The sequence below is a fragment of the Aquitalea palustris genome, from assembly GCF_003693445.1.
GTDB classification, from domain to species: Bacteria; Pseudomonadota; Gammaproteobacteria; order Burkholderiales; family Chromobacteriaceae; genus Aquitalea; species Aquitalea palustris.
Map to the genome: position 1 here is coordinate 1 of NZ_RFAR01000007.1, position 56,821 is coordinate 56,821.

Annotated in this window: 53 protein-coding genes (1 of these 53 cut by a window edge); 36 read left to right on the plus strand and 17 right to left on the minus strand. The window is 61.5% G+C overall.

What is annotated here, in order from left to right:
* Window positions 1-101 precede the first annotated feature (101 nt).
* From EAY64_RS02365 to EAY64_RS02455, 20 genes are all read left to right on the plus strand, one after another.
* The gene (locus EAY64_RS02365; RefSeq protein ID WP_103523186.1) at window positions 102-737 is read left to right on the plus strand and encodes a peroxiredoxin; all 636 of its coding nucleotides are present in this window, start codon (window positions 102-104) and stop codon (window positions 735-737) included.
* Between the two features lie 222 nt (window positions 738-959).
* A complete protein-coding gene (locus tag EAY64_RS02370) occupies window positions 960-1,178 on the plus strand; it encodes a TOBE domain-containing protein (RefSeq protein WP_103523187.1) in 219 nt (72 codons plus the stop codon).
* Window positions 1,179-1,188: 10 nt separating this feature from the next.
* Window positions 1,189-1,779 carry a malonic semialdehyde reductase gene (locus tag EAY64_RS02375; RefSeq protein ID WP_103523188.1) on the plus strand — a complete coding sequence of 197 codons (591 nt, stop codon included), beginning with the start codon at window positions 1,189-1,191 and terminating at the stop codon, window positions 1,777-1,779.
* Between the two features lie 195 nt (window positions 1,780-1,974).
* Window positions 1,975-2,787, plus strand: a complete 813-nt coding sequence (locus tag EAY64_RS02380; RefSeq protein ID WP_103523189.1) for a MetQ/NlpA family ABC transporter substrate-binding protein — start codon at window positions 1,975-1,977, stop codon at window positions 2,785-2,787.
* A gap of 10 nt (window positions 2,788-2,797) precedes the next feature.
* The gene (locus EAY64_RS02385; RefSeq protein ID WP_103523190.1) at window positions 2,798-3,907 is read left to right on the plus strand and encodes a methionine ABC transporter ATP-binding protein; all 1,110 of its coding nucleotides are present in this window, start codon (window positions 2,798-2,800) and stop codon (window positions 3,905-3,907) included.
* Entirely contained in the window at window positions 3,900-4,553 is a 654-nt protein-coding gene (locus EAY64_RS02390; RefSeq protein WP_103523191.1) for a methionine ABC transporter permease, read from the plus strand. The genes EAY64_RS02385 and EAY64_RS02390 overlap by 8 nt, the downstream gene beginning before the upstream one ends.
* A 13-nt stretch (window positions 4,554-4,566) precedes the next feature.
* Entirely contained in the window at window positions 4,567-5,772 is a 1,206-nt protein-coding gene (locus EAY64_RS02395; protein ID WP_103523192.1) for an SfnB family sulfur acquisition oxidoreductase, read from the plus strand.
* 14 nt (window positions 5,773-5,786) lie between these two features.
* Window positions 5,787-7,004, plus strand: coding sequence for an SfnB family sulfur acquisition oxidoreductase (locus tag EAY64_RS02400; protein ID WP_199734372.1), 1,218 nt, complete (start codon window positions 5,787-5,789; stop codon window positions 7,002-7,004).
* Between the two features lies 1 nt (window position 7,005).
* Window positions 7,006-8,361 carry an LLM class flavin-dependent oxidoreductase gene (locus tag EAY64_RS02405; RefSeq protein WP_103523194.1) on the plus strand — a complete coding sequence of 452 codons (1,356 nt, stop codon included), beginning with the start codon at window positions 7,006-7,008 and terminating at the stop codon, window positions 8,359-8,361.
* A gap of 44 nt (window positions 8,362-8,405) precedes the next feature.
* Window positions 8,406-9,215 (plus strand): MetQ/NlpA family ABC transporter substrate-binding protein, encoded by an 810-nt coding sequence (locus EAY64_RS02410; RefSeq protein ID WP_103523195.1) that lies wholly within the window; start codon window positions 8,406-8,408, stop codon window positions 9,213-9,215.
* A 103-nt stretch (window positions 9,216-9,318) separates the two neighbouring features.
* Window positions 9,319-9,486, plus strand: a complete 168-nt coding sequence (locus tag EAY64_RS20325; protein ID WP_158604597.1) for a hypothetical protein — start codon at window positions 9,319-9,321, stop codon at window positions 9,484-9,486.
* A gap of 61 nt (window positions 9,487-9,547) precedes the next feature.
* Window positions 9,548-10,132 (plus strand): FMN reductase, encoded by a 585-nt coding sequence (gene msuE, locus EAY64_RS02415; protein ID WP_103523196.1) that lies wholly within the window; start codon window positions 9,548-9,550, stop codon window positions 10,130-10,132.
* Between the two features lie 55 nt (window positions 10,133-10,187).
* On the plus strand, window positions 10,188-11,291 hold the full coding sequence (gene sfnG / locus EAY64_RS02420) for a dimethylsulfone monooxygenase SfnG (protein ID WP_103523197.1): 1,104 nt from the start codon (window positions 10,188-10,190) through the stop codon (window positions 11,289-11,291).
* 14 nt (window positions 11,292-11,305) lie between these two features.
* The gene (locus EAY64_RS02425; RefSeq protein WP_103523198.1) at window positions 11,306-12,481 is read left to right on the plus strand and encodes an AMP-binding protein; all 1,176 of its coding nucleotides are present in this window, start codon (window positions 11,306-11,308) and stop codon (window positions 12,479-12,481) included.
* 22 nt (window positions 12,482-12,503) lie between these two features.
* Window positions 12,504-13,286, plus strand: coding sequence for an ABC transporter ATP-binding protein (locus tag EAY64_RS02430; RefSeq protein ID WP_103523199.1), 783 nt, complete (start codon window positions 12,504-12,506; stop codon window positions 13,284-13,286).
* A 75-nt stretch (window positions 13,287-13,361) separates the two neighbouring features.
* Window positions 13,362-14,678 carry an ABC transporter permease subunit gene (locus EAY64_RS02435; RefSeq protein WP_113023946.1) on the plus strand — a complete coding sequence of 439 codons (1,317 nt, stop codon included), beginning with the start codon at window positions 13,362-13,364 and terminating at the stop codon, window positions 14,676-14,678.
* 62 nt (window positions 14,679-14,740) lie between these two features.
* Window positions 14,741-16,075 carry an ABC transporter substrate-binding protein gene (locus EAY64_RS02440; protein WP_103523200.1) on the plus strand — a complete coding sequence of 445 codons (1,335 nt, stop codon included), beginning with the start codon at window positions 14,741-14,743 and terminating at the stop codon, window positions 16,073-16,075.
* A gap of 83 nt (window positions 16,076-16,158) precedes the next feature.
* Entirely contained in the window at window positions 16,159-16,914 is a 756-nt protein-coding gene (locus EAY64_RS02445; protein ID WP_103523201.1) for an ABC transporter ATP-binding protein, read from the plus strand.
* A gap of 225 nt (window positions 16,915-17,139) precedes the next feature.
* Window positions 17,140-18,201 carry an isopenicillin N synthase family dioxygenase gene (locus EAY64_RS02450; protein WP_103523202.1) on the plus strand — a complete coding sequence of 354 codons (1,062 nt, stop codon included), beginning with the start codon at window positions 17,140-17,142 and terminating at the stop codon, window positions 18,199-18,201.
* The gene (locus tag EAY64_RS02455; protein WP_103523203.1) at window positions 18,198-18,977 is read left to right on the plus strand and encodes a MetQ/NlpA family ABC transporter substrate-binding protein; all 780 of its coding nucleotides are present in this window, start codon (window positions 18,198-18,200) and stop codon (window positions 18,975-18,977) included. Before EAY64_RS02450 ends, EAY64_RS02455 begins: the two co-directional genes overlap by 4 nt.
* Before the next feature lie 238 nt (window positions 18,978-19,215).
* Here EAY64_RS02455 and EAY64_RS02460 read toward each other — a convergent pair whose 3' ends face one another.
* The 3 genes from EAY64_RS02460 to EAY64_RS02470 form a co-directional block, all read right to left on the minus strand.
* Entirely contained in the window at window positions 19,216-19,980 is a 765-nt protein-coding gene (locus EAY64_RS02460) for an amino acid ABC transporter ATP-binding protein (protein WP_103523204.1), read from the minus strand.
* The gene (locus tag EAY64_RS02465) at window positions 19,977-20,657 is read right to left on the minus strand and encodes an amino acid ABC transporter permease (protein ID WP_103523205.1); all 681 of its coding nucleotides are present in this window, start codon (window positions 20,655-20,657) and stop codon (window positions 19,977-19,979) included. The genes EAY64_RS02460 and EAY64_RS02465 overlap by 4 nt, the downstream gene beginning before the upstream one ends.
* Before the next feature lie 281 nt (window positions 20,658-20,938).
* Window positions 20,939-21,697: an amino acid ABC transporter substrate-binding protein gene (locus EAY64_RS02470; RefSeq protein ID WP_226034137.1), complete on the minus strand. Its 759-nt coding sequence runs from the start codon at window positions 21,695-21,697 to the stop codon at window positions 20,939-20,941.
* Window positions 21,698-21,833: 136 nt separating this feature from the next.
* On the opposite strand from EAY64_RS02470, the gene EAY64_RS20330 reads away from it, so the two are divergent.
* Window positions 21,834-22,001 (plus strand): hypothetical protein, encoded by a 168-nt coding sequence (locus tag EAY64_RS20330; RefSeq protein ID WP_158604598.1) that lies wholly within the window; start codon window positions 21,834-21,836, stop codon window positions 21,999-22,001.
* On the opposite strand, the gene EAY64_RS02480 is transcribed toward EAY64_RS20330, so the two are convergent.
* Entirely contained in the window at window positions 21,998-23,071 is a 1,074-nt protein-coding gene (locus tag EAY64_RS02480; RefSeq protein WP_103523281.1) for a sigma-54 interaction domain-containing protein, read from the minus strand. The genes EAY64_RS20330 and EAY64_RS02480 overlap by 4 nt on opposite strands.
* Before the next feature lie 44 nt (window positions 23,072-23,115).
* Window positions 23,116-24,324, minus strand: coding sequence for an acyl-CoA dehydrogenase family protein (locus tag EAY64_RS02485; RefSeq protein ID WP_226034139.1), 1,209 nt, complete (start codon window positions 24,322-24,324; stop codon window positions 23,116-23,118).
* 415 nt (window positions 24,325-24,739) lie between these two features.
* Here EAY64_RS02485 and EAY64_RS02490 point away from each other — a divergent pair, with 415 nt between their 5' ends.
* From EAY64_RS02490 to EAY64_RS02500, 3 genes are all read left to right on the plus strand, one after another.
* Window positions 24,740-25,921, plus strand: coding sequence for an acyl-CoA dehydrogenase family protein (locus tag EAY64_RS02490; RefSeq protein WP_103523208.1), 1,182 nt, complete (start codon window positions 24,740-24,742; stop codon window positions 25,919-25,921).
* A gap of 8 nt (window positions 25,922-25,929) precedes the next feature.
* Window positions 25,930-26,610 (plus strand): 3,4-dihydroxy-2-butanone-4-phosphate synthase, encoded by a 681-nt coding sequence (gene ribB, locus EAY64_RS02495; RefSeq protein WP_199734373.1) that lies wholly within the window; start codon window positions 25,930-25,932, stop codon window positions 26,608-26,610.
* A 319-nt stretch (window positions 26,611-26,929) separates the two neighbouring features.
* Entirely contained in the window at window positions 26,930-28,342 is a 1,413-nt protein-coding gene (locus EAY64_RS02500) for an LLM class flavin-dependent oxidoreductase (protein WP_103523209.1), read from the plus strand.
* Between the two features lie 114 nt (window positions 28,343-28,456).
* On the opposite strand, the gene EAY64_RS02505 is transcribed toward EAY64_RS02500, so the two are convergent.
* From EAY64_RS02505 to EAY64_RS02515, 3 genes are all read right to left on the minus strand, one after another.
* On the minus strand, window positions 28,457-29,689 hold the full coding sequence (locus EAY64_RS02505) for an acyl-CoA dehydrogenase family protein (protein ID WP_103523210.1): 1,233 nt from the start codon (window positions 29,687-29,689) through the stop codon (window positions 28,457-28,459).
* Window positions 29,690-29,747: 58 nt separating this feature from the next.
* The gene (locus tag EAY64_RS02510) at window positions 29,748-31,004 is read right to left on the minus strand and encodes an SfnB family sulfur acquisition oxidoreductase (RefSeq protein WP_103523211.1); all 1,257 of its coding nucleotides are present in this window, start codon (window positions 31,002-31,004) and stop codon (window positions 29,748-29,750) included.
* A 176-nt stretch (window positions 31,005-31,180) separates the two neighbouring features.
* Window positions 31,181-31,909, minus strand: coding sequence for a GntR family transcriptional regulator (locus EAY64_RS02515; protein WP_103523212.1), 729 nt, complete (start codon window positions 31,907-31,909; stop codon window positions 31,181-31,183).
* A 220-nt stretch (window positions 31,910-32,129) separates the two neighbouring features.
* On the opposite strand from EAY64_RS02515, the gene ssuD reads away from it, so the two are divergent.
* The 5 genes from ssuD (at window position 32,130) to EAY64_RS02540 (ending at window position 35,718) form a co-directional block, all read left to right on the plus strand.
* Entirely contained in the window at window positions 32,130-33,281 is a 1,152-nt protein-coding gene (gene ssuD, locus EAY64_RS02520; protein ID WP_103523213.1) for an FMNH2-dependent alkanesulfonate monooxygenase, read from the plus strand.
* Entirely contained in the window at window positions 33,278-34,120 is an 843-nt protein-coding gene (locus EAY64_RS02525) for an amidohydrolase family protein (protein WP_103523214.1), read from the plus strand. The genes ssuD and EAY64_RS02525 overlap by 4 nt, the downstream gene beginning before the upstream one ends.
* 37 nt (window positions 34,121-34,157) lie before the next feature.
* Window positions 34,158-35,120, plus strand: coding sequence for a sulfonate ABC transporter substrate-binding protein (locus EAY64_RS02530; protein WP_103523215.1), 963 nt, complete (start codon window positions 34,158-34,160; stop codon window positions 35,118-35,120).
* Between the two features lie 69 nt (window positions 35,121-35,189).
* Window positions 35,190-35,462: a hypothetical protein gene (locus EAY64_RS02535; RefSeq protein WP_103523216.1), complete on the plus strand. Its 273-nt coding sequence runs from the start codon at window positions 35,190-35,192 to the stop codon at window positions 35,460-35,462.
* A 70-nt stretch (window positions 35,463-35,532) separates the two neighbouring features.
* Complete coding sequence (locus EAY64_RS02540) at window positions 35,533-35,718, plus strand: hypothetical protein (protein WP_103523217.1); 186 nt, start codon at window positions 35,533-35,535, stop codon at window positions 35,716-35,718.
* A gap of 341 nt (window positions 35,719-36,059) precedes the next feature.
* Here the strand turns inward: EAY64_RS02540 and EAY64_RS02550 are convergent, their stop codons facing one another.
* Window positions 36,060-37,355 (minus strand): MFS transporter, encoded by a 1,296-nt coding sequence (locus tag EAY64_RS02550; protein ID WP_103523219.1) that lies wholly within the window; start codon window positions 37,353-37,355, stop codon window positions 36,060-36,062.
* Window positions 37,356-37,357: 2 nt separating this feature from the next.
* Window positions 37,358-38,161, minus strand: a complete 804-nt coding sequence (locus tag EAY64_RS02555) for a substrate-binding domain-containing protein (RefSeq protein WP_103523220.1) — start codon at window positions 38,159-38,161, stop codon at window positions 37,358-37,360.
* A gap of 90 nt (window positions 38,162-38,251) precedes the next feature.
* Between EAY64_RS02555 and EAY64_RS02560 the strand changes: the two genes are divergently transcribed.
* The 4 genes from EAY64_RS02560 (at window position 38,252) to EAY64_RS02575 (ending at window position 44,853) form a co-directional block, all read left to right on the plus strand.
* A complete protein-coding gene (locus tag EAY64_RS02560) occupies window positions 38,252-39,160 on the plus strand; it encodes a LysR family transcriptional regulator (RefSeq protein ID WP_103523221.1) in 909 nt (302 codons plus the stop codon).
* Between the two features lie 176 nt (window positions 39,161-39,336).
* Complete coding sequence (locus EAY64_RS02565; protein WP_103523222.1) at window positions 39,337-40,272, plus strand: TauD/TfdA dioxygenase family protein; 936 nt, start codon at window positions 39,337-39,339, stop codon at window positions 40,270-40,272.
* Window positions 40,273-40,606: 334 nt separating this feature from the next.
* Window positions 40,607-42,652, plus strand: a complete 2,046-nt coding sequence (locus tag EAY64_RS02570) for a methyl-accepting chemotaxis protein (protein WP_103523223.1) — start codon at window positions 40,607-40,609, stop codon at window positions 42,650-42,652.
* Between the two features lie 110 nt (window positions 42,653-42,762).
* Entirely contained in the window at window positions 42,763-44,853 is a 2,091-nt protein-coding gene (locus EAY64_RS02575) for a putative bifunctional diguanylate cyclase/phosphodiesterase (protein WP_103523224.1), read from the plus strand.
* On the opposite strand, the gene gloA2 is transcribed toward EAY64_RS02575, so the two are convergent.
* The 4 genes from gloA2 to EAY64_RS02595 all read right to left on the minus strand — a co-directional run bounded on the left by gloA2 (window position 44,850) and on the right by EAY64_RS02595 (window position 49,558).
* Window positions 44,850-45,260, minus strand: a complete 411-nt coding sequence (gene gloA2 / locus EAY64_RS02580; protein WP_103523225.1) for an SMU1112c/YaeR family gloxylase I-like metalloprotein — start codon at window positions 45,258-45,260, stop codon at window positions 44,850-44,852. The genes EAY64_RS02575 and gloA2 overlap by 4 nt on opposite strands.
* A gap of 272 nt (window positions 45,261-45,532) precedes the next feature.
* On the minus strand, window positions 45,533-46,849 hold the full coding sequence (locus EAY64_RS02585) for an MFS transporter (protein WP_103523226.1): 1,317 nt from the start codon (window positions 46,847-46,849) through the stop codon (window positions 45,533-45,535).
* A 55-nt stretch (window positions 46,850-46,904) separates the two neighbouring features.
* The gene (gene ccoS / locus EAY64_RS02590) at window positions 46,905-47,123 is read right to left on the minus strand and encodes a cbb3-type cytochrome oxidase assembly protein CcoS (RefSeq protein ID WP_103523227.1); all 219 of its coding nucleotides are present in this window, start codon (window positions 47,121-47,123) and stop codon (window positions 46,905-46,907) included.
* Window positions 47,123-49,558, minus strand: coding sequence for a heavy metal translocating P-type ATPase (locus EAY64_RS02595; protein ID WP_103523228.1), 2,436 nt, complete (start codon window positions 49,556-49,558; stop codon window positions 47,123-47,125). The genes ccoS and EAY64_RS02595 overlap by 1 nt, the downstream gene beginning before the upstream one ends.
* Window positions 49,559-49,664: 106 nt before the next feature.
* Between EAY64_RS02595 and EAY64_RS02600 the strand changes: the two genes are divergently transcribed.
* Entirely contained in the window at window positions 49,665-50,654 is a 990-nt protein-coding gene (locus tag EAY64_RS02600; RefSeq protein WP_226034140.1) for an NAD(P)H-quinone oxidoreductase, read from the plus strand.
* Window positions 50,655-50,813: 159 nt separating this feature from the next.
* Here the strand turns inward: EAY64_RS02600 and EAY64_RS02605 are convergent, their stop codons facing one another.
* Window positions 50,814-51,698 carry a hypothetical protein gene (locus EAY64_RS02605; RefSeq protein WP_103523229.1) on the minus strand — a complete coding sequence of 295 codons (885 nt, stop codon included), beginning with the start codon at window positions 51,696-51,698 and terminating at the stop codon, window positions 50,814-50,816.
* Window positions 51,699-51,849: 151 nt separating this feature from the next.
* Between EAY64_RS02605 and typA the strand changes: the two genes are divergently transcribed.
* Window positions 51,850-53,664 carry a translational GTPase TypA gene (gene typA, locus EAY64_RS02610; protein WP_103523230.1) on the plus strand — a complete coding sequence of 605 codons (1,815 nt, stop codon included), beginning with the start codon at window positions 51,850-51,852 and terminating at the stop codon, window positions 53,662-53,664.
* A gap of 193 nt (window positions 53,665-53,857) precedes the next feature.
* Here typA and EAY64_RS02615 read toward each other — a convergent pair whose 3' ends face one another.
* Both EAY64_RS02615 and EAY64_RS02620 read right to left on the minus strand, forming a co-directional pair.
* Window positions 53,858-54,688 carry a hypothetical protein gene (locus EAY64_RS02615; protein WP_103523231.1) on the minus strand — a complete coding sequence of 277 codons (831 nt, stop codon included), beginning with the start codon at window positions 54,686-54,688 and terminating at the stop codon, window positions 53,858-53,860.
* A gap of 145 nt (window positions 54,689-54,833) precedes the next feature.
* Complete coding sequence (locus EAY64_RS02620) at window positions 54,834-55,448, minus strand: M15 family metallopeptidase (protein WP_103523232.1); 615 nt, start codon at window positions 55,446-55,448, stop codon at window positions 54,834-54,836.
* A gap of 257 nt (window positions 55,449-55,705) precedes the next feature.
* Here EAY64_RS02620 and EAY64_RS02625 point away from each other — a divergent pair, with 257 nt between their 5' ends.
* Window positions 55,706-56,821 carry the 5' portion of an ABC transporter substrate-binding protein gene (locus EAY64_RS02625; RefSeq protein ID WP_103523233.1) on the plus strand. The gene runs 462 nt beyond the window's last position, so 1,116 of the gene's 1,578 nt are visible here — the first part of the coding sequence; it begins with the start codon at window positions 55,706-55,708; its stop codon lies off the right edge, out of view.

Consider the following 56,821-nt stretch of genomic DNA (forward strand, 5'->3'; position numbering starts at 1 on the left):
GCAGACAGTACACTGCGTACGGCAAGGAGGCGCAACGCCGCCGCAGGGTTTTTGTTAGCGGCGCCAAGCCCATACCGCAATCACACCGAACAGGAAACAATATGACACTGCGACTTGGCGATATCGCACCCGACTTCAGTCAGCAATCCACGGCGGGTGAGCTGAGCTTCCATGCCTGGAAGGGCGACAGCTGGGCTGTGCTGTTTTCCCACCCGGCCGATTACACCCCGGTGTGCACTACCGAGCTGGGGGTGACCGCCAAGCTGCAGCAGGAATTCAGCCAGCGCAATGTCAAGGTGCTGGCCTTGTCGGTCGATCCGCTCGAGGCTCACCACGGCTGGATTGCCGATATCAACGACACCCAGCAGGCCGTGGTGGATTTTCCCATCATTGCCGATGCCGACCGCAAGGTGTCCGAGGCTTACGACCTGATTCACCCCAATGCCAGCAGCACCCATACCGTGCGCTCGCTGTTCATTATCGATCCGTCACACAAGGTGCGGCTGATCATTACCTATCCGGCCAGTACCGGGCGCAATTTCAAGGAAATCCTGCGGGTGATCGACTCGCTGCAGCTGACCGACAAGCACAGTGTTGCCACACCTGCCAACTGGGAGCAGGGGCAGGAAGTGGTGATTGTGCCCTCGCTGCAGGATGAGGCGCTGATCCGCCAGAAATTCCCCCAGGGCTATCGCGCAGTCAGACCTTATCTGCGACTGACGCCCCAGCCTGTCTGATCGAATTTGTTGTTGTTCTGAGTTGTCTCTGTTTCTCCTTCTTGCATGTCTCTTCTTCAGCCGGATCTTGCGATCCGGCATTTTTTTTGCCTGCGCGGCACTGATGTTGTTAGCGAAATTTCTGCTAAACAGCGCATTTTTTCTTACTTATCGATATAAAAAAGCTCTGTTACCGTGGTTTGTATCAGCCGCAGCGGCCAAACCCACGAGAAAGACCATCCCATGAGCATTCAGTCGATCAATGTACGTAACCAGTTCAAAGGCGTTATCAAGGAAATCCTGGAAGGGCCGGTACTGTCGGAAGTCGATGTCGAAACCGCCTCCGGCATTGTTACCTCGGTGATTACCACCCGTTCGGTGCGCGAGCTGCAACTGAAAGTCGGCTCGCCGGTGGTGGCCTTCGTCAAGTCGACCGAAGTGTCGATTGCCACGCTGGCCTGAGGAGGCAGGCATGAGCTCGCCACTGTCAGCGCAAGCCCTGGACCAGTTGTTTGTCCAGGCACGGTCCACCCATCATTTTCAGGCGCGTCCGGTAACCGAGGACACCATCCGCCAGCTGTACGCGCTGCTGAAATGGGGGCCAACCGCCTTTAATGGCCAGCCGGGCCGTTATCTGTTCATTCACAGTGTCGAGGCACGCCAAAAGCTGCTGCCCACGCTGTCATCCGGCAATCGCGACAAGACCTCCGCCGCACCGCTCACCGTGGTGCTGGCCTGGGACCCGGCCTTTCATCAGCATCTGCCTGAGCAGTATCCGGCATACGACGCCAAGGGTTTTTATGATGGCCTGCCGCAGCTGATCGAGCCGCATGCCCGCACCAATGCCAGCCTGCAGGCGGGCTATCTGATCCTGGCGGCAAGGGCGCTGGGCCTGGATGCCGGACCGATGGCCGGCTTTGATGCGGCAGCGGTGGATGCGGCCTTCTTCCCGGACGGGCAGTGGCGCAGCCTGTTGCTGGTGAACCTGGGCTATGGCGTGCACGACGGTCAGCCACCTCGCGGCCCACGGCTGGACTTTGCGCAGGCAGCTGCCATCGTCTGACCTGAGCTGTCGCCTGAAACAAGAAACCGCCCCTGTGTATGCATGGGTGGTTTTTGTCGTCATTTGCCGGTATTTATCTGAATTTAAGATATAAAACGGCGATTTTATTGGTTTGTTGATGCATGCTGGATGGTTAGTCTGTGGGCTGCAAGAGCTGCCCACCCACTAGTGGCAGCCACCATCCGGGAGTCTGCAATGCAGCCATCAATAATCAAATCTTCACGCTGGGGCAGTGTGCTGGCCACGCTGCTGCTGGCTGTCAGTTCGCTGGCCGTGGCCGGGGCCAACGGCATCAAGGTGGGCGTGTCGTCCACGCCGCAAATCGAGTCGCTGCAAATTGCAGTGAAGGAAGCCAAGGCCCAGGGGCTGAATGTGGAGCTGGTGGAGTTTTCCGACTGGAATACCCCGAATGCCGCGCTGGCCAATGGCGATATCGATGTCAATTACTTCCAGCACATTCCCTTTCTGGAAAATGCCAAGAAGCAGGGTGGCTACGATTTTGTGCCGATTGCCCCCGGCACCATCATGAAAATCGGCCTGTACTCGCACAAATGGCAATCCTTTGCCCAGATCCCGCAGGGCGCCAAGGTGGCGATTGCCGGGGACCCGGTCAATGGCGGCCGTGGCTTGCTGCTGCTGGAAAAAGCCGGACTGATCCGGCTCAAGCCGGGGCTGGGTTACAAGGCCACCATCCAGGACATCGTGGCCAATCCGCGCAAGCTGCAAATCGTACAGCTGGAAGCCTCGCAACTGGCGCGCTCGCTGGATGATGTGGATCTGGCGCAAGGCTACCCGTCCTTTCTCAAGCTGGCTGGTGACAACCCGGACAATGCGCTGCTGTTCGATGGCCTGGAAAACAGGATCTACGCCCTGCAGTGGGTGGTACGCAAACAGGACGTGAACAACCCGCAAATCCGCCGCTTCATTGCCATCTATCAACACTCGAAGCTGGTGCGCGCTTCGCTGGACAAGGTGTTCGGCAAGCTGTACGCCCCGGCCTGGCTGTAAGGAGCAGGACATGAATGCACGGGCAGATATCTTGCTGAGCACACCGCCGGCCGCCGCGCCGAGGGAGGCCGAAGTGCTGGTGGAATTCCAGCAGCTGAGCCGGCAGTTCCAGGCCGGCGGGCGCAGCGTACAGGCCTTGCAGGAGGTGGAGTTCGGCATCCAGCGCGGCGAAATATTCGGCATCATCGGCCGCAGCGGCGCCGGCAAATCAACCCTGCTGCGCATCATCAACCGGCTGGAACAGCCCAGTAGCGGGCGTGTGCTGGTGGGCGGGCGTGACCTGTCCGGGCTGAACGAGGCCCAGCTGGCGCAGGCGCGCCGTGGCATCGGCATGATTTTCCAGCATTTCAACCTGCTGTCCTCGCGCACGGTGGCGCAGAACATCGGCCTGCCCTTGAAGATAGCCGGGGTGGCTGCCGTGGAGATCGAGCAGCGTGTTGACGAGCTGCTGCGCCTGGTCGGGCTGGAGGGCAAGCGCGATGTCTACCCGGCACGGCTGTCCGGCGGGCAGAAGCAGCGGGTGGGCATTGCCCGGGCGCTGGCACACCGGCCGGACATCCTGCTGTGTGACGAGGCCACCTCGGCACTGGACCCGGAAACAACCCAGTCCATCCTGGCGCTGCTGCGCGACATCAACCGGCAGTTGAATGTCACCGTGGTGCTGATTACCCATGAAATGGCGGTGATCCGCGAAATCTGCGACCGCGTGGCCGTACTGGAAGCGGGGCGGGTGGTGGAGCTGGGGCCGGTGTGGCAGGTGTTTGGTGCACCGCAGGCCGAAGCCACCCGCGCCTTGCTGGCATCGCTGGTGCACGAGTTGCCGCCCGACGTGCAGGGCCGTATTGCCAGCGAGCCGGCAACGGCCCAGTCCGAACTGCTGCTGGATGTGCGGCTGGACGGGGTCAGCGGGCAAGACCCGGCGCTGGGCCCGCTGGTGGCCGCGCTGGGTCCGGCCACCCGTCTGCTGCATGGCGGGGTGGAGCGCATTCAGGGCCGGGCGCAGGGGCGGCTGGTGCTGGCTTGCGCACCGCAGTCACGCAATCGTCTGGGCGATCTGGCCCGTCAGCTGGCCGTGCCGGTCGGCAATATTCGCATCCTGGGGTATCTGGACCATGCCTGATTTTGTTGATTTGTATCTGACAGCCACCTGGCAAACCCTGCAGATGGTCAGTGTGTCGGCGCTGGTATCGGCCTTGTTCGGGCTGGCGCTGGCCTTGCTGCTGGTCACCACCGGCCCGGGCGACCTGTATGCCCGGCCCTGGCTCAACCGCGGGGTGGGCAGCGTGGTCAATGTATTCCGCTCGGTGCCATTCATCATTTTGCTGGTGGTCTTGCTGCCATTCACCCGGCTGGTGGTGGGCACCACCATCGGCGTGTGGGCGGCGGCCGTGCCCTTGTCGGTGGCGGGGATTCCGTTTTTTGCCCGCATCGCTGAAGTCAGCCTGCGCGAGGTGGACCGTGGCCTGATCGAAGCGGTGCAGGCCATGGGAGGCCGCCGCCGCGACGTGCTGTGGCAGGTGCTGCTGCCGGAGGCGCTGCCCGGCATCGTGTCCGGCCTCACCATCACCCTGGTGGCGATGATCGGCTCCTCGGCCATGGCCGGTGCGGTGGGGGCTGGCGGGCTGGGGGATGTGGCCATTCGTTATGGTTATCAGCGTTTCGACACCCAGGTGATGGTGTCGGTACTGCTTGGCCTGATCGTGCTGGTCAGCGTGGTGCAGACCGTGGGCGATGCCCTGGCGCGCCGGCTGAACCATCGTCAATGAAACAGGAGTTGTCATGAGTCATCAAGCATTGTTCCAGGAAGCGGCGTTGATCCGCAGTGATGCCGAGGCGCTGGAAGTAGCCCGCCGGCTGGCGGCACAGTTTGCCCAGGAGGCCGGGCTGCGTGACCGCGAACGGCGTCTGCCCTGGGCCGAACTGGCACAGTATTCGGCCAGCGGCCTGGGCGGCATCACCGTGCCCAAAGCGTATGGCGGCGCTGGCGTCAGCCTGCTGACGCTGTCGCAGGTGTTCCGCATTCTGTGCGCGGCCGACCCCTCGCTGGGGCAGATTCCGCAAAACCACTTTGCCGTGCTGGAAGTGTTCCGCCTGCTGGCCACGCCGGCGCAGCTGCGCTTCATCTATAGCGAAGTGCTGTCCGGGCGGCGGCTGGGTAATGCCGGGCCGGAAAAAGGTCAGCAGTCCATGCTGCAACTGAGCACGCGGCTGCAGCGCGGCGCGGACAGGCTGCGGCTGAGCGGCCAGCGTTTTTACTCTACCGGCGCCCTGTTTGCCGACTGGATTCCCACCCGGGCCAAGGATGAGTCCGGGCTGACGGTGCAGGTGCTGGTGCCGCGCCATGCGCCGGGGGTGGAAGTCATCGATGACTGGTCGTCGTTTGGCCAGCGCACCACGGCCAGCGGCTCTGTGCGTTTCGAGCAGGTGCTGGTGGACGAAGCGCATCTCTTGCCGGTATGGCAGCTGGCCGACCGGCCCAATCTCACCGGGCCGGTTTCCCAGCTGATCCAGGCATCGATTGATGCCGGCATCGCCGAGGCAGCCCTGCGCGATGCCATCCTCTTCGTGCGCGAACATGCCCGGCCCTGGCTGGATTCCGGCGTGGCGCGGGCCAGTGACGACCCCTTTGTCATCCATGCCATCGGTCGGCTGCAGATCGATCTGCATGCTGCGCAGGAGGTGCTGGACAATGCCGCGCGCACGCTGGACCGCCTGCTGGCCGGTGATATCAGCGATGCCATCAGTGCCGAGGCATCCATTGCCGTGGCCGAGGCCAAGGTGCTGACCACCGAAATCGCCCTGCAAGCCAGCGAAAAGCTGTTCGAGCTGGCCGGTTCGTCCGCCACCCGTGCACGCCACCAGCTGGACCGCCACTGGCGCAATGCCCGGGTGCACACCCTGCACGATCCGGTGCGCTGGAAATACCACGCCATCGGCCAGTACCACCTGAACGGCGCCTTCCCCGCGCGCCATCAATGGAATTGAAAGGAGAACCATTCATGAGCGCACCGGCCGTTTTGGATATCAACCAACGATCAGCCCATCGCATTGCCAGCGATGAGGAAGCCTTGCAGCTGGCGCAGCGCCTGGCTGCTGATTTCGCCCCCGATGCGGCGCGGCGTGATCGCGAGCGCATCCTGCCGTGGGCAGAGCTGGAAAGCTTCAGCCAGAGCGGGCTGTGGGGCATTACCGTGCCGCGCGAGTTCGGCGGGGCCGGCGTGTCCCATGTCACGCTGGCCGAAGTCATTGCCACCATCAGCTCCGCCGATGGTTCGCTGGCGCAGATTCCGCAAAACCACTACTACGCGCTGGAAGTGCTGCGCGTGGGCGGCAGCGCAGCGCAAAAGCGCTTTTTCTACGGCCTGGCGCTGGATGGCGTGCGCTTTGGCAATGCACTGGCCGAAATCGGCCACAAGGATTACCAGCGCCGCACCCGGCTGACGCCGGAGGGCAAGGGCTATCGCGTCAGCGGGCAGAAGTTCTACTGCACCGGTGCGCTGTATGCGCAGTGGATTCCCACGCTGGTGGTGGATGACAACCAGGACAGCTATCTGGCCTTCATTCCGCGCCACAGTGATGGCGTGGAAATTACCGATGACTGGGATGGCTTCGGCCAGCGCGTCACCGGCAGCGGCTCGGTCAGCTTCAAGCAGGTATGGGTGGAGCCGGAGTGGATCGTGCCGTTCAAGGCCTCGTTTGACCGCCCCACCTCCATTGGCCCGTTTGCCCAGCTGCTGCACTGCGCCATCGACAGTGGCCAGGCACGCGGGGCCTATCAGGAAACCCTGCACTATGTGCGTGAACATGCGCGGCCATGGATAGATGCCGGCGTGGACAAGGCCAGCCGCGACCCCTTGCTGCTGGAGCGGGTGGGCAATGTGCAAGTGCGCCTGCGTGCGGCGGATGCCTTGCTGCACCGGGCTGGCCGCGTACTGGATGCACTGCAACAGCAGGCCTTTCCCGATGCGCGCAGCGTGGCCGAGGCCTCGGTGGCCGTGGCTGAAGCCAAGGTGCTGACTACCGAAGTGGCGCTGCTGGCCGCCAATCAGCTATTCGAACTGTCCGGCACCAGCGCCACGCTGGGCGAGCGCAATCTGGACCGCTACTGGCGCAATGCTCGCGTGCACACCCTGCATGATCCGGTGCGCTGGAAGTTTTTCGCCGTCGGCAACTATGTGCTGAATGATGTCTTGCCGCCGCGCCACGGAGCTTTGTGACATGAGCAAAAAACAGATTCTGCTCAACGCCTTCAACATGAATTGCGTCGGCCACATCAACCACGGCCTGTGGACCCATCCGCGTGACAATTCGGTGGACTACAACACGCTGTCTTACTGGACCGAGCTGGCCAGAACACTGGAGCGCGGCCTGTTCGACGGCCTGTTCATCGCCGACATCATCGGTGTCTACGATGTGTACCAGCAGTCGATAGACCTGACCGCACGCGAAGCCATCCAGCTGCCGGTCAACGACCCCTTGCTGCTGGTGCCGGCCATGGCGGCGGTGACACAACATCTGGGCTTTGGCGTCACCGCCAATCTCAGCTACGAGCCGCCTTATCTGTTTGCCCGGCGCATGTCCACGCTCGACCACCTCACTGGTGGCCGTGCCGGCTGGAATATCGTTACCGGCTATCTGGACAGCGGCGCACGCGCCATGGGCCTGCTGACCCAGGACGAACACGACCAGCGCTACGACCGCGCCGATGATTATCTGGAGCTGCTGTACAAGCTGTGGGAAGGCAGCTGGGAAGACGAGGCAGTGCGGCGCGACAAGGCGGCACGGGTGTTTGCTGATGCCAGTCGCATTCATCGCATCAATCATCAGGGGCCGTTCTACCAGCTGGATGGCTACCACCTGAGCGAGCCTTCGCGCCAGCGCACGCCGGTGCTGTTTCAGGCCGGCAGTTCGGAGCGTGGCCAGCTGTTTGCCGCCCGCCACGCCGAAGGCATCTTCATAGCCGCGCAGGACAAGGACAAGACCCGCCAGCTGGTGCAGGACATCCGCCGACAGGCGGTGGCCGCCGGTCGCCGTGCAGAGGATGTGAAAATCTTCATCGGCATCGCCGCCGTGGTAGGCCAGACCCAGGCCGAGGCACAGGAAAAATTCGACGACTACTGGCAGTACGCCAGCCCGGAAGCGGGCCTCGCCCATTTTGCCAGCAGCATCGGGGTGGACTTCAGCCGTTATGGCCTGGACGACCCGATTGAATACGGTGGCAGCAATGCCATCCAGTCGGCAGCCAAAACCGCCGCCGCCAACCAGCTGACCCGGCGCAAGTTGCTGGAACGCTTCCGTCTGGGCAGCCGTTACCCGACGCTGGTGGGCGATGCCGCCAGCGTGGCGGACGAGCTGGAAAGCTGGGTCAACGAGGTGGGGGTGGATGGCTTCAACCTGTCGCGCACCGTGACCCCGGAAAGCTACGAAGACTTTATCGACCTGGTGATTCCGGAGCTGCAAAACCGTGGCAGTTACAAGACGGCATACGCCGAAGGCAGCCTGCGCCACAAGCTGTTTGCCGAGGGCGACAGGCTGCCGCAGCGCCATGCCGGGGCAGGCTACCGGCCACGCTGAAGCGCCGAACAATCAAAACAACATCACACACTCAAGGGAAAATCATGAAGCATCACCAGAAAAAACTGGGCGCGCTGGCGCTGGTCGGCCTGCTGCTGGCACAAGGCGCACTGGCTGCCGCATTGAAAATTGGCGTTACACCCGGCGCCTATGCCGACTCGGTACAGGTGGCCGCGCAAGAGGCGAAAAAGCAGGGGCTGGAGGTGGAGGTAGTGGAGTTTTCCGACTGGACCACCCCCAATGTTGCCTTGGCCAGCAAGGATCTGGATGCCAATTACTTCCAGCACCAGGCCTTTCTCGACAATGTGATCAAGACCCAGGGCTATCATTTCAAGCCGGTAGGCTTGGGCATCCTGGCCAATATCGGCCTGTACTCCAGCCGTATCAAGCAGTTTTCCGAGCTGAAAAGCGGTGCCAAGGTGGCCATTGCCAGCGACCCCATCAATCAGGGCCGTGGCTTGCTGTTGCTGCAAAAAGCCGGGCTGATCAAGCTGCGCGACGGCGTGGGCGCGCGTGGCAAGCTGAGCGATATTGTCAGCAATCCGCGCAAGCTGGAGTTTGTCGAGGTGGAAGGGCCGCAACTGGTGCGGGTGGTGAATGATGTCGATCTGGCGCAGGGCTATCCGCACTTCATCGTGGCGGCACATGCCTTCGACCCCGGTAGTGCGTTGATTTTCTCCGGCAAGGATGACGAGCAATACGCCCTGCGCTTTGTCGCCCGCGAAGACAATGCCCGCGATCCGCGCCTGTTGAAGTTTGTGCAGATCTACCAGAACTCCCCGGCAGTGAAGGCGCAGATCCGCAAGTCTTACGCCAACAACGACAAGCTCTACAGCCTGGCCTGGCTTAAATGAACAGCCGTGGCTTCGCTAGGTTAGCGGCCATGACAAGCCGGCCACACCGACCCCAAGCGCGTTAAAGCCGCTGCAATGACGATGTATCCGACAGGCACTCCCCTTGGGGGAGTGCCTGTCGTCTTTTGTGGTGGCCAGCGGTGATATCGGATTTTCTGCTTTGATTTCCCGTATTGCTGCAGTGCTGCACAAGCAGCAGTCGGCCAGCAGGGTGGTGCGGCAGCAGCAGCCGCTGCACAGGCAAAAAATCATGCAAGATGTTGATAATTAAGGAAATAAAAGCTGGCACGCTTACTGCTAATCATTAGGCAGACCCTGATGATGGAGCAGTCATGAGCCACACCTTCAATATCGTTGCCGTTTCCGGCAGCCTGCAGCGCCCCTCGCGCACCCTGGCGCTGGTACAAGCCGTACTGGCGGAATTGTCCGGCCACCTGCCGCTGCACGCCCGCGTGATCGAACTGGGCGAGCTGGCTCCGCACTACGGTGCTGTTACCCGCCCGGCCGACTTGCCGGACACCGTGCGCGAAGCCATTCAGGCGGTGGAGCAGGCTGATTTGCTGATTGTCGCCAGCCCGGTTTACCGCGCCAGCTACACCGGCCTGTTCAAGCATTTCTTTGATTTCGTGCATCACGAAGCCCTGTTCGACCTGCCGGTGCTGCTGGCTGCCACCGGTGGCAGCGAGCGCCATGCGCTGGTGATCGAACATCAGCTGCGCCCCTTGTTCAGCTTCTTCCAGGCGCAAACCCTGCCGCTGGGTATCTACGCCGCCGAGGCCGACTTTACCGACTACCAGGTCAGCGACAGCGCCTTGCAGGCCCGCATCCGTCTGGCGGTGGAGCGCGCCTTGCCGCTGATCAGCCATCGCCAGCCGCTGATTGCCAGCACAGATGCTGCTGTCGCTGCCCCTGTTTGAATCAAGCCCGTCTTGCCCACTTTGAATTGCCTACTTTAACTCGCGGAGAAATCACATGAGCCAAGCACAAAACGCCATCAAGTTTGCCTACTGGGTACCCAATGTCAGCGGTGGTCTGGTGGTCAGCAAGATCGAACAGCGCACCAGCTGGGATATCGACTACAACCGCAAGCTGGCGCAAATCGCCGAGAAGGCTGGCTTTGAATATGCGCTGTCGCAAATCCGCTTTACCGCCGGTTATGGCGCGGAATACCAGCACGAGTCGGTTTCCTTCAGCCATGCGCTGCTGGCCGCCACTGAAAAACTGCGGGTAATTGCCGCCATTCTGCCCGGCCCGTGGACCCCGGCGGTGCTGGCCAAGCAGATTGCCACCATCGACCACCTCACCGGTGGCCGCGTCGCCGTCAATATCGTTTCCGGCTGGTTCCAGGGCGAATTCACTGCCATTGGCGAACCGTGGCTGGAGCATGACGAACGCTATCGCCGTTCGGAAGAATTCATCCGCGTGCTCAAGGGCATCTGGACCCAGGACAACTTCAGCTTCAAGGGCGATTTCTACCGCTTCAGCGACTACACCCTGAAGCCGAAACCGCTGCAACAGCCGCACCCGGAAATCTTCCAGGGTGGCAGCTCGCGTGCCGCGCGTGACATGGCTTCGCGTGTGTCCGACTGGTACTTCACCAACGGCAATACGGTAGAGGGCATCAAGGCGCAGGTGGATGACATCCGCGCCAAGGCAGCAGTCAACGGCCATCAGGTCAAGATTGGCGTCAACGCCTTCATCATTGCCCGCGATACCGAAGAAGAAGCCCGCGCCGTGCTGGCCGAAATCATCGACAAGGCCGACCCGGAAGCTGTCAATGCCTTTGGCGATGCGGTGAAGCAGGCCGGTCAGGCCAGCCCGGAAGGCGAGGGCAACTGGGCCAAGTCCACTTTTGAAGACCTGGTGCAGTACAACGACGGCTTCAAGACCAATCTGATCGGCACCCCGCAGCAGATTGCCGAGCGCATCGTCGCCCTGAAGGCGGTGGGGGTGGACCTGGTGCTGGGCGGCTTCCTGCACTTCCAGGAAGAAGTGGCCTACTTCGGCGAAAAAGTGCTGCCGCTGGTGCGTGAGCTGGAAGCGCGCGCCAAAGCGCACGAAGCCGTAGCCGCCTGACAGGAGCAAGGGTGATGAAGCGACATCAGGAAGCTCCGCAGCCAGCCAGCACCAGCCTGCCAGCCTGGCTGGCATGGCAGGCCCAGCAACAGCCGCAGGCCATTGCCTTGCGCCACAAGCGGCTGGGCATCTGGCAGCAATGGCGCTGGGTCGAGCTGCAGCAGCAGGTGGCTGCACTGGCGGCTGGCCTGGCGGCGCAAGGCTTTGCGGCCGGGCACAGCCTGGTGTTGCTCAGTCACCCGCGTCCCGAAGTGCTGCTGCTGAGCCTGGCAGCGCAGTGGCTGGGCGGCGAGGCGGTGGCGCTGGACCCGCACCAGCCGGCGCGCGACTTGCAGGCCATTTTGCAGCATTTACAGCCGCGCTGGCTGCTGGTGGAGGATGCCGAGGCCCTCAATAGCCTGCCGTGCGACCTGCCCAGCCCCGCGCTATTGCTCTACGCCGAAGGGCGTGGCTTGCAGCAGCGGGTAGGGCCGGGCTGGCTGTCGGTAGCCCAGTTGCAGCAAGCAGGCGCGGCCTTGCCTGCGCCCGCGCTGCTGGCCAGTAACAGCGCGGTGGCCTTCCGCTTCTGGCGCGTGGATGGCCGGGGCGAGCTGCAACAGCAGGCCTTGCAGCATGGCCATTTGCTGCAGGCGGGCAGCCAGCTGTTACAGGCCGAGGGCCTGACTGCCAATGAAGACGCCCTGGCCTCGCGTGCCTTTGCCAGTTCCGCCCAGGTGCGCTACCTGCTGGCACCGTGGCTGCAAGCCGGTTTCCGGCTGAATTTCCCGGAAAACCTGGCCACGCGCGACAACGACCGCCGCGAACTGGGGCCCACCCTGGTGGCCGGTACGCGGGAAACCTACAGCCGGCTGGAACAACTGGCACGCAGCCGTCTGCCACCTACTGGCAGCTGGCAACGCGCGCTGGTGGACCGGGTGCTGCAGCCGGACGCCGGGCGCTTCTGGCGCTGGGCCGGGTATTACAGCGTGATTCGCCCGCTGCGCGACGTGCTGGGCTTCAGCCGTACCCGGGTGCCGTTGCTGCTGGGTGTGCCGCTAGCGGAAAACACCCGCCACTTCTTTGCCGTGCTGGGGGTAGATGTGCGCAACTGGCCGGACAACGCCGAGTGGCAGCAACGGCCGCTGCAAGCCGAAGCGGAAAGCGGCACACGTCAATGGCTGCAAAGCGGTACGCCACCGTTGCAAGCCTGAATCAAGAAATGGAAACCACACTATGTCCCAGACCGTAGCGCCCTTGCTGAGCCTGGCGCACATCTCCCTGAGCTTCAAGGGTGTCAAGGCGGTGACCGACATCGGCTTTGACGTGGCCGAAGGGGAGATCTGCGCGCTGATCGGCCCCAATGGCGCGGGCAAAAGCTCCTTGCTCAATGTCATCAACGGGGTGTACCAGCCGCAGCAAGGGGAAATCCGCTTTGCCGGGCGCGCCCGCCGCGCCATGCAGCCGCACGAAGCGGCGGTGGCAGGCATTGCCCGCACCTTTCAGAACATTGCGCTGTTCAAGGGCATGAGTGTGCTGGACAACATCCTCACCGGCCGCAACCTGGCCAGCCGCAGCAGCTGGCTGGAACAGGCTTTCCGGCTGGGCCGTGCGGAGGCCGATGAAGAAGCCCAGCGCGCGGTAGCCGAGGAGGTGATTGCCTTCCTGCGCCTGCAAGCCTGGCGCCATACCCCGGTGGGCCAGCTGCCCTATGGCCTGCAAAAGCGGGTGGAACTGGGGCGCGCATTGGCAGCCCGGCCACGCCTGCTGTTGCTGGATGAACCCATGGCCGGGATGAACCGCGAGGAAAAGCGCGAGATGAGCCAGTTCATCCGCGAGGTCAACCAGGTGTTCGGCACCACCATCGTGCTGATCGAGCACGATATCGGCGTGGTGATGGAACTGTCCGACCACGTGGTAGTGCTGGACTACGGCCGCAAGATCGGCGATGGCGAGCCCGCAGCGGTGCGTGCGCTGCCGGAGGTGATTGCCGCCTATCTGGGCCAGCAGCGCCACTGAAACCTGTTTATCCGTATCCACCTTGTTCCCGCCGGTATTCCCGCGCGGGGCGGGGACCTGTAAGGGGGCTGTCTGATGTCGTTTTTCATGGAAGTACTGCTCGGCGGCTTGCTGGCCGGGGTGATGTACTCGCTGGTGGCCATCGGCTTCGTGCTGATCTACAAGGCCAGCGGGGTCTTCAATTTTGCCCAGGGTTCGATGGTGCTGTTTGCCGCACTCACCTTTGTCAGCCTGCTGGAGCGTGGCCTGCCATTTTGGTTGGCCTTTGTGCTGAGCCTATTGTCCATGCTGCTGCTGGCGCTGTTGCTGGAGCGGCTGGTGCTGCGCCATCTGGTGAACCGGCCGCCCATCACCCTGTTCATGGCTACGCTGGGTCTGAGCTATGTGGTGGAAGGCGTGGCCCAGGCGCTGTGGGCCTTGCTGGCGCTGGCCTTCGGCTTGCTGCCCTTTATCGGTAACGACTACTGGTTCAGCGCCATTCTGATTCCCTTCCTGGTGTTGTCACTGGCCGGGCTGGGGCTGAACCTGCTCACCGGCTATGCCGGTCAGCTGTCGCTGGGTTCGGCCGCTTTCATGGCGGTGGGGGCGTTTGCCAGTTACAAGCTGCAATTCCTGCTGCCGGGCCTGCCGCTTTTGCTCAGTTTTGTTGCCGGTGGCGTGGTGGCAGCGGCAGTGGGGGTGGTGTTTGGCCTGCCCAGCCTGCGCATCAAGGGCTTTTATCTGCTGGTGTCCACGCTGGCGGCACAGTTTTTTGTTGAATGGCTGCTGACCAAATTTGCCTGGTTCTCCAACGGTAACGAATCCGGCGTCATCACCGCGCCGCCGCTGCTGGTGGCCGGTCACGATTTTGGCAGCCCGGCCGGGCGTTATCTGCTCACGCTGAGCGTGGTGCTGCCGCTGTTTGTGCTGGCGGGCAATCTGGTACGCAGCAGTCTGGGTCGCAACTGGATGGCGGTGCGTGACATGGATACCGCTGCGGCTGTCATCGGTATTCCCATCCTGCGCACCAAACTGCTGGCCTTTGCCATCAGCTCTTTCATCCTGGGGGTGGCCGGTTCCCTGTGGGCGTTTACCTATCTGGGCACGGTGGAGCCGCATGGCTTTGATCTCAGCCGCTCGTTTCAGGTGCTGTTCATCATCATCCTGGGCGGCATGGGCAGCATTCTGGGTAATTTCCTGGGCGCGGCCTTCATCGTGCTGCTGCCCATCGTGCTGTCCATCCTGTCCGGCAGCTTGCTCAGCGGAGTACTGCCCGCCGGCCAGCTGGAGAACCTGCAAAAAATCATCTTTGGCGTGCTGATCATCCTGTTCCTGATCAAGGAGCCGGACGGTCTGGCGCGGCTGTGGCAAGGCTGGCGCGCCCGCGCCCGGCTGTGGCCACTGCGTTTCTGAGCGTTTTTGTCTTGTTGTTTCCGTTAGCAGTTTTGTCTACTGAACCAGGGAGTTTACCCATAATGAAAAATCATCTGCACACACTGAAAGGGGCGGTCGTACTGGCATTGGGCCTGGCGGCCGCATCGGCCACGGCACAGGCGGGCGGCGAGCAGTATTTCCCGCTGCAAAGCTACCGCGTGGGGCCGTATGCGGCTGGCGGCACCGGCTTTTTTGGTGGCTTCATTGATTACCTGCAGTACGTGAATATCAAGGAAGGTGGCGTCAACGGCGTCAAGCTGACCTGGAGTGAGTGCGAAACCGAATACGTGGTGGAAAAAGGGGTGGAGTGCTACGAGCGGCTGAAAAAGGGCCTGAACGGCGCACCGGCTGCTGCCACCAACCCGCTGTCGGTGGGCATTGCCTATGCCACGCTGGAGCGCTCCACCGCCGACAAGCTGCCGCTGATCACCATCAACCACGGCCGTACCGACTCCACCGACGGCAGCGTGTTTCCCTATGTGTTCCCGTTGCAGCTGAACCCGTACTCCGAGGTGTCGGCCATCATCAACTACATCGGCCAGAAATCCGGTGGCCTGGCCAAGCTGAAGGGCAAGAAGATTGCCGTGCTCTACCACGGCTCGCCTTATGGCAAGGAAACCAACCCCATCCTGGAGCTGCTGTCGAAGAAATACGGCTTCCAGCTGGTATCGCTGGAAGTGCCACATCCGGGTAACGAGCAGCAGTCGCAATGGCTGACCATCCGCCAGCAAAAGCCGGACTGGGTGATCCTGCGCGGCTGGGGCGTGATGAACCCGGTGGCGCTGAAAACCGCGCAGAAAACCGGTTATCCGGCTGACCACATCATCGGCAATATCTGGAGCAACTCGGAAGAAGACGCCGCCCCGGCCGGTGCCGCTGCCAAGGGTTTCATCTCCATCACCACCCATCCTTCCGGCAGCCAGTTCCCGGTGCTGCAAGGCATCAAGAAAACCGTGCTGGATGCGGGCAAGGGCAATCTGGCCGACCCCAAGCGCTTTGGCACGGTGTATTACAACCTGGGCGTGGTCAACGGCATCCTGAACGTGGAAGCCGTGCGTCTGGCGCAGGCCAAGTTCGGCAAGAAACCGCTGACCGGCGAGCAAGTGCGCTGGGGCTTCGAGCACCTGCACTTTGACGACAAGCGCCTGAAGGAAGTGGGCGCGCTGGGCCTGTTGCAACCGCTGCAACTGAGCTGCGCCGACCACGAAGGCGGCGGCGCGGTGCGCTTCCAGCAGTGGGACGGCCAGCAGTGGAAAGTGATTTCGCCGTGGGTACAGGCCGACCGCAAGCTGCTGCGCCCCATCATCGAGGACTCCTCGCACAAGTACGCCAAGGAAAAGGGCATCACCCCGCGCGATTGCAGCAAGGAATCGTGATGGCCTGAGCCCGTCCACGCCCGGCGCGGCTTGCTGCGCCGGGTTTTTGTCACCCGGTTTTTGACGGATTGCGGAGTTGAATCATGAGCCAGCCCTTACTACAGGTGGAAGGCATTCAGGTGGTGTACAACCAGGCCATTCTGGCCGTGGCCAGTGTTTCCTTGCAGGTGGACGCAGGGCAGATCGTGGCCTTGCTGGGGGCCAATGGCGCAGGCAAAAGCAGCACGCTCAAGGCGATTGCCGGGCTGGTAAACGCCGAGCGTGGCTGCCTGCAGCAAGGGCGCATTGTCTATGCCGGGCAGGATGTCAGCCACACTGCCCCGCATGAGCTGGTGCAGCAAGGGCTGGTGCAGGTGCTGGAAGGGCGGCATTGCTTTGCCCACCTGACGGTAGAGGAAAACCTGCTGACCGGCGCCTTCGTGCGCAAGCCCAGCCGCGCGGCCTTGCAGCAGGATCTGGAGCGCATCTACCAGTATTTCCCGCGTCTGAAAGAGCGCCGTCGCTCGCAGGCCGGTTATACCTCGGGCGGCGAGCAGCAGATGGTGGCCATCGGCCGCGCACTGATGGCCGCACCTCGGCTGGTGTTGCTGGATGAACCCTCGATGGGCCTGGCACCGAAAATCGTCGAGGAAATTTTCGAGATCCTGCAGGCGCTGAACCAGCAGGAAGGGGTGAGCTTTCTGCTGGCCGAGCAGAACGCCAACCTGGCCTTGCACTACAGCCATCAGGCTTATCTGCTGGAAAACGGCCATGTGGCACTGTCGGGCAGTTCGGCCGAACTGGCCGCGCGTGAAGATGTGCATCAGTTCTATCTGGGCGGCAGTGTCGAGGCGGCCTGAGGCCAGGCTGTCAGTGTCAGGTTTTGGCGCAGACAACAGCGCTCGCTATCATTCATCCTGCTGGTACAGACGGCGCCGGCACGCCGTTCTTCACCGGCGCGACGCCCTGCTCAGCCACGCTGATGGCTTGATATTCAAATCAGTTTTTCTTGGTTCGCATTGCCATTGGCATGACATATCGTGAAGCTTCCCGGCACCCCGGTGGTGCTGCTTTACGGAGTTGTCATGCCAAGCCCTCTTACCTTGCCTGTCATCGATTTCAGCCTGCTGGATGGCAGCGCTGGACAACGTCAGCAACTGCTGCAACAACTGCGTGGCGCGGCACGCGACCATGGCTTCTTTTATCTGGTCGGCCATGGTATCGCCGCTGACAAGGTGACAGCACTGCGTCAGGCCGCACGCGCATTTTTTGCCTTGCCAGAGGCTGACAAGCTGGCCATCGACATGGAAAACTCGCCGCATTTTCGCGGCTATACCCGTGCCGGCGAAGAACGCACCCGCGGGGCTGCCGACTGGCGCGAACAACTGGATATCGGCGCCGAGCGCCCGGCGCGACCAGACCTGGCAGCGCAGGGGCCGTGGTGGCGGCTGCAAGGCCCCAATCAATGGCCGACGGCCTTGCCGGAACTCAAGCCGGTGCTGCTGGACTGGCAGCAGGAAACCACCCGGCTTTCCATCCGCCTGTTGCGTGCCTTTGCCGAAGCCCTGCAGCAGCCGGTCGACATTTTCGACGATGCCTTTGTCGAAGCTCCGGTTGAGCATCTGAAAATCATCCGTTATCCGGGCAGCCAGCAAGGCGCAGCCGGGCAGGGCGTGGGGCCGCACAAGGACGGCGGCTTCCTCACCCTGCTGCTGCAAGACGACAATCAGGACGGCCTGCAAGTGGAAACCGAGCAGGGCTGGATTGATGCGCCGTCATTGCCGGGCAGCTTCATCGTCAATATCGGCGAATCGCTGGAAATGGCATCCGACGGCTATCTGCGGGCCAATGTGCATCGCGTACTGAGTCCGCCGGAAGGCAAGGACCGCTTGTCCGTGGCCTTTTTCCTCGGCCCGCGGCTGGATGCCACCATTCCGCTGCTGCAACTGCCAGCCGAGCTGGCCGCCGAAGCGCGTGGCCCGGAGGCCGACCCGGATAACCCGCTGTTTTACCGCATTGGTGACAACTATCTCAAAGGGCGGCTGCGCTCCCATCCCAAGGTAGCCGTCCGACACCATGCCGACCTGCTTTCCCCGCAAGCATTGCAGGCCGCTTCCCTTCCCACTTCCGCAGGAGAATATGCATGAAACGCGCAAGCCTCTGGCTGGCATTGTTTGGCCTGGCCACCAGCCTCACCGCCCACGCCGAAGTACTGACCATCGGTGCCGAAGCGGTCCCGCATGCCGAGATTCTGGAGCACGTGAAGCCAGTGCTGGCCAAACAAGGCATTGAGTTGAAAGTGAAGGTGTTCAGCAATGGCCTGCAGGAAAACCTGGCGGTGGCCGGCAAGGAAATCGATGCCAACTACTTCCAGCACCAGCCCTTTCTGGATAGCTTCAACAAGTCCAAGGGCACCCGGCTGGTGAGCGTGGCGGCCATCCATGTGGAGCCGTTCGGCGCGTACTCGCACAAGGTCCACAAGGCCAGCGAGCTGCCGGACGGTGCCACCATCGCCATTCCCAACGACCCGTCCAATACCGGCCGCGCCCTGTTGCTGCTGCACAAGCAGGGCCTGATCAGCCTGAAAGACCCGGCCAACATCCTGTCCGGTGCACGTGACATCAGCAGCAATCCGCACCATTTCAAGATCAAGGAACTGGAAGCTGCCACCCTGCCACGGGTGCTGGACCAGGTAGACATTGCGCTGATCAATACCAACTACGCGCTGCAAGGCGGGCTGAAGCCCAAGCGCGATGCGCTGTTCAGCGAAGGCAGCCAGTCGCCTTACGCCAATATCATCGTGTCGCGCGAGGACAACCGCAGCAGCCCGGCGCTGAAAAAACTGGTGGCGGCGCTATCCACCGACGATGTGCGCCAGTTCATCGACCAGCGTTATCAGGGTGCGGTAGTGCCGGTGTTCTGACACTGCGCCCTGATGCCAGCCAGGCTCTTCTCGCTTTCTGGACAGAAAGCGAGGCTCCCTTTCAGGGAAAGGGCGGGGGGATAGGGAATAGACGGGAAGGCTGCGGAATCAATCAGTGAGTCGAAAGGCCCGGCTTTGCCGGGTCCGGTACAAGCGCACCAAATCACTTGGTCAGCCGCAAGAAAGGCGTCCCCCTCACGGCGGACGCCTTTGTTTTATTGACTGACAGCGCAGGGTTTTACCAGTCTTCCGGCAGGCCTTCCTTCAGCGTGGACACATAGCTGGCGGTGCGCGGGTTTTGTGGCTGCAAGAACAACTGGCGGCTGCTGCCTTGCTCCACGATGCGGCCATCTTCCAGAAACACCACGGTGTCGGCCAGGGTAGCTGCCAGTCGCAGGTCGTGGGTGGCAATCAGCATGGTCATCTTGTTGGCAGCCAGTTGGCGCAACACCGCCACCACTTCGCTGGCCAGCTCCGGGTCCAGGGCCGAGGTGGGCTCATCACACAGCAGCAGGCCGGGCGACTGGGCCAGGGCGCGGGCGATGGCCACCCGTTGCTGCTGGCCACCGGACAGAGTGCCGGGCCAGGCATCCGCCTTGTGCGCCATGCCTACTTGTTGCAGCAGCTCACGGGCGCGGGCCTCGGCCTGGGCACGCGGCCATTTCTTCACCACCAGCAGGCCTTCCATCACGTTTTCCAGCGCGGTGCGGTGCGGAAACAGCTGGAAGTTCTGGAACACCATGCCGGTTTGCAGGCGCAGGCGATGAATGTCCTGACGGCCCGGCTGCGCATGGCCATGGCCAAACTGCAGGCTGGCATCGCCCAGGGTAATCTGCCCGGCGCTGGGGATTTCCAGCAGGTTGATGCAGCGCAGCAGGGTGCTCTTGCCACTGCCGGACGGGCCGATCAGCGCCGTCACCTGGCCTGGGGCCACCTGCAGTGACACGTCCTTGAGCACGTGCTGGCTGCCAAAATGCTTGTCAATATTATGCAGTTGAATCATTTCGTCTCCTGGGCCTGGTGCAGGTGCTGGCCAAAGCGGGCTTCCAGCTTTTGCTGGCCGGCGGACAGCACGGAGCTGAACGCAAGGTAGATCAGCGCGGTTTCGGTATACAGGATCAGCGGTTCATAGGTGACCGAGGCAATGCGCTGCGCGGCCTGGAAGATTTCCGGCACGGTCAGCACTGCGGCCAGCGAGGTGTCCTTGATCAGCGAGATAAAGGTATTGGCCAGGGGCGGCACGGCTACGCGGCTGGCCTGCGGCAGGATGGTGCGGCGCATGGCCTGGGCCCAGGTCAGGCCGATGGAGTAGGCGGCTTCCCATTGGCCGCGCGGTACCGCCAGCAGTGCAGCGCGGATCACTTCCGAAGTGTAAGCCCCTACATTCAGCGAAAAGCCGATGACAGCAGCGGGCAAGGGGTCGAACACGATGCCGGCCTTGGGCAGGCCGTAAAAAATCAGGAACAGCTGTACCAGCAAGGGCGTGCCGCGAATCAGCCACACATAAAAGCGGAAGCCGTCCGCCAGCGGCTTGGGGCCATACAGCCGCACCAGTGCGGTGACAAAGCCCAGCGACAGGCCGCAGGCAAAGGACAGCAGGGTAAGCGGTACGGTGAACACCAGCCCTGCATATAGCAGTGGCGGCAGGGACTCCACCATCAGTTTCAACCATTCAGGCATGTGCCGACTCCATGATTGTTATTGTGCGGTGCAAAAAAACTTGCCCCGTAGGACGGGGCGGCAGATTTTGACAAAACCCTCTCGTTTTCCGAAAGGAAAGCGAGGCTCCCTTTCAGGGAAAGGGCGGGGGGGTAGGGAATAGACCGGAAGGCTGCGAAAGCAATAACTTGGCCGAAAGGCCCGGCTTTGCCGGGGCCAGTGAAACCGTACCCAATCACTTTGTCCGCAGCCTGCTGCCCCGTAGGACGGGGCAGGTTGACACTCCGTGCGAGGGGGATCGCTCAGTGCGACACGTCTTCGCCAAAGTATTTGAAGGAAATCTTCTGGTAAGTGCCGTCCGTCTTGATGTCAGCCAGTGCCTTGTTGATGGCGGCCTGCAGCTGCGGGTTGCCCTTGCGGAAAATGATGCCGGAGAAGTCGGCGTCCTTTTCGGTGGCGGCAATGCGCAGCTTGGAGTTGGGCTGGTGCTTCTTGTAATCCAGGAAGGACAGGCTGTCGTTGATGGTGGCATCCACGCGGCCGGAGGCCAGCAGTTCCAGCGAATCGTTAAAGCCTTGTACCGGGACGACTTCTGCACCGAAGGATTGCGCCAGCTTGCCGAAGTTGCTGGTCAGGGTGTTGGCGGACTTCCTGCCTTTGAGGTCGGCAAAGCTCTTGATGGGGCTGTTGCCATTCACGATCAGCGCGGCCTTGGAGGCGATGTAGGCGCTGGAGAAGTCGTACTTGGCCTTGCGCGCATCGGTGATCGACACCTCGTTGGCTACGGTGTCGTAACGGTTGGCATCCAGGCCGGCAATCAGGCCGTCCCATTTGCCTTCGATGAATTCGGCTTTCACGCCCAGCTTGGCGGCTACGGCCTGGGCAATCTCTACATCAAAACCCACCAGCTTGCCGCTGGTATCGTGATAGGTAAACGGGGCGTAAGTGCCTTCGGTGCCCACGCGAATCACGCCGGCGGATTTGATCTTGGCCAGGTCTTCAGCAGCGGCAAGGCCGGGCAGGACGGTGGCGAGCAGGGCGGCAATGGCAAATCGTTTCACAATGTACTCCTGGCTGTTTTTGTCGTGATGTATTGCCGCCATCCGGCGGCCTGCGGCGACTATATCAAGCAGGCTTTATTCTCAATAAACAAGAAAAATCACATTGCTAATCATGAAAATGAATAAGCAGGGCTGCATGGTGGTGATGATCAGCGGCGGAGCGATCGGGCTGCGCGCCGCTGACAATGGCGCGCCGACGCGACAGTGCAAGCAGTACGGCAAGCAGGCATGGCGGCCCTGGCCGGAATGCGAATGCGCTGCGGCGCTGCACCCAGCAGTGTTGCGTAAGCCAGTCGCGCCCTAGCGCAGGGCGCTGATTTCACCCAGACGGATCAGCCGGGCACGGATGATGTTGCGGCTGATGCCCAGCAGGCGGGCTGCCTGCACCTGGTTGCGGTGGCAGTAGTTATAGGCGGCGCGGATGATGCTGCTTTCGATGTCTTCATACAGATTGCTGCCATTGGCCTCGAACAGCGCTTGCAGTGCCTGCTGCAATTGCTGGTGAGCATCGTCACTGCCGCTAGCGCCAGCCAGCGGTGGCTGGCTGCTGCGTTCATTGCGCCGGTTCAGCTGTAGTGAGGACAGCTGCAGGTCTTCGCTGCGCACCACATGGTGCTTGCAGATCAGCAAGGCATGATGGATGACGTTTTCCAGCTCGCGGATATTGCCCGGCCACGGGTGCTGTAGCAGCTTGCGTTCGGCTTCGGCATGCAGGGTGATGTCGCCATAACCCAGGCGCTGGCGGTATTCGTCGACAAAGTGGTGGGCCAGCGGCAGGATGTCGCCGGGGCGGTCGCGCAGCGCCGGCAAGGCCAGGTGAGCCACTCGCAGCCGGTAGAACAGGTCCTCGCGGAAATGGCCGGCGGCCACGGCTTCTTCCAGCCGCACATTGGTGGCGGCAATCACCCGCACATTGATGGGAATGGGCTTGCGCGAGCCCAGCCGCACCACCTCGCGCTCCTGCAGGATGCGCAGTAATTTCACCTGGATGTTCAGCGGCAAGTCGCCGATTTCATCCAGAAACACCGTTCCGCCATTAGCGGCCTCGAACCAGCCGGGCTTGGAGGCAAAGGCGCCGGTAAATGCGCCTTTTTCATGGCCAAACAGCTCGCTTTCCACCAGTGATTCGGAAAACGCGCCGCAATTGACCGCGACAAAGGGCTGATCTGCCCGCTGGCTCAGTGCATGCACATGACGGGCGATCAGCTCCTTGCCAGTGCCGGTTTCGCCGATGATCAGCACATTGGCGTCGCTGGGGGCAATCAGCTGTATCCGCGCCAGCAGGGCGGTGGATTGCGGGTCTTCAAACACCTGTGCCGTGGCGCGGATGGAGGTGGTGAGGCTTTGCCGGTTCGGCAGGGTGATCAGGGGCATGGCCGGGCCTTGTGCTGGCTCGGCCCACCGGGCCGATGCGGGTTTCAGGAATAAAACGTCGGTGTCGGATAGTTGCGAATCAAAGCCCATTCCCCTAACTCCTTTAATTTGTAATCAACCGGATCGTGCAAGGTGTGGGTGCGCAGATTGCGCCAGTGCCGGTCCAGACGCAGTCCGGCATGGGTAGCGCGCGCGCCAGTTACCTCGAACATCTGACAGGCCAGGTTCAGCCCCATCCGGGTGGCGGCCACCTTGGCCGCCGCAATATTCATCGCCACTTCGCCGCGTTCGCTTTCGCTCAGCGCCTCGCCACGGGCCAGTGCCTCCACCAGCCGGGCACCCGCCCGGTCGGTGAGGGCGCGCACGCTTTCCAGGCCCACCCAGAATTCGCCGTAATGCCCCAGGATGTAGGGGTCTTCGTGGGTGTGGTCTACCTGCGCCGCCTGCCAGGGGCGCGCCTCGTGCAGGGTGTAGTGCCGGGCTTCTTCAAAAGCGCCTTCGGCAATGCCCAGATAGATATTGGTGAGGATCAGCTGCGCCAGCAGTGGCCGCAGGCAGGAGCGCGGCGTGGTGAGCGGGCCGGGCGTATCGAGAATTTCATTGTTTTCGATACGTACCTTTTCAAAGTGCACGCTGCCGCTATCCGTCTGGCGCTGGCCGATATTGTTCCAGTCCTGCTGCACGCTGATACCGCTGCGCCCGGTGGGGATGGCGGCCACCACCAATTGCCCGCCCGGCTGGCTGCGGGCGGAGACCACCAGCATTTGCGAATCCAGCGCGCCGGAGCAAAAGCTTTTCTGTCCGGAAAATTCGTGCCAGCCGGCCAGGCGCTTGCTGATGGTGCGCTCGTCCAGCGGATTGAGCGCATTGCCCCAGAACCAGTGTTGCCGGGTGGTGATTTCATGCCAGGGCTGCCACTGTTCCGGCCGGCCAAACAGCTCCACCGTGGCCAGCATCAGGTGGTGAAAGGCAAACACATGCGCCACCGAGCTGTCGGCCTTGGCAAATTCGCGTACCACCAGCAGCGTCTCCTGCCAGTTGGCACCCATGCCGCCAAACTCACGGGCAATGGACAAGCCGAGCAGGCCGCTGGCGCGGATGGCATCGCGTTCTGCCTTGGGTGTGCCGCCGGCGTGGTCGCGTTCTGCTGCGGTAGCCGCAAACTGACTGGCCAGTTGCTGCGCCAGCAGCAGCGCCGAGGCTGGCGTGCTGGCGGTTTGCGGTGCTGCCAGCAGGTGGTGGGGGAAATTCAAGAGCACATCCTTTATCAATCGGCGATTTCCTATCAAACAGCACAGATTTGGCGATGTTATTGGCGCGATGTAAACCAAGGATTTGTCAGGAATATATCTGTAATTTGAATTAGCCTGCAGCAGGCTCTTATCGGGAGTGACTGAGTGCTGCTGCATGGACAGCACGGTGTTTATTGACTGCTGCATAGGCAGCAGTGCGGCATGCCTTATCTGCTGCTTGAGCAGCAATTAACAGCTGAAATGATATTTTTGCGGCTTGATTCAGCTGGCATGCAACGTGCTATTGAATAGCGGGAAAAACCGCTAAAGGTTTTATTTCAGCCTCAGGTAATCACATGCACAGCCATTCATTCACTACCGAATATGTTTTATTCGCCACACCGCACAGTCTGCTTCGCCAGGCAAAGGAGGGCGCATGAGCACCCAGTCGATCAGTCCTGACAGCCCGTTGGCCATTGCCCGCGAACTGGCCAGCCGTTTTGCCCGCACGGCCGTGGCGCGTGATCAGGCTGGTGGTACGCCCAAGGCCGAGCGTGATGCGCTGCGTGACAGCGGCCTGCTTGGCCTGATCATTCCGCGCGAATTCGGTGGCCTGGGCGCAAGCTGGAGCACTACCTTGCAGATCGTGCGCGAACTGGCACGGGTGGATAGCTCGGTGGCCCATGTCTTTGCCTTCCAGCATTTGCTGCTGGCCACTGCCCAGTTGTTTGGCCAGCCCGACCAATGGCAGCCCTGGTTCGAGCAAACCGTGCGTGAACGCTGGTTCTGGGGGAATGCGCTCAATCCGCTGGATACCCGCACGCTGGCCACGCCGGATGGCGATGCTTACCGCTTTCATGGCGACAAGAGCTTTTGCTCCGGCGCTACCGACTCGGACATGCTGCTGGCCTCGGCCTTGCGCGCCGGCGAGGGCGGTTTGCTGATTGCCGTCATCCCCACCAAGCGCGACGGCGTGCATATTCATCAGGACTGGGACAATATCGGCCAGCGCCAGACCGATAGCGGCTCCGCCCGCTTCGAACAGGTACGGGTAGCGCCGGATGAGTTGCTGCTGCAACCCGGCCCGCTATCCACGCCACGCGCCTGCCTGCGCCCGCTGATTGCGCAGCTGATCCTCACCAATATCTACCTGGGCATTGCCGAAGGGGCGCTGGCCGAAGCCCGGCGCTACACGCTGGAGCAACGCCGGCTGTGGCCGGCCTCGCTGGCACCTACTGCCAACAAGGACCCTTACACCCTGCTGCATTACGGCGAATTCCAGGCTGCGCTGGAGGGCGCACGTTTGCTGGCCGACCACGCAGGCCTGCAGCTGGATGCAGCATGGCAGCAAGGCGATGCGCTGGATGAAGCCGGCCGTGGCCAGCTGGCCTTGCAGATTGCCGCCGCCAAGGTGCATGCCAGCCGCAGCGGGCTGGACCTGACCAGCCGCATTTTTGACGTAACCGGCGCGCGCGCCACCAGTGCCGCGCTGCGGCTGGATCGCTTCTGGCGCAATTTGCGCGTGCACAGCCTGCACGACCCGCTGGACTACAAGCTGCAAGAGCTGGGTGACTGGGCACTGAATGGCCAGTACCCGACCCCCTCGTTTTATTCCTGAGACTCAAGATGACCCAGAACCTGCCAGCAGTTGAAGACGATTTTGACAGTGTGGAACAAGCCATTGCCGCCATTGCCGCCGGTGGTTTTGCCGTGGTGGTGGATGATACCGACCGCGAAAACGAAGGCGACCTGATCATTGCCGCCGAGAAAATCACCGCGCAACAAATGGCCTTCCTGGTGCGCTACAGCAGTGGCGTGGTGTGCGTGGCGCTGACTGGCGAGCGGCTGGACCAGCTGCAACTGCCGCTGATGGTGAGCAGCAATAATGAATCGCAACGCACTGCCTTCACCGTGACCGTGGATTACCTGCACGGCACCAGTACCGGCATCAGTGCAGCCGACCGCGCCGCCACACTGCGGGCGCTGGCGGATAGTCGCATTCCGGCCAGCGACTTTGCCCGGCCGGGGCATATTTTCCCCTTGCGCTATGCGCCGGGCGGGGTGCTGGCGCGTCCGGGGCATACCGAGGCGGCACTGGATCTGTCGCGCCTGGCGGGGCTGGCCCCGGCCGGGGTGCTGTGTGAAATCGTCAATGACGATGGCAGCATGGCGCGCCGCCCCGAGCTGCTGCGTTTTGCCCGCCAGCACGGCCTGCCCATCATCACCATTGCCGACCTGATTGCTTATCGGGAACGAACCGAAATGGCGGGGCTGGAAGTTGCTACGCCGGTGGGCGTGCCAGCCTGAGTTGGTTCTGCTGGTATCGCCTTGCCTTGTCACACCCGCTACGGCGGGTGTTTTGCTTGCTGCCGGTCAAGCAGGGCTGCTGCGGGGGTGTTGTGCTGGCAGCAGCGTGCCCGGCGTGTGCTAGTTCTGCTTAAGAAGTGTTCTGAAGAAAATGCTGCAAGTTACCTGAAGAAAGTTGTTTATCACATTGAAAAGTAATGGATATGCAGATTTTCTAAATACGGGATTGTTTAGCAGGATTGCTGGTTTGCAAGTGCGACGCCGGGTATGGATATTGCAGTGACCGGGGAGTATTCATTCCACCCTGACAGGAACTGCAATGAGCAAGACCATCCGCTTCAATGCCTTTGAAATGAACTGCGTGGCCCACCAGTCGCCCGGACTGTGGACCCACCCGCGTGACCGCTCCTGGCAATACAAGGACCTGGAATACTGGACCGACCTGGGGCGCATCCTGGAGCGCGGCTTTTTTGATGCCGTGTTCATCGCCGATGTGATTGGCTATTACGACGTGTACCAGGGCAGCAACTACCACGCCATCCGCGAAGGGGCGCAGCTGCCGGTCAACGACCCGCTGCAACTGGCCGCGCCGATTGCGCTGGCCACCAAGCATCTGGGCATCGGCGTTACCGCATCCACCTCCTTTGAGCACCCCTATCCGTTTGCCCGGCGTCTGAGCACGCTGGACCACCACACCAAGGGCCGGGTGGGCTGGAATATCGTGACTTCCTATCTGGAAAGCGGCGCCAAGAACATCAGCCAGGGCGGTTTGCGCCAGCACGACAACCGTTACGACGTGGCAGACGAATATATCGAGGTGATCTACAAGCTGCTGGAAGGTAGCTGGGAAGACGGTGCGGTAGTGCGCGACCGCGAACGCGGCATTTTCGCCCACCCGGAAAAAGTGCATGAAATCGGCCACAAGGGCAAATACTTCGAGGTGCCGGGCTATCACCTGAGCGAGCCCTCGCCACAGCGCACGCCGGTGCTGTTCCAGGCTGGCGCATCCGGCCGTGGCAAGGCCTTTGCCGCCCAGCATGCCGAGTGCGTGTTTGTGGCCGCGCCCACCAAGGACATCCTGCGCCGCTACGTGGACGATGTGCGCAGCCAGGCCGCCGCTGCCGGGCGCAACCCGCAGCAGATCAAGATATTCAATCTGGTGACGGTGATCGTGGACGAAACCGATGCCAAGGCCCAGGCCAAGTTTGCCGAATACCAGTGCTATGCCTCCTACGATGGCTCGCTGGTATTCATGTCCGGCTGGACCGGCATCGACTTCGGCCAGTACGCCCCTACCGAGCTGGTGCGCCATGTGGACACCAACGCCATCATCTCGGCAGTGGAGCACCTGTCCAAGGGCAGCAAGGCGTGGACCATCGACGAGCTGGCGCGCTTTGGCGGCATTGGCGGGCTGGGGCCGGTGTTTGTCGGCTCGGCCGCCACCGTGGCCGACATCCTGCAGGACTGGGTGGAAGCCACCGACACCGACGGCTTCAATCTGGCCTATGCCGTCGCCCATGAAACCTTTGAGGACGTGGTGGAGTACCTGGTGCCGGAATTGCAGCGCCGTGGCGTGTACCAGACGGAATACCGCCCTGGCACCCTGCGCGAAAAGCTGTTTGGCGCAGGTCCCTTGCTGCCGGACAACCACCCGGCCGCGCAATACCGCGACATCGAAGCCTGGAAGCAACAGCACGCGCAGGCTGCCGCGGCGGATGTGCAACCGGCTTGAGCTCCGGAATCTGCCAGTCAAAGCCGCGCCTCATGGCGCGGTTTTTTATGCAGGGCATCCATGCAAAAGGCCCGCAGTTGCGGGCCTGGTTGTATTTTTCAGAAGGGGGGCTGATCAGCCCTTACCGCGGCCAATCTGCCAGACATAGGGCGGTTCGGTGCCGTTGATGGCCCAGTCACCGGCAATGCGCGCCTTGTAGATCAGCGGATTGTGCGATGCCACGGTGCGGGCATTGCGCCAGTGGCGGTCCAGCAGCAGTTCGGCGCGGGCCGACGATGCACCCAGGGCATTGAATAGCTGGGTGGCGGCACGCAATACCAGTTCGGATACCACGATCTGCGCCTTGCCCGATTCCAGCTCGGCGTCGATATTAGCCTGGCGTTCGCGCGCGGCGTCATTGCCAAAGCGGGCTTCGTAAGCGCGCTGGGCCGGGTGGGCAGCGCGAATGGCGGTGGCTTCGGCGGCATAGGCCAGCGCGGAGATTTCACCCACCACCTGCTGGATCTGCGCATCCTGGCTCACGCTACTGGCATTGCCGGTGCTGAACACGCGCTTTCTATCGCGCACTTGCTGCGCCACATCGCGTTCCACCGCTTTGCCGATACCGGCCAGCACCGCCAGCAATACCAGCTGGTAGAAGGCGGTCTGGTATTTGAAGCGGCTGGCAAAGTCGACCAGGTTTTCCGGGTCTACGGCCACGTTGGCAAACACGGTGCTGCCGCTGCCAGTGGTGCGCTGGCCAAAGCCGTCCCAGTCGTCGCTTTGCGTCACGCCGGGGTCGCTGGTGCGGATGGCGGCAATCACGTCCTGATTGCTGCCATCCACCTGGGCGTAGACGTCGATCCAGTCGGCAAAAATACTGCCGGTGCTGTAGAACTTGCGGCCATTGAGCAGCAGTTTGTCGCCCTGACGGCTGACGCGGGTAATCACCTCGCCCACGGCCACTTCGCCGATTTCAGTCCAGGCATTGCCGACAATTTCACCGGCAACAAAGCGCTGGAACCACACTGCGCGTTCCGGGCTTGCCGGGGCATTCAGCCGGTCTTCGACAAAGGCAAAATGGCCGCGCAGTGCTTGCGGCAGGTTGGAGTCCGCCGTGGCCAGCTCCACCAGTAACTGGAACAACTGCGGCAGCGAGGCACCGGCCCCGCCATATTGCTTGGGCACGCGTACCGCGCCAAACCCGGCCTGTTTCAGCCAGTTGATCGGCTCGTAGGGCAGCGTGCGCTCGCGTTCGCGTTGCAGGGATGTCTGGGCAATTTCGGCAAAGATGGGGCGAAAGCGCTGGGCCAGGGTTTCGTAGTCGGTGCCAGTGGACAGGTCGTCCGGCAGGGTGTGTTGGCTCATGGTTGTTTCCTGTTTGGCGTGATGGCAAACCCGGCAGTGCTGCACTGCCGGTGAGGGTTTAGTTCCACGGGTGGCGCGGCGGCGCAATGTGGTTCAGGTAGTAGTTGCCGATGTGGAAGTATTTCCAGCGCACCGGGTCGTGCAGGGTGTGCACGCGGGCATTGCGCCAGTGGCGGTCCAGGTTGTGGGCAATCAGCGTGGCGCGGGTGCCGGCCAGTTCGAACAGCTTGTTGCTGGCCTCGATGGCAATTTCGGTGGTCAGCACCTTGGCCTCGGCGGTGGCAACGGTGGCCAGTGCCACGCTGCTTTCATCCGGCTGGGCCAGGGCGGCGTCGATCAGGCGGCCAGCCTTTTCCAGCAGCGCCTCGGCCGCATGCAGGCGGATTTCCAGCAGGCCGATGGCGGAGACGGTAAACGGGTCGTCGGCTGCCTTGTCCTTGCCGCTATCCAGCCATGGGCGGCTTTGCGAACGGATGAACTCGATGGTGTCGGCCAGCGCGGCGCGGGCAATGCCGCCGTCGATGGCGGCCTGGATGATTTGCGATACCGGCCCGGCCACAGTGGGGGTGTCGAAGGCGGCAATCGGCAGCACGCGGCTGGCCGGTACGCGTACCTGTTCAATCTTCACGCCGCCGGAGGCGGTGGTGCGCTGGCCAAAGCTGGACCAGTTGTTGATCACGCTCAGCCCCGGGGTATCGCGGTCGGCAAATACCAGCGCGCCCACGCCGTCTTCACCCACCGCCACGATAGGTACGATGTGGGCCAGCAGTGCGCCGGTGGTGTAGAACTTCTCGCCATTCACCACGGCGCTATCACCATCGAGCTGGTAGCGGGTTTCAAACGCGGCCACCGTCTTGCTGTTGAGTTCGGAGAAGGCATTGCCAAAGCGGTAGCCCTGCAATACCAGGCCGAACAGTTCCTGCTTTTGTGCTTCGCTGCCATCCAGCGCGATATGCAGGTTGATGGCCAGATGGTTCTGGGTGATCTGGGCGATGCTGGAGTCGGCTTCGGCAATGATCTTGATCACCTCGGCCAGCGTGGCGTAGGACACGCCAGCGCCGCCATAGGCCTTGGGTACATTGATGCCCCACAGGCCGCTTTGCGAGTAGGCGTCCACTTCGGCCAGTGGCAGCAGGCCTTCGCGGTCGCGCAGGGCGGCACCCTGGGCAAAGCGGATGGCCAACTGACGGGCCACAGCGATGGCTTCGGCATCATCGCGGATGATGTGCGCCGGGGTAGTGGGGCGCGGGCGGGCGGCGAAAGGCTCGGGAGAGTTGACACGAACGGCAGCTGGGTCGCTCAGGGAGGTCGTCATCGCGTTTCCTTGTGTAAGTCCGGGTATCCGGGGATGCCACAGGAATGGCAATAAGCGTGCCTGCGAAAATGCCTGGTTTTACCTCGAAAAATGCGGCTTTTTGCTGTAAATCAGCACAACGGTGCTGGCTGGCTGCTGCCTGCGCAGCAGGGGGGGCTGTTGCGCAGGACGCGGGCTTAATTGCGCTCCACCCGCAGCTGGTAGCGAAAGCGGTCGGCACGGTAACGGATGAAGTCCAGCTCCAGCCCGGCGCCATCGGCACCACGGGTCATGCGTTGCAAGGCAAGCAGCGGGGCTGCGGGTGCCACGTCCAGCAGCTGCGCTTCTTCTGCGCTGGCCAGCGTGGCTTCTATGCTGAGGTCGGCATGGCCCAGCGGCAGGCCGTAGTCGTTTTCCAGAATGTGAAACACATCGCGGCTGGCCAGGTCTTCCCGCGCCAGCCGCAAGCCCAGCTCCTGGGTGAAGTAACTGATGTCCAGCGATACCGGCAGATTGTCCAGATAGCGCAGGCGGCGCAGTTCCACCATGGGCGTGCCCACCGCCACGGCAAACGCCTGGGCAACGGTTTCGCTGGCGGGCAGGGTTTGCAGGCTCAGCACCCGGTTGCAGGCAGCATAGCCCTGGCTGTGCATGGCTTCGGCAAAGCCCTGCAGCCGGGTGAGCGTCTGCGCGGGTTTGCTCTTGGCCACATAGCAGCCCTTGCCGGCAATGCGGAAGATCATGCCTTCCTGTTCCAGTGCGCCCAGGGCATGGCGCACGGTAATGCGGCTGACGCCAAAGCTTTCCATCAGCTGTTTTTCCGATGGCAGTTTGTCGTGCTGGCCGTAATGGCCGCTGAGAATCTGGCTGCGCAGGCTTTCGCGGATGCGGGCATGCAGGGCCTGGGGGGCGTTCAGGGTGGGCATGAGTAGTAGTAGGGCAGATGCAGTAATGAACTGCAGCGAGTATATGCCGGAAACCCTGGCAACTTGTCATGACAGGTTATGACTTAAATTGATTTGCTTTGCTGTTTTCCTTGGTTCGTGACGGGCAGGGCGCTGACTAGAATCGGCCCATCACCTTCATGCCACAGCGGCCAGACCGGCGCGCTGTGGTGTCATGCAATCTGCCAGCAAAGGAAGCAGCATGAGTCTCGACATTTTCTGGTTTCTGCCGACCTCCGGCGATACCCGTTATCTGGGCCAGTCCGGCTCCGGCCGTGCCGTCAGCAACGAATACCTGCGGCAGATTGCCGTGGCGGCGGACAATCTGGGTTACGACGGCATCCTTATTCCCACTGGCAGCGGCTGCCTGGACCCGTGGGTGACCGCCTCCAGCCTGGTGCCGGTGACCAGCCGCCTGAAGTTGCTGGTGGCGCTGCGTACCGCACTGACCAAGCCCACCGCCGCCGCGCGCATGGCCGCCACGCTGGACCAGGCCAGCAATGGCCGCCTGCTGCTGAATGTGGTGGCCGGGGGCGATTCCGCCGAACTGGCCGCTGATGGCATTTTCCTCGATCACGACCAGCGCTATGAGGAAGCCAGCGAATTCCTGCATATCTGGAAACGCCTGCTGGCTGGCGAAACCGTCAGCTACGCCGGTAAATACCACACGGTGGAAAACGCGCAGAACTTCTTCGAGCCGGTACAGAAACCGGCGCCGCCGCTGTACTTTGGCGGCTCGTCCAATGCCGCGCACGACCTGGCGGCCGAGCATGTGGAAGCCTATCTCACCTGGGGCGAGCCCCCGGCCGCCGTGGCCGAGAAGATTGCCGATGTACGCGCCCGCGCCGCCAAACTGGGCCGCACCGTGCGCTTTGGCGTGCGCCTGCATGTGATCGTGCGCGAAACCACCGAGCAAGCCTGGGCGGCGGCCAATGCGCTGATCAGCCATCTGGATGACGAAGTGATTGCCAAGGTGCAGCAGCGTTTTGCTGCGATGGACTCCGAAGGCCAGCGCCGCATGGCCGCCCTGCACGGCGGCAAGCGTGACCAGCTGGAAGTCAGCCCCAACCTGTGGGCCGGTGTCGGCCTGGTGCGTGGCGGTGCCGGCACTGCGCTGGTGGGCGATGCGCAAACCGTGGCCGCGCGGCTGAAAGAATATGCCGACCTGGGCGTGGACAGCTTTGTCCTCTCCGGCTACCCGCATCTGGAAGAAGCCTACCGCTTTGCCGAACTGGTGTTCCCGCTGTTGCCGGGCAAGCGCTGGGTGTATGGCGACGACCGGGTGCAGACCGGCGGCCCGTTTGATGCCAGCACCGTGGTGCAGAAACCCGTAGCCGAAACGGAGGCCGCATGAAGGTAATCGACATGCGCTGCAGGCCGGCCTTCCTGCACGACTTCTTTGGTGCCTCGCCCGGCACCCAGGCTTATGAGGCGGCGCGCTGGCTCAATCGCCGCGTGGGTTCGCGCGACGACCAGCACTTTGTCAACTCGCTGACCCAGCAAGGTTTCCTGGATGAAGTGGCCAATGCCGGCCTCAGCCACGCGGTGGTGGTGGGGCGGCATACGCCCGGCCAGCATCTGCCCAATGACACCATCCATCAGATCGTCTATGGCCATGAGCGCCTGCTGGGCATTGCCGGGGTGGACCCGGCCTTGCAGGGCGAACAAGCGGCGGTAGCCGAGGTGGAGCGCGCCATCAAGCAGCTGGGCCTGGCTGGTATTGATATCGAGCCGGGTTTTGGTGTGCCGGCGCGCCAGCCGGACGATGCGGTCTACTACCCCATCTATGAAACCTGCGCCGCACTGGGCGTGCCGGTATTTCTGATGTCCGGCCCCACCACGCCGGACCCGCGCTTTAACGACCCGGCCGGGGTGGCGCGGGTGGCGGCGGATTTCCCGCACTTGCCGATTGTTTGCTACCACGGCTACTGGCCGCGCGTGGCGGAGATTGTCGGCATTGCTTTCCGTCACGAAAACGTGCTGGTAGTGCCGGACATGTATCAGTTTTTGCCCGGCAGCCAGCTGTATATCGAGGCGGCCAACGGTTTCATGGCCGACCAGTTGCTGTTTGGTTCGTCCTATCCCTTCCGGCCAATAGGCCAGTCGATAGACGATCTGCACGGCCTGGGCCTGCGGCCTCATGTGCTGGACAAGGTGTTGTATGGCAACGCCGCCCGCCTGTTCGGCCTGTAAAACCAGAAATTCATACTGCAAACAACAAGGAATCCTGATGCAACATTTCAACCCCACCCGTCGGCGTGTATTGGGCCTGCTGGCCGCTGCCGGCTTCGCTTTGTCAGCACTGTCGGCCAGCGCGCTGGCTGCAGGCAGCGACACCCTGAATATCGGTTATCAGAAATACGGCACGCTGGTGCTGCTCAAGGCACAGGGCACGCTGGAAAAACGCCTGGCCCCGCTGGGCGTCAAGGTGAAATGGGCGGAATTCCCCGGCGGCCCGCAACTGCTGGAAGCACTGAACGTGGGTAGTGTGGACCTGGGCACCACCGGTGAAACCCCGCCCATCTTTGCCCAGGCAGCCGGTGCCGACCTGCTGTATCTGGCGAATGAGCCGGCCGCACCGGAAGGCGAGGCCATCGTGGTGGGCAAGGATTCGCCCATCCGCAGCGTGAAAGACCTCAAAGGCAAGCGCGTGGCGCTGAACAAGGGCTCCAATGTGCACTACCTGTTGGTGCGGGCGCTGGAAAAAGCCGGGTTGAAATACGAGGACATCACCCCGGTCTTCCTCAATCCGGCCGATGGCCGCGCCGCCTTCCAGCAGGGCAGCGTGGATGCCTGGGTGATCTGGGACCCCTTCCTGGCAGCTGCCGAGAAACAACTGAATGCCCGCCAGCTGGCGGACGGCAAGGGCATCGTCAACAACACCCAGTTCTATCTGGCACGCAAGCCTTATGTGGCCAGCAATCCCAGGGTGATCAAGGTGGTGCTGGAGGAGCTGCAGCGGCTGGATGCCTGGGGCAAGAGCCATATCCCGGAAGTCGCTGCCGAGCTATCCAGTCAGATCAATCTGGATAAGGATATTGTGCAGGTGGCGGCCAAGCGCTCCGGCTATGGCGTCAAGCTGCTGGATGGCAAGGTGGTGGCCGAGCAGCAGCGCATTGCCGATACCTTCTTCAAGCTGAAGCTGATTCCCAAGCCGCTGGTGGTGAAGGACATCGTGTGGGATGGCAAATAAGCGCGGCTAGCAATATGGCGTAATGGCGTAACGGGCCCGGCGTCGGGCTGTCAGGTGCAAGACGGCAGGATGGCGCTGGGCGACGCCAAATGCCGTCTTGGCTGGCGTGGTGGTTTGCTGAAGGCCGGTATGGCAGCTGCCAGGCCGGCCTTTTGTCTTACTGCCGGGCTGGCTGGTGCAGGCATCGGCAACAAGCAGAAAATGCTTAAAGCATTGTTAATAAATAGCGCAATTTATTTGGCATTTTTCTTGGAGAGGGCCGGGATTTTTCCTCATCTTTCAGCGATATATTCGTTATTTTATGGACGAAACCACCCAAATGGCATGATACTGTTGCGGTGAAATACGGACTGTGGCGCAACAGCTGACCACGGTCATGAGCAAACAATCGCATACCAAGCAGGATGAATAGTTGGACGCCAAAATCCCCAATATCGAGGCAATGCTGGAACTGGCATTTCAATTGGTGCTGTGCCAACTGGAGGCGGATACATTTCGTGCCAAGCAGGACATTCGGGAGATGGTCATCCCCATCAAGATATTGTTGTTGAAGGATATTGAAGAAGATACCCAGCCCTGCACGCTGGATGATTTCTAAGCCAGGGTGATGTCACCGCGCCTGTTGCCTGACAGGCGCATCTTGCTGTTCCATTCTCCAGTTTCAGCCATTCACCTTGTCTGTTTCCCGGCAAGCATTCCCGGGCGCACGTTCAGTACTGCCCTGTGCCAAAGCCCGGCCTGCGCGCTCTCCCGCACCACTTCTTGGCCCCCCCATGCCCGGTCCCGCATGCGCTCCGCCATGGCTTGTCGCGCTGTCTGAGAGTGCTGAAACACGTTGTCGATACTTGCCTGCATTGGCGTCTGACAAAAAAACAGCCTCCTTGACGGAGGCTGGTGCATTGCCAGAACTGGGTGGCATCGCAAACGGAGGGTAAAGCGTCAGGCGGTCTGGCTACGGCTGTGCCAGTAGTGGCGGATCTCCTGCCGGTACAGCGCCAGTGTCGCCAGCAGACCGCAGGCAGCGGCCAGCATCATCCAGTAAGCCGGTGCTGCCTTGTCGCCACTGGCATCGATCAATGCGGTGCTGATCAGCGGGGTGAAGCCGCCAAAAATCGCAGTAGCCAGGCTGTAGGCCAGCGAAAAGCCCACGGTGCGCACATGTGCCGGCATGATTTCGGTAAGGGCCACCACGGTGGCGCCGTTATAGCTGGCATACAGGAAAGACAACCACAGCTCCACGCTCAGCATGCGGGCGAAGCTGGGGCTGGCCACCAGCCAGCTCAGGGCAGGGTAGGCGCTGAGCATGGTCAGTGCGCTGAAGCCCAGCATCAGCGGCCAGCGGCCGATGCGGTCGGACAGGCTAGCCATGATGGGCAGCCAGATGAAATTGGACAGCCCGACAAAGAAGGTCACCAGCAGGCTTTCGTTTTCACTCAGCTTCAGCACGCTTTTGCCAAAAGTGGGGGTGTACACGGTAATCAGATAGAAGGACACCGTGGTCATCACCACCAGCAGCATGCCGGCAGCAATCAGCCGCCAGTTGTCGGCAATCGAGCGCAATATCTGGGCAAAGCTGGGGTGCTGCTTGTGTGCCAGGAAGGCATCGGTTTCCTGCAGCGAGCGGCGAATCATGAACAGGAAGGGAATGATCAGGCAGCCGATGAAAAACGGAATGCGCCATCCCCACTGGTCGATTTGCTGGGCCGGCAGCAGTTTGTGCAAGCCATAGCCCAGCACGGCAGCAAACATGATGGCAACTTGCTGGCTGGCCGATTGCCAGCTGACAAAAAAGCCCTTGCGCCCCGGCGTGGCCATTTCAGCCAGATAAACCGATACGCCGCCCAGCTCCACACCGGCGGAAAAACCCTGCAGCAAGCGGCCGATCAGCACCAGTGCCGGGGCCAGCAGGCCGATGGTGGCATAGCCGGGGACAAAGGCGATCAGCGCCGTGCCGCAGGCCATGATGGACAGCGTCAGGATCAGACCCTTGCGCCGGCCAATGCGGTCGATATAGCTGCCCAGGATGATGGCGCCAACCGGGCGGGCCAGAAAGCCCGCGCCAAAGGTGGCAAATGCCAGAATCAGCGAGGCATACAGATTGCCTGCCGGGAAAAAGGTTTTGGCAATGTAGCTGGCGTAAAAGCCATAGAGAAAGAAATCGAACATTTCCAGAAAGTTGCCGCTGGTGACGCGCAGCACCATGGACAGGCTGGATTGTTGGCGGGTGTGCTGCATGATCAGCCTCCTTGTTGTGCGGTGGTGGCGGTCGGACTCAGCCCGGTCTGGCGGATGCTTTCGGCCGCCTGTGGCGATGCCAGAAAGCGGATGAACTGGCGGGCCAGGCTGGCGTGGCGGCTGTTTTGTACCGCAGCGGCAGAGTAGTCGGTGACCAGCTGCGCCTGTTCGGGCAGCAAGCCGACAATATCAATGCCATGCACCGGGATCAGCTCGCTCAGTTGCTGAAAGCCCAGCTGGGCCTCGCCCCGCGCCACCACCATGCCCACCGGTTCGGCAGGAATCATGCGGCTGCGCGTCTTGATAGCCTCGGCCACGCCCAGACGCTCGAACAGCACGGTCGACAGGAATACCCCGCTGGCGCTGTCGGAGTAAGCCAGCGACTTGCTGTCGAGCAGGGTTTGCCGCAGTGCCGGCAGGCTGCTGATGTCGGGATGTGGGCTGCCGGCCTTGACGGCCAGTGCAATGCGCGAGCTGGCCAGCACGGTGGCGCTGTCCGCTGCCAGTTGGCCGCTGGCTAGCAGTTTCTTCAGCGAGTTGCCCACCATCACCACCACATCGACCGGCTCGCCACGGGCCAGGCGCTGGGGGATGGCCTGCGCGGTGTCGCCCATGGACGGGCCCCAGTCCAGCAACAGATGGTGGCCGGTTTGCTGTTCGAAGCGCGGGGCCAGTGTTTTCAGCGCGGCGGCAAATCCACCGGAACTGACTACGCGCAGTTCATCCGCCACCGCCGTGCCGCAGAGGCTGCCAAACAGTAGCAGGCTGATGGCGCAACGGCGCCAGCTCAAGGTGGGTGCATGCATTCGTCTCTCCTGTTGTTGTGTTTTGGCGTTTGACGAATAATGCATGTGACGCATTAAATAGTTAATTGCAATTAATTCATGGATTAATAAATGGCGCGCATCAATTTCGAGCTCAATGAGCTGCAGGCCTTTATTGCGGTGGCGGAAAAGTCCAGCTTCAAGGCCGCCGCCGAGACGCTGTATCTGTCCCAGCCGGCCTTAAGCCGGCGCATCGACAAGCTGGAGCAGGCCTTGCAGGTGCGGCTGCTGGAACGCACCACGCGCAGCGTACGGCTGACGGGTGAGGGTGAGCATTTCCTGCAGCACGCACTGGCCGTGGTGGAGGAGCTGGAGGCCGCCATGCACGGCATGGGCCAGCGCCAGCAGTTGCGCTGCGGCATGCTGACCATCGCCAGCATTCCATCGGTAGCCCAGCAATTACTGCCAGAGGTGCTGGCGGTATTTGCCCGTGAGCATCCGCAACACCGCTTGCGGGTCATTGATGAAAATGCGCAAGAGGTACTGGCCAGCGTGCTGGATGGCCGGGCTGATCTCGGTATCAATTTTATTGGCGGCGAAGATCCGGGCATCGATTTTCTGCCCTTGCTGACCGAGCGTTATCTGCTGGTGGTCCGCCGCGATCACCGCCTGGCATCCCGCAGCAGTGTCCGCTGGCAGGAGCTGGCGGGCGAAAAGCTGGTTTCAGTTTCGCCGCACAGCAGCAACCGCCTGCTGATCGATCATCAACTGGCCGCACTGGCCGAGCGGCCGCAGGTCTACTACGAGGCAAACCATCTGTCCGGTGCCTATGGCATGGTGCTGGCCGGCATGGGCCCGGTGATCGTGCCCGAGCTGAGCCTGACTCAGGCGCAAAAACACATGCTGGTGGGCATTGAAATCAGCGAGCCGGCCTTGTCACGCACCCTGGGGCTGATTCAGCGCAAGGGCAGCCATCACTCACCTTTGCTGCAGCAACTGATCGACCAACTGAAGCTGGCATTTTCGCAAGGGCAGCCATAAGACGTGGCTGGCAGATCGCTGGTTTGCGTTGGGAATTTACTGCGATTTTCTGAATAAGCTATCCGCAATTTCTTGCTTGGGAATGTCAGGTGGATTTCTTAATATCCATGTCTGACAAGTGGTTTTGCCGCAGGGGCAGGGCCACCATTTTTCCACTTGGCATCAGAGGCTGCGAGATGAGTTTTTATCAGGATTACAACGACAAGCTGGCCATCGAAGGCTGGAATACCCGGACAGTGCATCAGTACCAACATCTGGACTTGCGGCGCCTGTCACCGGCGCTGGGCGCAGAAATCCGTGGCGTGGACCTGGGTCAGCCCCTGCCACCGGCACAGCTGGAGGAAATCCGCCAGGCGCTCACCGATTTCCTGGTGCTGACCTTCCCCGGGCAGGCCATCGGTGCCACAGAACACAAGGCTTTCGCCCGGCACTTTGGCAGTTTGCACCGCCACGTATTGGGCGACAGCACCCAGTTGACCGCGCGCAGTGATGATCCGGAAATCCTGGGCTGGAAAACCGGACGCAGCACCCGCTATACCGCTGGCGATGCCTGGCATAACGATGTTTCTTGCGATCCGCACCCGATCTGGGCCTCGCTGCTGCGGGTGACCCGGCTGCCGGAAGTGGGCGGCGGAGATACCGCATTTGCCAACCTGTATCTGGCCTACGAATCCTTGTCCGATCCGCTGAAACAGTTGCTGGAAGGGCTGACTGCCGTCCATGACGGCAAGGAAGGCTGGAGCAATGGCTATGGTGCCGAGCCCAAGCCCGGTCAGGTCTTCAATGCCAGCGAACATCCGGTGGTGGCCCGTCATCCGGTCAGCGGTCGCAAGTTCCTGTTTGTCAACGAAGCCTTCACCTCGCACATCGTGCAGCTGAGCCGGGCGGAAAGCCGCGCCTTGTTGCAGCTGCTGTTCCGTCACATCGAAAAACACCAGTCCTTCCAGGCCCGCATTCACTGGCAGCCGGATACCCTGTTGCTGTGGGACAACTGGGCGACCCAGCATCATGCGATCTGGGATTACTATCCTTTCGAGCGCTGGGGCGAACGGGTTTCGGCCTATCGCGACCACGGCCCGCAGCCGGCTGGGACCTTGCTGTCAGCGGCCTGATGTGCTGATTTGCCTGCTGTATTGCGGGGCTTCCAGCCAAGGGCAGCCCCGCACTTCGCAATAAAACACTTCCTTTCGACCCTTCCCTTCGCGATGGCCCATTGCGATTCCCGCCACAGGCAATCTTGTTGCTTGCCAACGCAATTTTCTGCAATCAGCACAAAGCGAGTGCAAATTATTTTCGATTGATAATTATCAATTTTATTAAGAATTTACTGCATTCAGATAACATTTCCATATTATGATGCCACGGCAAAATTAGACCAATGTGCTAAAAGCTTGCCGCCAGCCAGGCGGACCAGCATCCAGGCACACACACATCCTGGCCATCATCATGTCAAAACAATTCAACGCTTTTACCAGCAGGCTCAGCATTGCCGCCAAGCTCAACCTGGTGTTATCCCTGTTGTTGCTGGTGGTACTCGGACTCGCCGGCATCTGGCTTACCCACTGGCAAGGCCAGCGCATGGAGCAGCAACAGCAACAGGAAATGCGCCAGGCCAACCGTCAGGTCATCGACATGATGGATGCCTACGCGGCGCAGCTGGAGCGCTCGGCCGCGCTGGCCGAATCCGCCTTGCGCGCCAATCTGCCAGGACAGCCGGTGCTCAGCGGCGAGCGGATGGATACCGCTGGCAAAGCCCTGCCGGTGCTGCGCATGGGCGAGCATGTCATCAATAACAGCACGCTGGAGGTGGATCGTTTCACCCATGCCACCGGCTCGCTGGCCACCATCTTCGTCAAGGATGGCAGCGAGTGGATTCGCATTGCCACCTCGGTCAAGAAAGAAGACGGCAGCCGCGCCGTCGGCACCCCGCTGAGCCACGATTCTCCTGCCTATGCCAGCCTGAATGCCGGCCATGCTTATACCGGGCCGGTACAGCTGTTTGGCCGTGATTTCATGACCTTGTACTCGCCGGTACAGAATGAAGCCGGCCAGGTTGTGGGGGCCTTGTTTGTTGGTGAGGAGTTCACCGCCAGCCTGGCTGCGCTGCGCCAGAAGATCATGTCGGTGCGCTTTGGCGAATCCGGCTACATCTATGCTTTCGACGCCCGCAATGAACCGGGCCGCATGATGATCCACCCGCAGGCCCAGGGCAAGAACCTGCTGGATTTTAAGGACAAGGACGGCGTCGCCTTCAACCGCATCATGCTGGAACAGAAGCAGGGCGTGCTGCATTACCACTGGGCCAAGCCGGACAGCAACGAGCCGGTGCGCCCCAAGATTGCCGTATTCGACACCTTCGAGCGCTGGGGCTGGATTGTTGCCGCCAGCAGCTATGAGGACGAGTTCGCTGCCCAGTTGCAGGCCATGCGCTGGCGTCTGGCCGTCGGCATCATCGTGATGATCGGCCTGCTGCTGGCCGCCACCTTCTGGGCCAGCCGTCTGTGGGTGACCCGTCCGCTGGCCCATGCAGTGGCTGCCATCCGCCGTGTGGCCGACGGTGACCTGACCGTACGCATCCAGGCATCGAGCCAGGACGAGGTGGGCGAATTGCTACTAGCCGCCGACGCCATGAGCAGCCATCTGCGCGAGATGATTGGCGATGTCGAACGCAGCCTGGCCTCCTTGTCGGTGCAGGCCAGATCGCTGGTCAGCATCTCCGAAGATGTTTCCACCGCCTCGGGCGAGCAAAATGCGGCGGCCAGCACCATGGCGGCCTGCGTGGAAGAAATGAGCAGCAGCATCAATCAAGTGGCACGCCATGCTGATCTGGCGCGACAAATGGCGGTCGATGCCAGTGTGCAGTCGCAATCCGGCGGGCAGGTGGTGGCGCAGGCCACCAATACCATGGGGCAGATTGCCCTTGCGGTGAAGCAGGCTGGCGGCACCGTGCGCCAGCTGGATGGCTTGTCCGAACGCATTGCCGAAGTGGTGACGGTGATTCGTGACATCGCTGATCAGACCAATCTGCTGGCACTGAATGCGGCTATCGAAGCGGCACGGGCTGGCGAGGCTGGTCGCGGCTTTGCCGTGGTGGCCGATGAGGTGCGCAAGCTGGCCGAGCGTACCACCCAGTCCACGCTGCAGATTACCGATACCGTGAGCAAGATTCAGGACGGTGCCCGCATGGCGGTGGAACATATGGAAGCCGGTGCGCAGCAGGTGGACGCCGGGGTCAGCAGTGCCAGCCAGGCAGCCAGCAGCCTGCAGGATATCCAGGCCGGCGCGGCCCAGGTGGGCGAAGCCGTCAGCGGCATCTCCGATGCACTGGGCGAGCAGGATGCAGCCAGCCGCGATATTGCGCTCAATGTGGAAAAAATCGCCCAGCAGGCCGATGGCAACCACGGCAAGGCCCGCGCCGCCGCCCAGGCAGCGGCCACGCTGGTGGGGCTGGCAGAGGCATTGCGCGCCAGCATCAGCCGTTTCAAGCTCTAGTACGGCCTGTCCGTAAGCCGGGCGGATTGTTGCCGGCTAAGGTATTCTGGGCGCTATAAACAAAACAGGGCGGTGAGCAACACCGCCGGCGCCGGGGACTAGCCGACATCATGAACCAGACCGTATCTGCGCTGGACGGGCTGCTGCACGAGGCAGGGCCTTTGCTGTTGGGGCTGTGCAGCAATGCCCTGATCGGGGTGTACGTCATTCAGGACGACCGCTTCGTCTTCGTCAATGCCAGGCTGGCCGAGCTGTTCGGCTACAGCCAGCAGCAACTGTGCAGCGGCATGGGGCCGCGCCAGCTCACCATCCAGCGCGACCAGGCCGTGGTGCGCCGGGAAATCGACCGCCGCATCGAGGGCGACAGTCACAGCAGCCACTATGCATTCCGCGGCGTGCGCCAGGATGGTTCCGAACTGGATGTGGAGGTTTTTGGTGTCAGTACCCGTTTTGGCGAGCGCCCGGCCATTATCGGCATGCTGCTGGATGTGTCCGAGCGCAATGCGGCCGAACGCGCGGTCAAGGATCAGCTGCAATTCATCACCCGCCTGATCGATACCATTCCCAATCCGGTGTTCTACAAGGACGAAACCGGTCGCTATATCGGCTGCAACAGTGCCTTTGAGCAATATCTGGGCAAGGCGCGCAGCGAGCTGATCGGCTACACCGTATTCGATATTTCCCCGCCCGATCTGGCTGCCCGTTATCAGGCGGCAGACCAGGCGCTGTTTGACGAGCGTGGTACCCAGGTTTACGAAACCCAGGTGGTGTATGGCGATGGCAGCCGTCACGAGGTGATGTTCTACAAGGCAACCTTCGACAAGGCCGATGGCAGTCTGGGTGGGCTGGTTGGCCTGATGCTGGATATCAGCGAACGCAAACGCATGGAGCAGGCGATCTGGCACGAGGCCAACTACGATGCGCTGACCGGTCTGCCTAATTTGCGGCTGCTGCGCGAGAGTCTGGCCAAGGAGCTGGAGCGGGCGTGCCGCATGAGCAGCAATCTGGCGCTGCTGTTCATCGATCTGGACCGTTTCAAGGAAGTCAACGACACGCTGGGCCATCATATGGGCGACCAGCTACTGAAGCAGGCGGCGGAGCGCATCCGTGCGGTGGTGCGCAGTAGTGATACGGTCTCCCGCCAGGGTGGCGACGAATTCGTGGTTATCCTGCCCGATATCAGCGACGCCCAGGCGGCCGGGCTGGTGGCCGGCAAAATCATCCGCCTGCTGGGCCTGCCTTTCCTGTTGGGTAGCAATCAGGTCTATGTGTCGGCCAGTATCGGCATTGCCCTGTACCCGGATGACAGCACCCTGCTGGAAACCCTGGTCAGCTTTGCCGACCAGGCTATGTATGCGGCCAAGGCTGCTGGCCGCAATGGCTTCAGCTTTTTCACTCCATCCTTGCAGGTCGAGGCGCAGCGCCGGCAAAAGGTGGGCAACAGCCTGCGCCTGGCCTTGCGCGACAACCAATTCGAAGCGTATTACCAACCGATTGTCGAGCTGGCCAGCGGCCGGGTAGTCAAGGCTGAAGCACTGCTGCGCTGGCACCATCCCGAGCAGGGAGTGCTGCTGCCCGGCGATTTCATCGCGGTGGCCGAAGAAATCGGCATGATCGGCGATATTGGCAATCTGGTGTTCCAGCAGACGCTGGAGCTGATTGCGGCCTGGCCGGAAGGGCAGGTTAGCGTCAATATCTCGCCGCGTCAGTTCGTCAGTGGCGATTGCCGGCACTGGCTGCAGGAAATAGCCGAACGGCAGTTGCCGACCGGCTGTCTGGCGGTGGAAATCACCGAAGGTCTGCTGCTGGATGAGCGGCCGCTGGTGGTCAATACCCTGCTGGGCTTTCACCAGGCCGGGGTGGAGGTCAGCATCGACGACTTTGGCACCGGCTACTCCGCCATGTCCTATCTGAAAAAATTCAATATCGACTATCTGAAGATAGATCGCAGCTTCATCGCTGGCCTGGCCAGTGATCACACCGACCATGCCATTACCGAGGCGGTGATCGCCATGGCGCACAAACTGGGCATGCGGGTGATTGCCGAAGGGGTGGAGACCGAGGCGCAGCGCCAGCTATTGCTGGAGGCGGACTGCGACTACGCCCAGGGTTATCTGTTTGCCCGGCCCATGCCACGCCAGGATTTTCTCGATTTCATTCGCAGCCGCCAGAGCCGAGTAGCCGCTGGCAGCAATGACTAGCCCCTGGCGGTTTCGTAAAACTCGATGGGCAGCTGATCCGGGTCCTGGCAAAAGAAAAAGCGCTGCCCGGTCAGTTCGTCCAGTCGTATCTCTTCGCAGGCTATTTGCTGCGACAGCAGCGCAAGCCGCACCCCATCCAGATCATCCGTACTCAGCGCCAGATGGCGCAGGCCGCAGGCTTCCGGCCGGCTGAGACGTGCGGGCGGGGTGGGGAAGCTGAACAACTCCAGCTCAGCGCCATCCGGTAGCCGCAGGTTCAGCTTCCACGACTGGCGTTCGGCACGCCAGCTCTCACTGACGATGGGCAGGCCAAGAATGCGGTGGTAAAAGTCGCGCGCACGGGCGTAGTCGGCGGTAATCAGGGCGACATGGTGCAGGCCGCGCAGCGGCAGGGGAGTTTCTGACATGGCTAATAGATAATCTATATTGAAAATCTAATTTCAATCAATTGGACGCATGAGGACGGGGTCGGCAGAATGGCGCCACTGACTGACACTCAGCACCACAGGGGCTGGTTCCGCTCTCGGAAGCTCTCCTGCCGTTAACAGGCAATCAACACCTGAGGCCTGTTGGCGACCCTCCCGCTTTCGGTGGTTTCGGGCCTTGACGCCACCGGATGCTCTTGCGACCGGCACCACTTGCGTGGTGGCCGGTCTTTTTTTGTGCGGCGCCGGCTGGCTTAGCCGCAGTCTTCCAGCAGGGTTTTCAACCAGTGGCTGCGTTGCTGCCAGATGATGGGAGCCTGCAGCAGCAAATGGGCGGTGGCGAAGATGTTCAGCACGGCGGTGCCCAGCAGCAGGTAGGCGATATTGTCGAACTGTTTAAGCACCAGCACGCTGGCCAGCGCAGCTGCCACCATGTAGAAGCCATTGATGATGTTATTGGCGGCAATGGCTTGCGAGCGGAAGCTGTCCGGGCTGGATAGCTGCAGCCAGGTGTAAAGCGGCACGGTAAAGAAGCCGCCGAAGAAACCCAGCATGGCCACATCCAGCATATGGCGCCAGCTGCTGAGCTGGCTGAGAAAATCCGGCAGTGTCAGCAGGGCGCCGTGGTAATGCGACATGGCGCCCAATGCCAGATCACCGCCAAACAGCGTCATGCCGGCACTGCCCAGCAACACCAGCCCAAGCTGCAACTGACCGTGCGACAACTTGGCGCAAATCACCGAACCCAGGCCAATGCCGATGGAAAACAGCGCCAGCATCACGGTGTAGACATCGGCATTGCCGCCCAGGTGCAGGCGGGTAAAGGTGGGTAGCTGCGTGGTGTACACCGCGCCCATCAGCCAGAACCAGGAGATGCCGAGAATGGCGCTGCGCACATCACGGATGCGCCAGGCCTCGCCAACCAGACGCACCGAGTCGCCGATGAAATTGAAAGACAGCTGCAGGTGTGGCGCGCCGGGCGGCGCAGCCGGCATGCGCCGGCTGAACAGCCAGCCGCACACCGCCGTGCCCAGCAGCAGGCTGACGGTGATCCACGGGCCGCCCTGGGTCATCAGACTGCCGATGATCTGGCCGATCAGGATGGCCAGGAAAGTGCCCATCTCGATCATGCCGTTGCCGCCCACCAGTTCGTGCTCGCCCAGGTATTGCGGCAGCACCGAATACTTGAGCGGGCCAAAAAACGCCGAATGGCAGCCCATCAGGAACAGTGCAGACATCAGCAGGCCGGCACTGTGCATAAAGAAGCCAGCGCCAGCCAGCAGCATGATGCCGATCTCCGCCAGCTTGATCCAGCGGGCGATGATGGCCTTGTCGAAGCGCTCGGAAATCTTGCCGGCCGTGGCGGAAAACAGGAAAAAAGGCAGGATGAACACCCCGGCCGCCATATTCACCAGCAGTTCCGGTGACATGCCGTTCAGGCTGAGGCCGTGGTAACTGATCAGCACCACGATGGCGGTTTTCAGCAGGTTGTCATTGAATGCGCCCAGGAACTGCGTGCCGAACAAGGGCAGAAAGCGGCGGGAGCCAAAGAAACTGAAGTCTGTTTTCACGGTGTGTCAGCACGAAAAGGCGGGAAAGGCATGCTAACTGATCCGAAACCGGCTGTCAGCCTTGCTCCACCTTGGATGCGGCCGGTGTTTCAGTCGCGCTGGCGGTGCCAGCATCGGCCTTTGCCTGCGCCGGGCGGTCGTCATCCATCAGGATGCGGTGGGCCGGGCCTTCCATGTCGTCAAACTGGCCGGAGCGGGTGGCCCACCAGAACACCACGGCGATGACAAAAGCCAGCACGATGCTAAGCGGGATAAGCAGGTAAAGACTTTCCATCAGGATTTCCGTTTGACGAGTCGCAGGGCATTGCTCACCACGATGAGCGAACTGGCGGCCATTCCCAGGCTGGCCAGCCACGGGGTGACGTGGCCGGTCATTGCCAGAGGCAGCGCCAGCAGATTATACCCGGCAGCCCACCACAGGTTTTGCCTGATTACACCCAGTGTCTTGCGGGCCAGCGCCAATGCCGTTGGAATCAGCGCCAGCTGGTCACCCATCAGTACCATGTCGCCGCTGGCGCGCGCCACATCGGTGCCACCGCCCATGGCCAGCGATACATCGGCGCGGGCCAGTACCGGCGCATCATTGATGCCGTCACCCACCATCAATACCCGTTTGCCGTCCTGCTGTAGCTGACCGACAAAGGCCAGCTTGTCTTCCGGCGTGGCGCGGGCGTGCCAGTCGCTGATGCCCAGGCTGTCGGCCAGGCTTTGCACCGCACCGGCACCATCGCCACTGAGCAGGTGAATGGCAATGCCTCGCTGGCGCAGGGCCTGCACCATGGCGGCGGCGTCATCGCGTACGGTGTCGCCAATGGCGAATACCGCCTGCGCCGCCTGCCGGTTTGCCAGCACCACCAGGGTGCAGTCGGCATGCCAGTCTTGCGGTAATTGCGCCGCTGCCGGCAGCCATTGATTGATGAACTCTGCCGAACCCAGCCGCCAGGACTGGCCGGCGATAAGGCCTTCCACACCCTTGCCCGGTGTGCTGTCCAGCCGCTCAGTGGCCGGTAGCGGCAGGTCGGCTGCCGCCAGTTTCAGCGCCTGTGCCACCGGGTGCTCCGATGCCTGCTCCAGCGCGGCAGCGATGGCCAGTGTGGCGGCATCGTCCAGCCCGGCTAGCGCCTGCTGCCCACGCAGACGCATGTCGCCATGCGTCAGGGTGCCGGTTTTGTCGAAGACGGCGTCGCTGACTTTGGCCAGGGTTTCCAGTGCGTGGCCACGGGTGGTCAGTACGCCCAGCGCGGCGAGGTGGCCGGTAGCGGCGGTCAGCGCAGCCGGCGTGGCCAGCGACAGCGCGCACGGGCAGGAAATCACCAGCACCGCCACCATGATCCACAGCGCACGTGCCGGCTCGATAAAGTGCCAGGCGATATAGCTGGCCGCCGCTGCCAGCAGCAGCAGGGCGACAAACCAGCTGGCAAAGCGGTCGGCGGCGACGGCCAATCGCGGCTTTTCGGCCAATGCCTTGTCCAGCAGGCGAACGATGCCGGCCAGTCGCGTTTCCTGGCCAGTCTGGCTGATGCGGATAAACAGCGGGCTGCTGGTATTGACGCTGCCTGCCACTACGGCATCGCCGGCCTGTTTGCTGACCGGGCGGCTCTCGCCGCTGATCAGCGACTCGTTGGCGGCGCTATGGCCATCCAGCACCAGGCCATCGCCGGGAATGGTTTCGCCTGGCTTTACCAGAATCACATCGCCGGGATTGAGCATGGCTACCGTGGTTTCCGCGGTATCACGGCTGGCTGGCCAGTCGTTGGCGCGGTGGGCAAAGGCCGGAATCAGACGCACCAGGCTCTCGGTGGCCTCGCCAGCCTTGCGCCGGGCAATGCTTTCCAGATAGCGCCCGCCCAGCAGCAAAAATACGAACATCGATACCGAGTCGAAATACACGCCATGTGGAATCTTGTTGATCAGTGCCCACAGGCTGGCGAAAAAGGCGGTGAAAATGCCGATGGTGACGGGGGTGTCCATGCCGACGCGGCCGGTTTTCAGGTCGCGCCAGGTGTTCTGATAGAAGGGCACGGCAGAGTAGAGCATCACCGGCAGGGTCAGGATCAGGCTGGCCCAGTGCAGTAGCCACAGGAAGTCCGGGTCGATGTCGCCATCCGGCGCCAGGTACACCGGCACGGCATACATCATTACCTGCATCATCGACAGGCCGGCCGCCCATAGCCGGCTGATGGCCTGCTTGCGCTGCTTCTGTGCCAGTGCCTCTTGCCGTTCGGCATCATAAGGGTGGGCACGATAGCCGATGGCCGTGATGGCCTGCAGGATCTGCGACAGCCGGATGCGGCTGTTGTCCCAGCTAACCCGTGCGCGGTGGCTGGTATAGTTGATGTCCACAGCCAGCACGCCGGGCAGCTGGCGGATGTGCTGCTCGTTCAGCCAGACACAGGCGGCGCAGGTAATACCTTCCAGCATCAGCGCGGCCTCGCGCGTTTGCCCTGCGCTGACATGAACAAAGCTTTTCTGCAATTCTTCCGAGTCGTACAGCTGAATCTGCTGCAAAATATCGGCCGGCAATACCTCGCCCTGGCGCGCGCCCTGCGTGCGGTGAGCGTAGTAGTCGGACAGCCCGGAGTCGATAATGGTCTGCGCTACGGCCTGACAGCCGGCGCAGCAGGTGGCTTCGGTTTTTTCGCGATATCGCACCGGAAAATCGACAGTCTCGGGGACGGGCAGGCCGCAATGGAAGCAGTGATCAGTCATGGCGCGCCATTGTAAACAATACTCGGACGCATTGCTTGATCTGGCTCAGTTTCATGACGGGTGAAATTCGCTAAAGAACAGGCCGTGCAAGGAAAGGCAAATCAAGATGATGCAGGCGATTTTACAAAGTGCACCCGGTGGTGCTGACACGCTTTATCTGGGAGAAACCGCCAGGCCGCAACGTCAGGCCGGTCAGCTGCTGGTGCAGGTGATGGCCGCCGGGGTGAATCGTGCCGACATCGTGCAGCGCAGTGGGCATTATCCGCCGCCGCCCGGCGCCAGCAGCATTCTTGGGCTGGAAGTGGCCGGAGTGGTGATCGAGGCTGATGCGGATAGCCGCTTTCAGGAAGGTGACGCGGTATTCGGCCTGATCGCTGGTGGCGGCTATGCCGAATATGCCGTGCTGGACGAGGTGCTGGCCATTGCCAAACCGGATGCCATGTCCTGGGTGGAGGCGGCCAGCCTGCCCGAGGTATGGATGACGGCCTGGCTGAACCTGGTGCAGGTGGGGCAATTGCAAGCCGGGCAAAATATCCTGATCCATGCCGGCGCCAGCGGTGTCGGGGCCACCGCCATCCAGCTGGCGCGCTGGCTGGGTGCGCATCCTTTCGCCAGTGCCGGCAGTGCCGACAAGCTGGCCTTTTGCCAGCAGCTGGGAGCGGAGCAGGTATTCAATTACAAGGCGCTGCCGGCATTCTCGGCCACGATCAAGGAGTGGGGCGGGGTGGACATGATTCTCGACCCGGTTGGCGCATCTTATCTGGCAGAGAACATGGCCAGCCTGAAGCAGGATGGCCGGCTGGTGAATATCGGCCTGATGGGCGGCAGCAAGAGCGAGCTCAATCTGGGCCTGCTGCTGGTCAAGCGGCTGTCGCTGATCGGCTCCACCCTGCGCTCGCAGCCGCTGGCGGCCAAGGCCAGGCTGGCCCAGGCGCTGGCGCAGGAGGTGTTGCCAGCCTTGCTGGCCGGTCAGCTGCAACTGACGCTGGATAGCAGCTACCCCTGGCAGCAGGCGGCAGAGGCACATGCCCACATGGAAGCCAATGCCAATCTGGGCAAGGTGGTATTGACCTTCTTTCCTGTAATGACGGCGTAATCCGTCGCCCGTACATTGTGCGGCGTGGGAGGTGCTCTGCCTCTGACTGGTATGGATGGGATTAGGGGACGATGCGGCTATCGTTCCCCTTTTTTTTGCCCGCAAAAAAAGCCCGTCTCTGGCGAGAACGGGCCTTGCTTCCTGGCTTTGCTGGAAGGCCTATTCGGCGGCGCTGGCAGTTGGTAGGGGCGACAATGCTTCGATCAGGGCGACTTCCTGGGCGTAGGACAGTGCTTTCATCTTGCCCAGCAGTGCCTCGCCATCCAGCTTGAAATGCTGGTCCAGCTCCTCGTCTATCATGCAGGCTTCCACCGCCAGCCATACGCCACGGCAGGATGCGGCCTCTTCAAAGCGCACGTTTTGCAGTACATGGGCTATCAGTTGCAACTCGGCATCGGAAAACTGGCGGGACAATACGGCCTGCTCGCGGCGGACGATTTCCGCGTAGCGGTCGCAGATCTGCTGCACCCGGCTTTCATCGCCATAGTGGTGTGCTTCTGCTTCGCCCGTCAGCGAAGTGTGATCAAACCAGGCTTCGATCAGCGGGCGCAGCGTGGGCAAATCTTCTTCCCATACCCGGTGCAGCGCGTCGCGGAAGCGGGCGTTGTCGGTGAAGGACAGTTCATCAAAAGGCATGGCCGGCATCACCTGCTCATCCAGCGTGCGGCTGTCTATCCAGATGCGGCCTTCCTCATCGCGGCGTACTGCACCACGCCACACGGCCTGTTCTTCTGTGGCCAGATTGTCGACATGGATTTCCACGTAAGGCAGCGTCAGTTCCAGGCCTTCGTCCTCGCTCACCAGGCGCAGGGTGATGTCAAACAGGCCGTGCTTGAACACTTCCAGCAACTGCAGCCCATCGGCGTGGCCGGCCAGGATGAATTTGTCTGCCGTTTCGTATACCGCCACATCGGTGGGGTGTTGCGCCGGTTTCATCAGCTTGGCCGACAGCTCGTCGGCCAGCTGGTTGGCGTCGTTGTGCTGCACATCGAAGCCGGTGCGATAGCCTTCATGTTCATGCCACAGGGCGTCCCAGTCATACATGGTCGACTCCTCAATATCCGGGTTTGCAGGGGGAAATGGCGCGCAGTGTAACCAAATCATCATGCCTTGTCGCGATAATGCTTTGGGTTAAGCCTGTGCTACGTGATAGAATCGTACGATTTTTCCGCTTCAACCGACCGAATTCCGAAACATGACACGACAGATTCGTAATATTGCCATTATTGCCCACGTGGACCATGGCAAAACCACCCTCGTTGACCAGTTGCTGCGCCAGTCCGGCACCTTCCGCGAGAACCAGCAGGTAGATGAACGCGTAATGGACAGCAACGATCTTGAAAAAGAGCGTGGCATTACCATTCTGGCCAAGAACACCGCCATCGAATACGAAGGCGTGCACATCAACATCGTGGACACTCCGGGACACGCCGACTTCGGCGGCGAAGTGGAACGCGTACTGGGCATGGTAGACGGCGTGCTGCTGCTGGTGGATGCCGTTGAAGGCCCGATGCCGCAAACCCGTTTCGTGACCAAGAAAGCCCTGGCCCTGGGCCTGCGTCCGATCGTGGTGATCAACAAGGTTGACCGTCCGGGTGCTCGTCCGGACTGGGTGGTAGACCAAACTTTCGACCTGTTCGACAAGCTGGGCGCCACCGACGAACAACTGGACTTCCCCATCATCTATGCTTCCGGCCTGAACGGCTTTGCCAAGCTGGAACTGGATCAAGAGTCCGATAACATGCGTCCGCTGTTCGAAACCGTGCTCAAGCACGTTCCGACCCCGCCGGGCGATCCGGAAGCGCCGCTGCAGCTGCAAATCTCCGCGCTGGACTATTCCACCTACACCGGCCGCCTGGGCGTTGGCCGTGTACTGAATGGCCGCATCAAGCCGGGTCAGCAAGTTGTCGTGATGAACCACGAAGTGCAAGTCGCTTCCGGCCGTATCAACCAGGTGCTGGGTTACCAGGGCCTGGAGCGCGTTCCGGTTGAAGAAGCCGAAGCGGGCGACATCATCATCATTTCCGGTCTGGACGATATCGGTATCGGCGTCACCATCTGTGACAAGGAACAACCGGTAGGCCTGCCGATGGTGGCCGTGGACGAGCCGACCCTGACCATGGACTTCATGGTGAACTCCTCGCCGCTGGCCGGCACCGAAGGCAAGTTCGTTACCAGCCGTCAGATCCGTGACCGCCTGACCAAGGAACTGCTGACCAACGTTGCGCTGCGTGTTGAAGAAACCGAAGACTCCGACGTGTTCCGCGTATCCGGTCGTGGCGAACTGCACCTGACCATCCTGCTGGAAAGCATGCGTCGCGAAGGCTTCGAAATGGCTGTAGCCAAGCCGCGCGTGGTGTACAAGGAAGTGAACGGCGAAAAGTGCGAGCCGTACGAAAACCTGTCCATCGACCTGGAAGATGATCACCAGGGCGGCATCATGGAAGAAATCGGCCGTCGTCGTGGCGAACTGACCAATATGGAATCCGACGGCCTGGGTCGTACCCGCCTGGAATACCATATTCCGGCACGTGGCCTGATCGGCTTCCAGTCCGACTTCATGACCATGACCCGCGGTACCGGCCTGATGAGCCACGTATTCGACGACTACGGCCCGGTCAAGCCGGACATGCCGGGTCGCCACAATGGTGTGCTGGTTTCGCAAGAAAACGGCGAAGCCGTGGCCTACGCACTGTGGAAGCTGGAAGATCGCGGCCGCATGTTCGTCTCCCCGGGCGACAAGCTGTATGAAGGCATGATCATCGGCATTCACAGCCGCGACAACGACCTGGTGGTTAACCCGGTCAAGGGCAAGCAGCTGACCAACGTGCGTGCTTCCGGCACTGACGAAGCCGTTCGCCTGACCACCCCGATGAAGATGACTCTGGAATCGGCCGTGGAATTCATCGACGATGACGAACTGGTTGAAATCACGCCCAAGTCCATTCGTATCCGCAAGCGTTACCTGCAAGAGAACGAACGTCGCAAGATGAACAAGCAAGCTTCCTGATCTTTCAGAGGAGTGACAAAAGGCAGCCAATGGCTGCCTTTTTTTGCGACAAACTTTATATGTAAGTAAATATTTAGTTGACTAGGGGTTATTTGATAGATATAAATCGAAATGCGAGGTTCCCGCCTCGTATCTATCCCCGCTAAACGTTTGATCCCGGCCTGCGCCGGGATTTTTTTTGCTTGCTTACGGATTACAGGGTCAGCGCAGCGGGGAGGGGGTGGCCCGCCGCAGCGGGTGGCATGCTCACGTCCATTGATAACAGCAGGCAGAGCTTGATGGCGCGAATCACTGAAATATTGACATCATCCCGACCCAGGCCCAAGGCAGCATCATCCTGCCTGGGGTGATCGTGCAGAATGGTTTCGCGCCGCGCCTGCAGGGTATCGAGCAGCGGATCGTCCAGGTAGGCAAGCAGGCTGCCTTCCTGTGGAAACAGCAGCTTCAGCCACAAACGCAGCCGCTCCACACCACGGATATTGTTTTCTTCCAGCAGAATGCTGCCCAGCTTGTGCTGTACGGCAAAGTCGTGGCGCTGCAGTACTTCGCTGCGGAATAGCTTGTCACGGTGAATGGGCTTGAGCTGCTCCAGTGCATCCAGCACCAGCAGCGGGTTACGGTTGCAGCTCAGCTCGATGAAATCGCGCAGCAGTGCCTCGATGATGTCCCAGGCCAGTGCCGCCGCCAGTGCGTTGAGTCGCTGGAATACCACGCCACCATGCTGGTGTTCGATAAAGGAAAATACCTTGCGCATTTCCTGTTCCAGCTGGTTGAGCCCGTCCTCGCTGCGAATCAGGCTGGCAAAGGCCTCTTCCCCCAGCTGCTCACTCAGTCGTGCCGCCTGACTGGCATAGACCATGTCAAACGGCATGCACAACATCGACTTGATGGCAAAGATCCGCTCCAGCGCCCCCAGGCATAACTGGCGCAGCGCAGGGTCGGGACAGCGGCGAATGATGGCCTGCAGCTTCAGCTGCAGCTGGGAAAACGAAGCGGCACTGCTATAGGTCACGCTGTCTTTCATTGCCTCACTCATCTGCGCCATGCCCGCCAGGATTCGAATACTTGTTTAAATTGTTTTAATTATTGCAGGGTGGATGAGACTTGATTTCCCGGTCTGCGTCAAGTCAGCGCAACTTGGCTGGTGAGCTGTGCATGTGTGGGGGAGGCTATTCCACCAGCAGCATATTGGCGCGTATCCAGCCGCTGTCAGCAGCTTCAAAGTGCCACCATTCACTGGCAATGCCGTGAAAACCAGCTTGCTGCATGCAGTCGCGCAGCAACTCGCGCAGCTCTAGTTGCTGATGGTCTAGCAGGCCAGCCTGCAACATCTGCCTTTCCTGTGCCGGCTGCGCCAGCAGCGTGAAATCATCAAAACGGGTGCCCAGGTCCTGCTCTTGCCCGCATTCGTCTTCCAGCGTTACATCCACGGCCATGCCAAAGCTGTGGATTGAACCACGCGCCGGGTCGGCTACATAAATATGCTGCGGCGTGCCCTTTACCCTGTCCCACAGCAGGCGCTGCACCCGTCCGGGCCGCAGTGCGTCCAGCACCCGCAGGCGCCAGCCCGGTCGTTCAGCTTGCAGCCTGTTCGCCGCGCGAGCCAATTGACTGGCAGCCTGGCTGTGCAGCAGGCCGCCATCAAAATCACCATACAGATTGTGTCCGATGAAGTTGTCCTCCCCGGCATAGCGTAAATCCAGGTGGATGCCCGGCATCTGGTGAATTGAGATGTATTCCGGGTGCGTGAGTACGTCTTCCAGCTGAATGGTGGTGATGTGCATGGGGAGATTCCGGTTGATCTGGCAAAAACGTGGCAAACAGGCGGCATGTTGCAATAGTCTTGATCATCTGGGCAGCATTCCGCCATGTATCTTCCCCGAGCAGGCAGGGCGAAGCAATGACCCGCGGCGCAGCCTGCCTGCGTACGACTGATGCCTCATTGTTTGTGCCAGTGCTGGTCGGCAGTTTGGCGCTTTCGGTTATGATGCGGGCTTTGGTGGCATGGCAATGTAGCAGCCGCCGCATGAGGGAGGTTTCGATGATATTGCACAAGCTGCTCCTGGCGATGAGCCTGAGCGCGGCAGCCTTGCCAGCATTGGCTGCCAAGCCCCTGGTGTTCTGTGCCGAAACGGCACCGGAGGGCTTTGATCCGGCGTTATGGGATAGCGCGTCCACTTATAATGTGACGCGGCAGATCTTCCAGGGACTGGTGGCCTTCAAGCGGGGCGGGGTGGATATCGTGCCGGCACTGGCCAGCAAGTGGGAAATATCGGCGGATGGCTTGAGCTATACCTTTCATCTGCGCAAGGGCGTGAAATTTCAGCACACGGATTATTTCAGCCCGACCCGCAGCTTTTCCGCCGATGACGTGGTGTTCACCGTGCAGCGCTGGATCAAGCCGGAACTGGCTTTCAACATGGCCTTCAAGACCCAGCTGCTGGGGCCGGCCAATTACGGCATCGCCCAGTCGCTGGCCAGTGTGCAGAAGCTAGACCCCTACACGGTGCGGCTGCAACTGAAAGAGCGTAATGCCACCTTTCTGAGTTTTCTGGCCATGGGCTTTGCCGGCATGCAGTCGGCCGAGTACGCCGAGCATCTGCTGCAGCAGAATCGTGCAGCCGACATCAATCAGCAGCCAGTCGGCACCGGGCCATACCAGTTCAAGAGCTACGCCAAGGATTCGGCGGTGCGCCTGCAGGCCAATGCCGACTACTGGGGGCGACCGCAACTCACCCGCAGCCTGATTTTTGCCATCGTCACCGATCCGCAGGTGCGCATCCAGAAGTTGAAAAACAATGAATGCCAACTGGCGGCCGCAGTACGCGAGGCCGACCTGGACAGTCTGCAGGCCGACCGTAATATCAAGGTCGACAGTACCGGGGCCATGAATATTTCCTACCTGGCCTATAACCTGAAACGGCCACAGCTGGCCAATCGTGATGTGCGGGTGGCGCTGGATATCGCCATTGACCGCGATGCCCTGTTCAAGGCGCTGTTTCCCAAGGGCGGTGCCACGCAGGCGGTTAATCCCTTTCCGCCGGCGGTATGGGGCTGGAACGGCAAAACCCGCAATGAATACAATCCGGCGCGGGCGCGGCAATTACTGGCCAAGGCAGGCTATCCGGATGGTTTCAGCATCAATCTGTGGGCTTTG

Coding starts and splice junctions, on each gene's coding strand:
- ssuD (WP_103523213.1), top strand. CDS start 32,130: ATGAGTCTCGACATTTTCTGGTTTCTGCCGACCTCCGGCGATACCCGT.
- EAY64_RS02455 (WP_103523203.1), top strand. CDS start 18,198: ATGAAACGCGCAAGCCTCTGGCTGGCATTGTTTGGCCTGGCCACCAGC.
- EAY64_RS02600 (WP_226034140.1), top strand. CDS start 49,665: ATGATGCAGGCGATTTTACAAAGTGCACCCGGTGGTGCTGACACGCTT.
- EAY64_RS02395 (WP_103523192.1), top strand. CDS start 4,567: ATGAGTCATCAAGCATTGTTCCAGGAAGCGGCGTTGATCCGCAGTGAT.
- EAY64_RS02565 (WP_103523222.1), top strand. CDS start 39,337: ATGAGTTTTTATCAGGATTACAACGACAAGCTGGCCATCGAAGGCTGG.
- EAY64_RS02480 (WP_103523281.1), bottom strand. CDS start 23,071: ATGCCCCTGATCACCCTGCCGAACCGGCAAAGCCTCACCACCTCCATC.
- EAY64_RS02400 (WP_199734372.1), top strand. CDS start 5,787: ATGAGCGCACCGGCCGTTTTGGATATCAACCAACGATCAGCCCATCGC.
- sfnG (WP_103523197.1), top strand. CDS start 10,188: ATGAGCCAAGCACAAAACGCCATCAAGTTTGCCTACTGGGTACCCAAT.
- EAY64_RS02525 (WP_103523214.1), top strand. CDS start 33,278: ATGAAGGTAATCGACATGCGCTGCAGGCCGGCCTTCCTGCACGACTTC.
- EAY64_RS02370 (WP_103523187.1), top strand. CDS start 960: ATGAGCATTCAGTCGATCAATGTACGTAACCAGTTCAAAGGCGTTATC.
- EAY64_RS02460 (WP_103523204.1), bottom strand. CDS start 19,980: ATGATTCAACTGCATAATATTGACAAGCATTTTGGCAGCCAGCACGTG.
- msuE (WP_103523196.1), top strand. CDS start 9,548: ATGAGCCACACCTTCAATATCGTTGCCGTTTCCGGCAGCCTGCAGCGC.
- EAY64_RS02595 (WP_103523228.1), bottom strand. CDS start 49,558: ATGACTGATCACTGCTTCCATTGCGGCCTGCCCGTCCCCGAGACTGTC.
- EAY64_RS02450 (WP_103523202.1), top strand. CDS start 17,140: ATGCCAAGCCCTCTTACCTTGCCTGTCATCGATTTCAGCCTGCTGGAT.
- EAY64_RS02440 (WP_103523200.1), top strand. CDS start 14,741: ATGAAAAATCATCTGCACACACTGAAAGGGGCGGTCGTACTGGCATTG.
- EAY64_RS02620 (WP_103523232.1), bottom strand. CDS start 55,448: ATGCACATCACCACCATTCAGCTGGAAGACGTACTCACGCACCCGGAA.
- EAY64_RS02505 (WP_103523210.1), bottom strand. CDS start 29,689: ATGAGCCAACACACCCTGCCGGACGACCTGTCCACTGGCACCGACTAC.
- EAY64_RS02555 (WP_103523220.1), bottom strand. CDS start 38,161: ATGCATGCACCCACCTTGAGCTGGCGCCGTTGCGCCATCAGCCTGCTA.
- ribB (WP_199734373.1), top strand. CDS start 25,930: ATGACCCAGAACCTGCCAGCAGTTGAAGACGATTTTGACAGTGTGGAA.
- typA (WP_103523230.1), top strand. CDS start 51,850: ATGACACGACAGATTCGTAATATTGCCATTATTGCCCACGTGGACCAT.
- EAY64_RS02385 (WP_103523190.1), top strand. CDS start 2,798: ATGAATGCACGGGCAGATATCTTGCTGAGCACACCGCCGGCCGCCGCG.
- EAY64_RS02465 (WP_103523205.1), bottom strand. CDS start 20,657: ATGCCTGAATGGTTGAAACTGATGGTGGAGTCCCTGCCGCCACTGCTA.
- EAY64_RS02615 (WP_103523231.1), bottom strand. CDS start 54,688: ATGAAAGACAGCGTGACCTATAGCAGTGCCGCTTCGTTTTCCCAGCTG.
- EAY64_RS02405 (WP_103523194.1), top strand. CDS start 7,006: ATGAGCAAAAAACAGATTCTGCTCAACGCCTTCAACATGAATTGCGTC.
- ccoS (WP_103523227.1), bottom strand. CDS start 47,123: ATGGAAAGTCTTTACCTGCTTATCCCGCTTAGCATCGTGCTGGCTTTT.
- EAY64_RS02535 (WP_103523216.1), top strand. CDS start 35,190: ATGGCGCTGGGCGACGCCAAATGCCGTCTTGGCTGGCGTGGTGGTTTG.
- EAY64_RS02375 (WP_103523188.1), top strand. CDS start 1,189: ATGAGCTCGCCACTGTCAGCGCAAGCCCTGGACCAGTTGTTTGTCCAG.
- EAY64_RS02515 (WP_103523212.1), bottom strand. CDS start 31,909: ATGCCCACCCTGAACGCCCCCCAGGCCCTGCATGCCCGCATCCGCGAA.
- EAY64_RS02605 (WP_103523229.1), bottom strand. CDS start 51,698: ATGTATGACTGGGACGCCCTGTGGCATGAACATGAAGGCTATCGCACC.
- EAY64_RS02410 (WP_103523195.1), top strand. CDS start 8,406: ATGAAGCATCACCAGAAAAAACTGGGCGCGCTGGCGCTGGTCGGCCTG.
- EAY64_RS02425 (WP_103523198.1), top strand. CDS start 11,306: ATGAAGCGACATCAGGAAGCTCCGCAGCCAGCCAGCACCAGCCTGCCA.
- EAY64_RS02380 (WP_103523189.1), top strand. CDS start 1,975: ATGCAGCCATCAATAATCAAATCTTCACGCTGGGGCAGTGTGCTGGCC.
- EAY64_RS02430 (WP_103523199.1), top strand. CDS start 12,504: ATGTCCCAGACCGTAGCGCCCTTGCTGAGCCTGGCGCACATCTCCCTG.
- EAY64_RS02570 (WP_103523223.1), top strand. CDS start 40,607: ATGTCAAAACAATTCAACGCTTTTACCAGCAGGCTCAGCATTGCCGCC.
- EAY64_RS02550 (WP_103523219.1), bottom strand. CDS start 37,355: ATGCAGCACACCCGCCAACAATCCAGCCTGTCCATGGTGCTGCGCGTC.
- EAY64_RS02500 (WP_103523209.1), top strand. CDS start 26,930: ATGAGCAAGACCATCCGCTTCAATGCCTTTGAAATGAACTGCGTGGCC.
- EAY64_RS02490 (WP_103523208.1), top strand. CDS start 24,740: ATGAGCACCCAGTCGATCAGTCCTGACAGCCCGTTGGCCATTGCCCGC.
- EAY64_RS02390 (WP_103523191.1), top strand. CDS start 3,900: ATGCCTGATTTTGTTGATTTGTATCTGACAGCCACCTGGCAAACCCTG.
- EAY64_RS20330 (WP_158604598.1), top strand. CDS start 21,834: ATGGTGGTGATGATCAGCGGCGGAGCGATCGGGCTGCGCGCCGCTGAC.
- EAY64_RS02435 (WP_113023946.1), top strand. CDS start 13,362: ATGTCGTTTTTCATGGAAGTACTGCTCGGCGGCTTGCTGGCCGGGGTG.
- EAY64_RS02445 (WP_103523201.1), top strand. CDS start 16,159: ATGAGCCAGCCCTTACTACAGGTGGAAGGCATTCAGGTGGTGTACAAC.
- gloA2 (WP_103523225.1), bottom strand. CDS start 45,260: ATGTCAGAAACTCCCCTGCCGCTGCGCGGCCTGCACCATGTCGCCCTG.
- EAY64_RS02560 (WP_103523221.1), top strand. CDS start 38,252: ATGGCGCGCATCAATTTCGAGCTCAATGAGCTGCAGGCCTTTATTGCG.
- EAY64_RS02510 (WP_103523211.1), bottom strand. CDS start 31,004: ATGACGACCTCCCTGAGCGACCCAGCTGCCGTTCGTGTCAACTCTCCC.
- EAY64_RS02530 (WP_103523215.1), top strand. CDS start 34,158: ATGCAACATTTCAACCCCACCCGTCGGCGTGTATTGGGCCTGCTGGCC.
- EAY64_RS02365 (WP_103523186.1), top strand. CDS start 102: ATGACACTGCGACTTGGCGATATCGCACCCGACTTCAGTCAGCAATCC.
- EAY64_RS02575 (WP_103523224.1), top strand. CDS start 42,763: ATGAACCAGACCGTATCTGCGCTGGACGGGCTGCTGCACGAGGCAGGG.